The sequence below is a fragment of the Mycobacterium sp. OTB74 genome, assembly GCF_029892685.1.
GTDB lineage: Bacteria > Actinomycetota > Actinomycetes > Mycobacteriales > Mycobacteriaceae > Mycobacterium.
Map to the genome: position 1 here is coordinate 56770 of NZ_JARXVD010000009.1, position 57216 is coordinate 113985.

54 protein-coding genes and 1 pseudogene (2 of these 55 cut by a window edge) are annotated in these 57216 nt (G+C 65.2%); 32 read left to right on the top strand and 23 right to left on the bottom strand.

The features are described from left to right. Positions 1-840: pseudogene (locus M2432_RS14005) on the bottom strand (ADP-ribosylglycohydrolase family protein); its annotated part reaches 78 nt to the left of the window's first position; the annotation flags it as partial. 491 nt (positions 841-1331) lie between these two features. Here M2432_RS14005 and M2432_RS14010 point away from each other — a divergent pair. Together M2432_RS14010 and M2432_RS14015 are read left to right on the top strand one after the other, a co-directional pair. Continuing rightward, positions 1332-1952, top strand: a complete 621-nt coding sequence (locus M2432_RS14010) for a hypothetical protein (RefSeq protein ID WP_280827415.1) — start codon at positions 1332-1334, stop codon at positions 1950-1952. Then, complete coding sequence (locus M2432_RS14015) at positions 1952-5083, top strand: DUF87 domain-containing protein (RefSeq protein ID WP_280827416.1); 3132 nt, start codon at positions 1952-1954, stop codon at positions 5081-5083. The genes M2432_RS14010 and M2432_RS14015 overlap by 1 nt, the downstream gene beginning before the upstream one ends. Before the next feature lie 15 nt (positions 5084-5098). On the opposite strand, the gene M2432_RS14020 is transcribed toward M2432_RS14015, so the two are convergent. Then, positions 5099-5851: a GreA/GreB family elongation factor gene (locus M2432_RS14020; protein ID WP_280827417.1), complete on the bottom strand. Its 753-nt coding sequence runs from the start codon at positions 5849-5851 to the stop codon at positions 5099-5101. 249 nt (positions 5852-6100) lie between these two features. On the opposite strand from M2432_RS14020, the gene M2432_RS14025 reads away from it, so the two are divergent. Both M2432_RS14025 and M2432_RS14030 read left to right on the top strand, forming a co-directional pair. After that, positions 6101-6298, top strand: a complete 198-nt coding sequence (locus tag M2432_RS14025; protein ID WP_280827418.1) for an antitoxin Phd — start codon at positions 6101-6103, stop codon at positions 6296-6298. Next, complete coding sequence (locus M2432_RS14030) at positions 6295-6681, top strand: type II toxin-antitoxin system death-on-curing family toxin (protein WP_280827419.1); 387 nt, start codon at positions 6295-6297, stop codon at positions 6679-6681. Before M2432_RS14025 ends, M2432_RS14030 begins: the two co-directional genes overlap by 4 nt. Positions 6682-6929: 248 nt before the next feature. Here the strand turns inward: M2432_RS14030 and M2432_RS14035 are convergent, their stop codons facing one another. Continuing rightward, on the bottom strand, positions 6930-8549 hold the full coding sequence (locus M2432_RS14035; protein WP_280827420.1) for a peptide chain release factor 3: 1620 nt from the start codon (positions 8547-8549) through the stop codon (positions 6930-6932). A gap of 122 nt (positions 8550-8671) precedes the next feature. On the opposite strand from M2432_RS14035, the gene M2432_RS14040 reads away from it, so the two are divergent. Next, positions 8672-9637, top strand: a complete 966-nt coding sequence (locus M2432_RS14040; protein WP_280827421.1) for a mechanosensitive ion channel family protein — start codon at positions 8672-8674, stop codon at positions 9635-9637. 10 nt (positions 9638-9647) lie between these two features. Here M2432_RS14040 and M2432_RS14045 read toward each other — a convergent pair whose 3' ends face one another. Then, positions 9648-11279 (bottom strand): AMP-binding protein, encoded by a 1632-nt coding sequence (locus M2432_RS14045; protein WP_280827422.1) that lies wholly within the window; start codon positions 11277-11279, stop codon positions 9648-9650. Positions 11280-11467: 188 nt separating this feature from the next. Between M2432_RS14045 and M2432_RS14050 the strand changes: the two genes are divergently transcribed. Together M2432_RS14050 and M2432_RS14055 are read left to right on the top strand one after the other, a co-directional pair. After that, positions 11468-11863, top strand: coding sequence for a DUF6153 family protein (locus tag M2432_RS14050; RefSeq protein ID WP_280827423.1), 396 nt, complete (start codon positions 11468-11470; stop codon positions 11861-11863). 49 nt (positions 11864-11912) lie between these two features. After that, positions 11913-12533, top strand: a complete 621-nt coding sequence (locus tag M2432_RS14055) for a DUF305 domain-containing protein (protein ID WP_280827424.1) — start codon at positions 11913-11915, stop codon at positions 12531-12533. Between the two features lie 188 nt (positions 12534-12721). Here the strand turns inward: M2432_RS14055 and M2432_RS14060 are convergent, their stop codons facing one another. The 6 genes from M2432_RS14060 to M2432_RS14085 all read right to left on the bottom strand — a co-directional run bounded on the left by M2432_RS14060 (position 12722) and on the right by M2432_RS14085 (position 21168). Further along, on the bottom strand, positions 12722-15085 hold the full coding sequence (locus M2432_RS14060; protein ID WP_280827425.1) for a lysylphosphatidylglycerol synthase transmembrane domain-containing protein: 2364 nt from the start codon (positions 15083-15085) through the stop codon (positions 12722-12724). 64 nt (positions 15086-15149) lie between these two features. Then, entirely contained in the window at positions 15150-16919 is a 1770-nt protein-coding gene (locus tag M2432_RS14065; protein WP_280827426.1) for a penicillin-binding transpeptidase domain-containing protein, read from the bottom strand. Positions 16920-16987: 68 nt separating this feature from the next. Next, a complete protein-coding gene (locus tag M2432_RS14070; RefSeq protein ID WP_280827427.1) occupies positions 16988-17914 on the bottom strand; it encodes an acyl-CoA dehydrogenase family protein in 927 nt (308 codons plus the stop codon). Next, positions 17911-19071, bottom strand: a complete 1161-nt coding sequence (locus M2432_RS14075; protein WP_280827428.1) for an acyl-CoA dehydrogenase family protein — start codon at positions 19069-19071, stop codon at positions 17911-17913. Before M2432_RS14075 ends, M2432_RS14070 begins: the two co-directional genes overlap by 4 nt. Beyond that, positions 19068-19976, bottom strand: a complete 909-nt coding sequence (locus tag M2432_RS14080; RefSeq protein ID WP_280827429.1) for an acyl-CoA dehydrogenase family protein — start codon at positions 19974-19976, stop codon at positions 19068-19070. Before M2432_RS14080 ends, M2432_RS14075 begins: the two co-directional genes overlap by 4 nt. Before the next feature lie 10 nt (positions 19977-19986). Further along, positions 19987-21168 carry an acyl-CoA dehydrogenase family protein gene (locus tag M2432_RS14085; RefSeq protein ID WP_280827430.1) on the bottom strand — a complete coding sequence of 394 codons (1182 nt, stop codon included), beginning with the start codon at positions 21166-21168 and terminating at the stop codon, positions 19987-19989. A gap of 48 nt (positions 21169-21216) precedes the next feature. Here M2432_RS14085 and M2432_RS14090 point away from each other — a divergent pair, with 48 nt between their 5' ends. Beyond that, on the top strand, positions 21217-21984 hold the full coding sequence (locus M2432_RS14090) for a GntR family transcriptional regulator (RefSeq protein WP_280827431.1): 768 nt from the start codon (positions 21217-21219) through the stop codon (positions 21982-21984). 93 nt (positions 21985-22077) lie between these two features. Next, on the top strand, positions 22078-22815 hold the full coding sequence (locus M2432_RS14095) for an SDR family NAD(P)-dependent oxidoreductase (protein ID WP_280827432.1): 738 nt from the start codon (positions 22078-22080) through the stop codon (positions 22813-22815). Here M2432_RS14095 and M2432_RS14100 read toward each other — a convergent pair. The 4 genes from M2432_RS14100 to M2432_RS14115 all read right to left on the bottom strand — a co-directional run bounded on the left by M2432_RS14100 (position 22812) and on the right by M2432_RS14115 (position 26025). Further along, positions 22812-23126: a hypothetical protein gene (locus tag M2432_RS14100; RefSeq protein ID WP_280827433.1), complete on the bottom strand. Its 315-nt coding sequence runs from the start codon at positions 23124-23126 to the stop codon at positions 22812-22814. The genes M2432_RS14095 and M2432_RS14100 overlap by 4 nt on opposite strands. Before the next feature lie 267 nt (positions 23127-23393). Continuing rightward, the gene (locus M2432_RS14105; protein ID WP_280827434.1) at positions 23394-23696 is read right to left on the bottom strand and encodes a hypothetical protein; all 303 of its coding nucleotides are present in this window, start codon (positions 23694-23696) and stop codon (positions 23394-23396) included. Continuing rightward, the gene (locus tag M2432_RS14110; RefSeq protein ID WP_280827435.1) at positions 23693-25174 is read right to left on the bottom strand and encodes a fatty acid--CoA ligase family protein; all 1482 of its coding nucleotides are present in this window, start codon (positions 25172-25174) and stop codon (positions 23693-23695) included. Before M2432_RS14110 ends, M2432_RS14105 begins: the two co-directional genes overlap by 4 nt. Before the next feature lie 8 nt (positions 25175-25182). Next, the gene (locus M2432_RS14115) at positions 25183-26025 is read right to left on the bottom strand and encodes an NAD(P)-dependent oxidoreductase (RefSeq protein WP_280827436.1); all 843 of its coding nucleotides are present in this window, start codon (positions 26023-26025) and stop codon (positions 25183-25185) included. Between the two features lie 193 nt (positions 26026-26218). Between M2432_RS14115 and M2432_RS14120 the strand changes: the two genes are divergently transcribed. The 4 genes from M2432_RS14120 (at position 26219) to M2432_RS14135 (ending at position 30290) form a co-directional block, all read left to right on the top strand. Further along, positions 26219-27796: a methylmalonyl-CoA mutase family protein gene (locus M2432_RS14120; RefSeq protein ID WP_280827437.1), complete on the top strand. Its 1578-nt coding sequence runs from the start codon at positions 26219-26221 to the stop codon at positions 27794-27796. 25 nt (positions 27797-27821) lie between these two features. Beyond that, the gene (locus M2432_RS14125) at positions 27822-28229 is read left to right on the top strand and encodes a cobalamin-dependent protein (RefSeq protein WP_280827438.1); all 408 of its coding nucleotides are present in this window, start codon (positions 27822-27824) and stop codon (positions 28227-28229) included. Next, complete coding sequence (locus tag M2432_RS14130; RefSeq protein WP_280827439.1) at positions 28226-29182, top strand: LLM class F420-dependent oxidoreductase; 957 nt, start codon at positions 28226-28228, stop codon at positions 29180-29182. The genes M2432_RS14125 and M2432_RS14130 overlap by 4 nt, the downstream gene beginning before the upstream one ends. A 76-nt stretch (positions 29183-29258) precedes the next feature. Beyond that, a complete protein-coding gene (locus M2432_RS14135) occupies positions 29259-30290 on the top strand; it encodes a CoA transferase (RefSeq protein WP_280827440.1) in 1032 nt (343 codons plus the stop codon). Between the two features lie 86 nt (positions 30291-30376). On the opposite strand, the gene epsC is transcribed toward M2432_RS14135, so the two are convergent. The 3 genes from epsC to M2432_RS14150 form a co-directional block, all read right to left on the bottom strand. Further along, entirely contained in the window at positions 30377-30961 is a 585-nt protein-coding gene (epsC, locus tag M2432_RS14140; protein WP_280827441.1) for a serine O-acetyltransferase EpsC, read from the bottom strand. A 3-nt stretch (positions 30962-30964) separates the two neighbouring features. Then, positions 30965-31900 carry a cysteine synthase A gene (gene cysK, locus M2432_RS14145; protein ID WP_280827442.1) on the bottom strand — a complete coding sequence of 312 codons (936 nt, stop codon included), beginning with the start codon at positions 31898-31900 and terminating at the stop codon, positions 30965-30967. A 123-nt stretch (positions 31901-32023) separates the two neighbouring features. Then, positions 32024-32320 carry a 2Fe-2S iron-sulfur cluster-binding protein gene (locus tag M2432_RS14150; protein WP_280827443.1) on the bottom strand — a complete coding sequence of 99 codons (297 nt, stop codon included), beginning with the start codon at positions 32318-32320 and terminating at the stop codon, positions 32024-32026. Between the two features lie 92 nt (positions 32321-32412). Between M2432_RS14150 and M2432_RS14155 the strand changes: the two genes are divergently transcribed. The 4 genes from M2432_RS14155 to M2432_RS14170 all read left to right on the top strand — a co-directional run bounded on the left by M2432_RS14155 (position 32413) and on the right by M2432_RS14170 (position 36631). Then, positions 32413-33819 carry an AMP-binding protein gene (locus M2432_RS14155; protein WP_280827444.1) on the top strand — a complete coding sequence of 469 codons (1407 nt, stop codon included), beginning with the start codon at positions 32413-32415 and terminating at the stop codon, positions 33817-33819. Between the two features lie 66 nt (positions 33820-33885). Then, positions 33886-34722: an acyl-CoA dehydrogenase family protein gene (locus M2432_RS14160; protein WP_280827445.1), complete on the top strand. Its 837-nt coding sequence runs from the start codon at positions 33886-33888 to the stop codon at positions 34720-34722. Then, the gene (locus M2432_RS14165; protein WP_280827446.1) at positions 34709-35791 is read left to right on the top strand and encodes an acyl-CoA dehydrogenase family protein; all 1083 of its coding nucleotides are present in this window, start codon (positions 34709-34711) and stop codon (positions 35789-35791) included. Before M2432_RS14160 ends, M2432_RS14165 begins: the two co-directional genes overlap by 14 nt. Before the next feature lie 75 nt (positions 35792-35866). Continuing rightward, positions 35867-36631 carry an enoyl-CoA hydratase/isomerase family protein gene (locus M2432_RS14170; protein ID WP_280827447.1) on the top strand — a complete coding sequence of 255 codons (765 nt, stop codon included), beginning with the start codon at positions 35867-35869 and terminating at the stop codon, positions 36629-36631. A gap of 15 nt (positions 36632-36646) precedes the next feature. On the opposite strand, the gene M2432_RS14175 is transcribed toward M2432_RS14170, so the two are convergent. Both M2432_RS14175 and M2432_RS14180 read right to left on the bottom strand, forming a co-directional pair. After that, positions 36647-37765: an ATP-binding protein gene (locus M2432_RS14175; protein WP_280827448.1), complete on the bottom strand. Its 1119-nt coding sequence runs from the start codon at positions 37763-37765 to the stop codon at positions 36647-36649. Beyond that, positions 37765-38502 (bottom strand): response regulator transcription factor, encoded by a 738-nt coding sequence (locus M2432_RS14180; protein ID WP_280827449.1) that lies wholly within the window; start codon positions 38500-38502, stop codon positions 37765-37767. Before M2432_RS14180 ends, M2432_RS14175 begins: the two co-directional genes overlap by 1 nt. Positions 38503-38643: 141 nt before the next feature. On the opposite strand from M2432_RS14180, the gene M2432_RS14185 reads away from it, so the two are divergent. Then, positions 38644-38946, top strand: a complete 303-nt coding sequence (locus tag M2432_RS14185; RefSeq protein ID WP_280827450.1) for a hypothetical protein — start codon at positions 38644-38646, stop codon at positions 38944-38946. A 10-nt stretch (positions 38947-38956) separates the two neighbouring features. On the opposite strand, the gene M2432_RS14190 is transcribed toward M2432_RS14185, so the two are convergent. Continuing rightward, the gene (locus tag M2432_RS14190) at positions 38957-39691 is read right to left on the bottom strand and encodes an SDR family NAD(P)-dependent oxidoreductase (protein WP_280827451.1); all 735 of its coding nucleotides are present in this window, start codon (positions 39689-39691) and stop codon (positions 38957-38959) included. Next, positions 39691-40455, bottom strand: a complete 765-nt coding sequence (locus tag M2432_RS14195; protein ID WP_280827452.1) for an SDR family NAD(P)-dependent oxidoreductase — start codon at positions 40453-40455, stop codon at positions 39691-39693. The genes M2432_RS14190 and M2432_RS14195 overlap by 1 nt, the downstream gene beginning before the upstream one ends. Positions 40456-40584: 129 nt before the next feature. On the opposite strand from M2432_RS14195, the gene meaB reads away from it, so the two are divergent. The 4 genes from meaB to M2432_RS14215 all read left to right on the top strand — a co-directional run bounded on the left by meaB (position 40585) and on the right by M2432_RS14215 (position 44130). Further along, a complete protein-coding gene (meaB, locus tag M2432_RS14200; protein WP_280827453.1) occupies positions 40585-41496 on the top strand; it encodes a methylmalonyl Co-A mutase-associated GTPase MeaB in 912 nt (303 codons plus the stop codon). A gap of 52 nt (positions 41497-41548) precedes the next feature. Next, a complete protein-coding gene (locus tag M2432_RS14205) occupies positions 41549-41962 on the top strand; it encodes an OB-fold domain-containing protein (RefSeq protein WP_280827454.1) in 414 nt (137 codons plus the stop codon). 25 nt (positions 41963-41987) lie between these two features. After that, a complete protein-coding gene (locus tag M2432_RS14210) occupies positions 41988-43133 on the top strand; it encodes a thiolase family protein (RefSeq protein ID WP_280827455.1) in 1146 nt (381 codons plus the stop codon). A gap of 88 nt (positions 43134-43221) precedes the next feature. Continuing rightward, entirely contained in the window at positions 43222-44130 is a 909-nt protein-coding gene (locus M2432_RS14215; RefSeq protein ID WP_280827456.1) for an enoyl-CoA hydratase, read from the top strand. Positions 44131-44334: 204 nt separating this feature from the next. On the opposite strand, the gene M2432_RS14220 is transcribed toward M2432_RS14215, so the two are convergent. Beyond that, a complete protein-coding gene (locus M2432_RS14220; RefSeq protein WP_280827457.1) occupies positions 44335-45972 on the bottom strand; it encodes an FAD-dependent oxidoreductase in 1638 nt (545 codons plus the stop codon). Between the two features lie 42 nt (positions 45973-46014). Next, entirely contained in the window at positions 46015-46725 is a 711-nt protein-coding gene (locus tag M2432_RS14225) for a helix-turn-helix domain-containing protein (RefSeq protein ID WP_280827458.1), read from the bottom strand. A gap of 122 nt (positions 46726-46847) precedes the next feature. Here M2432_RS14225 and M2432_RS14230 point away from each other — a divergent pair, with 122 nt between their 5' ends. The 10 genes in view from M2432_RS14230 to M2432_RS14275 are tightly spaced (at most 10 nt apart) and all read left to right on the top strand, a layout consistent with a single transcriptional unit that may run on beyond the window. Next, positions 46848-47729, top strand: coding sequence for an alpha/beta hydrolase (locus M2432_RS14230; protein ID WP_280827459.1), 882 nt, complete (start codon positions 46848-46850; stop codon positions 47727-47729). Next, positions 47726-49405 carry a bifunctional 3-(3-hydroxy-phenyl)propionate/3-hydroxycinnamic acid hydroxylase gene (locus M2432_RS14235; RefSeq protein WP_280827460.1) on the top strand — a complete coding sequence of 560 codons (1680 nt, stop codon included), beginning with the start codon at positions 47726-47728 and terminating at the stop codon, positions 49403-49405. The genes M2432_RS14230 and M2432_RS14235 overlap by 4 nt, the downstream gene beginning before the upstream one ends. Continuing rightward, positions 49350-50267: a 3-carboxyethylcatechol 2,3-dioxygenase gene (locus M2432_RS14240; RefSeq protein ID WP_280827461.1), complete on the top strand. Its 918-nt coding sequence runs from the start codon at positions 49350-49352 to the stop codon at positions 50265-50267. Before M2432_RS14235 ends, M2432_RS14240 begins: the two co-directional genes overlap by 56 nt. Next, positions 50264-52045, top strand: coding sequence for an FAD-binding protein (locus tag M2432_RS14245; protein ID WP_280827462.1), 1782 nt, complete (start codon positions 50264-50266; stop codon positions 52043-52045). The genes M2432_RS14240 and M2432_RS14245 overlap by 4 nt, the downstream gene beginning before the upstream one ends. Beyond that, positions 52042-53352, top strand: coding sequence for an LLM class flavin-dependent oxidoreductase (locus M2432_RS14250; RefSeq protein ID WP_280827463.1), 1311 nt, complete (start codon positions 52042-52044; stop codon positions 53350-53352). The genes M2432_RS14245 and M2432_RS14250 overlap by 4 nt, the downstream gene beginning before the upstream one ends. A gap of 5 nt (positions 53353-53357) precedes the next feature. Continuing rightward, positions 53358-54203 (top strand): coniferyl-alcohol dehydrogenase, encoded by an 846-nt coding sequence (locus M2432_RS14255; RefSeq protein ID WP_280827464.1) that lies wholly within the window; start codon positions 53358-53360, stop codon positions 54201-54203. After that, a complete protein-coding gene (locus M2432_RS14260) occupies positions 54196-55191 on the top strand; it encodes a cyclase family protein (protein WP_280827465.1) in 996 nt (331 codons plus the stop codon). Before M2432_RS14255 ends, M2432_RS14260 begins: the two co-directional genes overlap by 8 nt. 10 nt (positions 55192-55201) lie before the next feature. After that, positions 55202-55753, top strand: a complete 552-nt coding sequence (locus tag M2432_RS14265) for an NAD(P)H-dependent oxidoreductase (RefSeq protein WP_280827466.1) — start codon at positions 55202-55204, stop codon at positions 55751-55753. After that, positions 55753-56577: an alpha/beta hydrolase gene (locus M2432_RS14270; RefSeq protein WP_280827467.1), complete on the top strand. Its 825-nt coding sequence runs from the start codon at positions 55753-55755 to the stop codon at positions 56575-56577. The genes M2432_RS14265 and M2432_RS14270 overlap by 1 nt, the downstream gene beginning before the upstream one ends. 1 nt (position 56578) lies before the next feature. After that, positions 56579-57216: the 5' portion of an SDR family oxidoreductase gene (locus M2432_RS14275; protein ID WP_280827468.1), read on the top strand. 178 nt of this gene lie beyond the right edge of the window; 638 of the gene's 816 nt are visible here — the first part of the coding sequence; it begins with the start codon at positions 56579-56581; the stop codon falls past the right edge of the window.

The following is a 57216-nucleotide window of genomic DNA, read 5'->3' on the forward strand; positions in this document are numbered from 1 at the left end:
ACCGGCGATGGCGGCCACGGTGTCGGTGTCGAATCCGGCCCGCACAGCGGTGTCCAGAGCAAGCCGGAGGTGATCCGCCCGGAATGTCCCGGTAATCGGATCATCCTGGGGGACAGGTGTTGTCGCGATCGCGGACCACGCTGCCTGCAACGCCGAGACCACCCAGCCGTTGTTCGGGAAGTCGGCCGGGCGGCCGGCTTCGGCGGCGTCCAGGCGCTCCTGCCAGAGTCCACGACGTTCAGCGGGGATGTGCCGCAACCCGATCCGGACATCGAGCTGCGCGGTCAGGACCGCGTGCCGAATGGCGCTGCACCACAACACCACCGCGTCGCCGGCGTCGGGATCGAAGTGGGTCAGCTGGCTGATCGCGCGGGCCGCCTCGACCATGACATCCTCGTCATTGAGATACGCTAGAGCCACCGGAGCGGTACGCATCAACGACCCGTTTCCGGCAGTCCGGCCGGTCTGCTCGTGCAGTGCACGGGATTCGACCAAGCATCGTTCAGCGGTGATCCCACCACTACGATTGGCGGCCGACAACACTGAACTGGTCTGAATCCCAACGTCTTTAGATGTGCGTGACCACCCATACCACCGCCTGACCAGAGTGTCCTGTGCTTGTGCATCACGCAGATCGGCTCCGCTCGCGGCGACCTCGGCGATCGCGATCGCCATGGCGGTGTCATCGGTCCACTCGCCGGGCTCCCACGGACCGCCGCCACACATCTCGACGGGAAGCTCGGGTCCTCGCGGCGGCTGGAATTCGTAGGGCGCACCCAGAGCGTCGCCGGCCGCGGTGCCCAGCAGTACTCCTTCGATGCGGTCGTTCAGTGAAGTCACGGGCGTCCTCCTCGGGTTGATGGAGCTATGGAACTACTTTAACGTGAATATGCGCTTATTGATTCCGACGGTACAGGGCAGCACCGACACAAGCTGGCGGGAGCGCGTCAACGCAGGTCGGCAGCCTGCGGTTGGTCGGCTAACGGGCTCTCGGCGTGAGCGGCGTCGTTTGGGGTCGTATTCTGGCCAGACGCGCTCTCGTGGGCTCTTCCGTCCCGCGCCGTCAACCAACGTTGACGATGTCAACCAAAGTTGACGGGTCCAAATCGCAAGTGTGCCAACAAAGCCGACACGCCGAACCCACCAACCGCATACGACACGCCGTAAACAAACAGGTCTCCACCTCGTCGTGCAGCAAAGAAACGGGCGGGTTTCGCGGCCGACGCTTTGACGGCAAACCCGACCAGGTGAGACGACCGCCCCGCACGCCCCGACCGGTTCATCGGCGACTTACCCCGCCTCGTGTCGGGGCTTGCGGCTACGTTATAAGCGTGAGCGTCAAACCAGTGGAACTAACCGGAACAGAACGGGCCGTCCTCCTGGTCCTGATGGCGGAATCGCGCCCGGTGCCCAACCCTGAGCTGGCTGTCCTTGGCCCCAAGCTGGAAAAACCCGGCCGCGACAAGCTCAACCAACTCGGCCTCATGGACTCGCAGCGCATCGGTGGCCGGTTCGTGCATGAACTCACCGACCGCGGCTGGCGGGTATGTCGCGACATCCTGCGCGACGGTCCACCACCGCGCTCCACCGGCGCGGTCAAGGCGCACTACACCTTCTTGGCCGCGTTCGACCGCTACCTCACCAGGGCAGACCTCAGTCTCGCCGAGGTTTTCTGGTCACCCGAAGCAGAGCCCAACATCGAGGGCCGCATCCGCAAGGGCTACGCCGCCCTGGCCACCCGGCCCGGCGCCTGGCTCGGACTGGCCACGCTCCGCGACGAGCTCACCGACATGTCAACCGCTGACCTCGACACCGCGCTGCGTGAGCTGTACCAGAGCGGCGCTATCAGCCTCATACCCGAGGAAAACCAGAAAGTCCTCACGCCTGTGGACCGGGCCGCCGCCATCGAGATCGGTGGCCAGGCCAAACATCTGATAGCGATCGATGCCTGATGCAGGACACACAACGGGAAGCGCTGGCCGCGCTTCGACTCACCTGGGCCCCGACCAGCGACGATCTGTGGCGGCCGCAGGCCGCCACCCACGTAACCGGTCTCAATGAACGAGCCGCCGACGATGTCATGGAAGCCTTCGGCGACGCGCTGCGCGACCCTGACACCGCTCCGCTCGGCGTAGCCATCCGCGGTCAGGCGGGTTCCGGCAAGACCCATCTGCTGGGCCAGATCCGCGAACGTGTTCAGGCCGAAGGCGGGTTCTTCTTCGTCGTCGAACTGCTGGACGCCGCCAGCTTCTGGGAATCGGTGCGCAGCGGCGTCCTGGAAAGCCTTGGTCGCCCTGGTGCGCAACGCGAAACCCAACTCAAAGACCTGTTGTGGGAGCTGTCTTCCATCGCCCACGTGTCGCGTGCCGAGCGCCGCGCAGTCATCGGCGACGACGACCTGGACCCAGCCATCCTCGACCAGTTCGTCAACACACTCGCCAAGTCCCGCCGCGACGTGCGCGACTGTCACCAGACCCTGCGCGCTCTAGTGTTGCTGGCCGCCAACGACCTTGTCGCCCGCGATATCGGTGACGCCTACCTGCAGGCCAGTGAAGACGACGGCTCTGAAGACCGTCAGCGATGGCGCCTGCGCGGGACGAGTCCTTCAGCGCAGCAATGCGTGCGCGACATCGCCCGCCTGGCCGCGTTGGCGGGGCCGAGCGTGCTTGCGCTGGATCAGATCGACACGTTGCTTGCCCAATCTTCGGCCCGTACCGATGATGCCTCCTACGACGCCGGGGACGGGGCGCTCGAACAGGTTGCGCACGGTTTGATGGCCGTGCGTCAGACCATGCGCCGCACGGTGGCTGTGGTCGCCTGTCTGCCGTCGGCGTGGGAGAGCATCCGTGACCGCGCCACCGCCAGCGTGCACGACCGGTTCCGCATCACCGCGCCGCTGGCACCGCTGCCGACGCCCGAGATCGGCCGCGCGATTCTGGAACGCCGGTTCGCGGCCAGCTACGCCTCGGTGGGATTCAGCCCGCCGTACCCGAGCTGGCCGATTCTGCCCTCAGCGTTCGAGGATGCTGCCGGCTACACCCCGCGCCAACTGCTGATCCGCGCCGACGCCCACGTGCGAGATCGCTTACGCCGCGGCGAGGTGACCGAACTTGCTCGTCTTACTGATGACGCGGCGTCAGAACCGGTGCCGGACATCAATATTCAGGATGCATCCGAAGCTACTTCGATAGACCGGAAATTCGCCGAATACCGCGCTCGAGCTGTTCCCGCGGCCGCGCTTGACTCCGACGGCGAGGACACCGCAGTGCCCGCACTGCTCGGTGCCGCCCTCACTGCGTGGATTGCCGAGAACGGGGACGACCCGTCCTACATCTGCGATCCGCCGCCCGGCTCCCACGTCGTACTGCACGCCCGGCTGCGCCAGACCCTGGACTCGGCCCACGACGACGAGCGGCACTGGGCATTCCGGGCGATTGGCTCAACCAATGCCACCGCGGCCCAGAACCGTATCAAAAAGTCCATCAGTGCAACAGGTTTGGGCGCCGGCGGGGACCGGCGCAACCTGTTCCTGCTACGCAACAGCGCTTGGCCAAGCGGGCCCAAAACCGCCGCGCTGGTCCAGGAATTCGAACGTGCCGGCGGTCGCACGCTGCCCATGTCCGATACCGACATCCGCACCATGACTGCGCTGCGGGACCTGATCAACGAGGACGCCGCCGGCTTGGCAGCGTGGTTACGGGCCCGGCGCCCAGCGCACAGTTTGACGCTGTTGCAGCAGGCTCTCGGCTTCGACGGTGAAGCGCATACTTCGATACCGGAGCCGGAGCCGGAGTTGGAGCCGTTGCCGGACGACGACGTTGACACGGGCGAGATTGAAATCGACGTCCCGGAGACGCAGATCCCACTGGGCATGGACGTCCGCTCGGAGGAGACGGTGGCAATCGATCTGGCCGCGCTGCGCAAGCACGTTGCGATCTTCGCCGGCTCCGGGTCGGGCAAGACGGTACTGATCCGCCGCCTGGTCGAGGAATGCGCTCTTCGCGGCGTGTCCTCAATCGTGTTGGACCCCAACAACGATCTGTCCCGCCTGGGTACCGAGTGGCCTGAACGGCCATCGGGGTGGCACCGCACCGACGACCGGCGCGCCCACGACTATCTCACCAACACCGAGGTGGTCGTCTGGACTCCGCGACGCTCGTCGGGCCGGCCGGTGGCGTTTCAGCCGCTGCCGGATTTCCCGAGCGTGGTCGACGATCACGACGAGTACAACGACGCGGTCGAGTCCGCGTGCGCCGCGTTAGAGCCCCGGGCACTGATCGCCGGGCAGTCCGCCAAAGCCACCCGATCTCGAGCCGTGCTACGAGAAGCGTTGCAGCAGTATGGGCGTCGACCCGCGCCGACGCTGAGCGGATTTCTCGACATGCTCGCAGACCTGCCCGACGGTGTCAGCAAGCTGGCCGATGCACGCAAGTTCGCCGCCAACATGGCACAGGATCTGCGGGCGGCCATGGTCAACGACCCGTTGTTCGGTGGCGCTGGTGCTTCGCTTGACCCAGGTGAATTACTCAGGCCGGCAGAGGGTTTCCGGGCTCGCGTATCGGTGATCAGCATGATCGGGCTGGGGTCGGACGAACAACGTCAGAGCTTCGTCAACCAACTGCAGATGGCGCTGTTCGCATGGATCAAACGCAACCCGGCTGGCGATCGACCGCTGGGCGGGCTGCTGGTGATGGACGAGGCCCAGACCCTGGCGCCGGCCCGCGGTGTCACAGCCAGCACCCGCAGCACTCTGGCGTTGGCATCGCAGGCCCGCAAGTACGGGCTCGGCCTGATCTTCGCCACCCAGGCACCCAAAGGACTGCACAACCAGATCCCGGGCAACGCCGCGACCCAGTTCTACGGTCTGCTGAACTCTCCGGTGCAGATCGAGTCCGCCACCGAAATGGCCCGCGCCAAGGGCGGATTGGTTCCTGATATCAGCCGGCTGCGGGCGGGCAACTTCTATGTGGCGACCGAAGGGGAGGCCTTCCACCGCGTCATGGCGCCATGGTGCCTGTCGTATCACCCGGCGAGTCCACCGTCGGCAGAAGAAGTGTTGGCATTGGCGCAGCAGCGATCCTGATCGCCGACAGCTCCGTCAGACTGCGCGCGTCGGGTCCACGCTATCCACCGCCAATATGGTCACGGACAGATTGTGCCCGGATTCCGTTTCATACCAACGTGTCTCGCCGACGTGTGCACCGAGAAGCGCTTTGCCGAGCGGGCGGTCGACCGAGCAGGTATTGCCGAGCGCCTTGGCATCGGCCGGTAGCACGAGCTCGAAAACATCAGTGTCGTCGGGATCACCGTTGAAGGAAACGGTCACCCACGCACCGGGTTCGGCCTGGCCGCCGACAATCAGTCGATGCCGAGCATCGAGCTCGGCCTGCCGCTGCTTCAACGCGTTTTGGTGGCGCCGTTCGTCCGCTCCGATACCGGCCTGCGCGCACAGTCGGCCACCGATGTCGACCACAGCGGGGTTTGCGGTCGGAGCGCCGGCCCCGAAGTGCGCGTAGCACCGTTGGCGTTCGCGGGCCGCGTGCGCTTCACTCTCATCCGAGGAGATGCCCAGGGTGGTGTGTACCCAAGCGGTGTATCCACCGTGGACGCCACCACCGGGTAGCGCGCAAAGCGCCGGCAGGATCGGCTCGTCCAATGAGAGGCAGTGGTCGGCGACCGCGCCGACGAGCGCCGTGGTGGGAGGCATTCCCGGGGTCCCGGCCGCGTGCTCGACGAGATCGCGAAGGTAGCGGTTACCGATGACTGCGCCGTACTCTTCGGCCGCTTTCAGTAACACCGTGCGTGTAGGCGGAACCCATGGGGCGATGTCCAGACGAACGTCGGCGCACACGTGGTTAGTATGCGTCGGGTCGTCCGCAGACTGACCCGTCGGCGCGGCTTTGTTCGCCGTGATGTCATGCGATGTACGTCTGTGTGTAGTCGCCGCCCTTGGCGGAGCGACGACCGCGGCGTTCGTGTCGTCCGATCTCCCCACAGCTCAACTTGGTTGGGAATTACTGCCGCAGCGCAGTGGCTGCAATCTCGGCGGCGTGCGCCAAATTGGTACCTGATTTGGTACCAAAGAGGGTATCGTCGGGTTATGCCTTCTCTGAACGTCGATTTCGATGACGCGGAAATGGAGCAGATTCGGGCAGCCGCTAAAGCTGACGAGCTGTCGCTGAAGAAGTTCGCGCACGCAGCCATCATGGAGCGCGCCAGCATGCACAAGCGCCGGGTTGCCGAGGCGGCGCGCGTAGTGGCTGAGCGCTCGGCCGAACTCAACCGGCGTCTGGCGTGATCGAATACCTCGACCGCGAGGATGTCCTGACCGCAGGGTCCATCGCTTTCGGCGGGGAGCTGAAAGTCCGTGACTATGGCCTCCTCGACGCCGCCGTTGCCCGGCCCCAGGCGACGGTCTTTGGAGTCGACGCGTACCCGGAAGTCTGGGACAAGGCTGCCGCGCTGTTGCAGTCGCTCGCGCGCAATCACGCCCTTGTCGACGGGAACAAGCGCACGGCCTGGGCCGCGGCGTGGACCTTCCTGCACATCAACAGCTTTGAGCTCGCGCCCGACTTCGATGTCGATCGAGCCGAGGACCTTATGAACAATGTCGCGACGCAAGACCTTGATTTGAGCGAAATTGCCACCGCACTAAGAGGTTTCGCTACCTCGGGGCGCTAGGTGCATCCACCGACCGCGTCGTCCCGTGTCGGGCCTGTGAGTCACAGTGGCCACAGTAGTTGCCGGCGCGAGTGATGGCCGATGTGCCCGCGTCTGTGCGACAAAAGGTGGATATGCGCGTAATGCGAAGGCGCAAGCACGATTTGTCGCACAGACGCGGGCAGAACGGTGTCATCCCGGGCCGGAAACGCAAGTGGCTGGTGTGACTGCGCCCGCAACTCGCACATGGCTAGGAACCCCGCCTTGGACTACCCCTCAGCCGCCACCAATGACCGAAGCTTGACGTCCGGGTTGTCCCGCTGGAAGCCCTCAAGTCGCCAGGGTGTCGAGAACAGCACCAGCATGACGCCGTCGGTGCGGGTCAGCACCTCGCAGGACACTTGCTTGCTCATGAACTCGGCGTCTTCGGGTTCGACGATCCGCGCCACCTGATACGGCAACGACTCCAGCATGATGGCCGCCCCGATCTCGGTCTCCATCCGGTGCGAGGCCACTTCGAACTGCATAGGCCCGACGGCAGCGAACACCGGCGCCTGCTCACCGCGCTTGTCCGAGCGCAGCACCTGCACGACGCCCTCTTGGTCGAGCTGCTCGATGCCCTTGCGGAACTGCTTGTGCTTGCTCGGATCCTTGCCGCGGACCACTGAGAAGTACTCGGGGGAGAAGCTCGGGATCGGCGGAAACTCCACGGGCACATCGCGATACAGCGTGTCGCCGGGGCGCAGCGCGGCCGCGTTGGCCAGGCCGATCACGTCACCGGGCCACGCATCGTCCAGCGTCGAGCGCTGCTGCCCGAACACCGACTGCGCGTACTTGGTCACGAACGGCTTGCCGGTCCCAGCGTGGGTCAGCACATCACCGCGTTCGAACGTTCCCGAGCACACCCGCGCGTACGCGATGCGGTCGCGGTGCGAGGTGTCCATCCCGGCCTGCACCTTGAACACGAACGCGCTGAACGGCGAATCCACCGGACGCGGCTCACGGGCGACGTCGACGATCGCGCCGGGCGAGGGTGCCAGGTCGACCAGCACGTCGAGCAGCTGGTTCACGCCGAAGTTCAGCGCCGCCGAGGTGAACAGCACCGGCGAGGACTCGCCGGACAGGAAGGTGTCGCGGTCGTAGTCCGATCCGTCCATCGACAGGAGATCGGATTCCTCGACCGCGGTGTCCCAGTCGGTGCCTGCTGCATCGTGAGCATCTTCAGCAAGAATGTGTTCTTCGGGCGCCGCAGTGGCGCCGCCGGCGGTGCGGGTGAACCGGATGTAGTGGCCCTTGCGGCGGTCCATCACGCCCTTGAAGTCACCGGCGATGCCGACCGGCCACGTTAATGGTGTGGGCCGCAGGCCGATTCGGGTCTGGATCTCGTCCATCAACTCCAGGGCATGACGACCCGGCCGGTCCCACTTGTTGATCACCGTGATGATCGGGATGCCGCGGTGCTTACACACCTGGAACAGCTTCAGCGTCTGCGGCTCAAGGCCTTTCGCAGCATCGATCAGCATCACCGCGGCATCGACGGCGGTCAACACCCGATAGGTGTCTTCGGAGAAGTCGGCGTGGCCGGGCGTATCCAGCAGATTGATGACGCAGTCGCGGTAGGGGAACTGCAGCGCGGTCGAGGTGATCGAGATGCCGCGGGCCTTCTCCATCTCCATCCAGTCCGACACCGTCGAACGCCGGCCCGCCTTGCCGTGGATGGCGCCGGCCTCGGTGATCACCCGGGCGTGCAGCGCCAGCGCCTCGGTCAGCGTGGATTTACCGGCGTCAGGGTGGCTGATGACGGCAAAGGTGCGGCGGCGGGCAGCTTCGGTGGCGATCCGGCCAGGTGGGCCGGTACGCGAGGCGGATTCAGTGGCAGTCTCGGTCATGTCTCTAGGCATGGTATTGGGCCGACGAGGCAAAACCGTAATCGCCGGTGCTGGCGTTTGCCCTAGCCGCAGCCCGTTCGCGCGATCCACATCACAATTTACGTACCCGTAGGGTCATACCCATGGATGCGTACCACTTGGCTTTCGAATGGACGGATACCAATCGGCACTGGCTTATCGAGGTCCCAGCCCGGATCGTCGGGTACGTCGCCGTCGCGCTAATCGCACGATTTTTGCTGCACCGCGCACTTGATCGGGCCACCACAGGGAAGACACGCAAGGCCGGTAGCGGGGACGGCCAGGCACAAACCAAGAAGCCGCCTGTGTTGCGCTACCTGCGGGAGCGTGCGCCGTCGTCAGCGAATGGCAGGAAGGCCGCCGAGCGACGCCAGCAGCGCGCCCAGACCATCGGATCGGTCCTCAAATCAACGGTGTCGATCGCGCTGTTGGTCTGGGTGGTGCTCGCCATTCTGAGTGTGCTGGGAGTCAACATCGCGCCGTTCATCGCGTCGGCCGGTGTGGTGGGTCTGGCGATCGGTTTCGGCGCACAGAATCTGGTGCGCGATTTCGTCAGCGGCATATTCATGCTCCTGGAGGACCAGTACGGCGTCGGCGACAACGTCGACCTCGGCGACGTGTCCGGCGAAGTGCAGGGCGTCGGCCTGCGGATCACCACGGTCCGCGACATCGACGGGACTCTGTGGTACGTCCGCAACGGTGAGATCAAGCGCGTCGGGAGCATGAGCCAGGACTACGCCGTTGCGCGCGTTGAGGTTCCGGTTGCATTGACCGCTGACATTGATCGTGCTGAGAAGGTGGCGATCCAGGCCGCTCAGGCCGTCATTGCCGATCCGGCGGTCGGCCCCAAGGTGCTGGGTGAGCCGGAAATGCTTGGTGTGCAGGAGTTGTCGGCTGATCTGCTGAAACTGCGGATCACCTTGAAGACGCGGCCGAACGCACAGTGGGCGGTGCAGCGCAGGCTTCGGCGCGAGATTCTGCTGGCCTACGACGAGCACGGTATTGATCTGCCGTACCCGCAGGGTCGGATCCACGCTGTTGTGGGCGGTCGGATAACCGAGTCCGAGTAACGGGCAGCCGCTAGTCGAACTGCCCGGCCAGGTACTCGGACCGGGCCGCACTGCGGGCCAGCTTGCCCGACGTCGTCCGGGGGATGCGGCCGGCCGCCACCAGTCGAACGTCGGCCACGCGGACCTGGTGGTAACGCGACACCGCGGCGCGGATGGCCTCGGCGATCGGCTCCGGCTCGGCGCGACCCGAACCGGCAGCGCGCTCGGCCACCACAACCAATTGCTCGCCCGACGAGCCGGGCACCGCGAACGCCGTCACATAACCCGACCGCACCGCCGGCGACGCAAGACTCACCGTTGCTTCGACGTCCTGCGGGTAGTGATTACGCCCGTCGACGATGACCATGTCTTTGATTCGGCCCGTCACGAACAACTCACCGTTGACGTACACCCCGAGATCGCCGGTGGCCAGCCACAATCCGTTGTCCTCGACGCCCTCGGCATGGCTTCGCATGTCCAGACGAGTCTGCAACTTGTTGCCGAACACTCGCTCCGATTCTTCTGGCCGACCGAAGTACCCGCGTCCAATGTTGTTGCCGTGCAACCAGATTTCACCGACCGTGCCGTCGGCGGCCTCATCGCCATCAGGTGTGGCGATGACGACCCACTGATCCGGAATCGCCCGACCACACGACACATGTGCGACCGCGCCTTCGGCAGAAGCATCCACGACGACCGCATGGCCCGCCGCCAACTGCTCGCGGTCCAGGTATGTGGCGCAAGGCTTCTCGTTGGGACCGATGCTGGCCACTGACAGCGTCGCCTCGGCCATTCCATATGACGGCTTCACCACCGTTTCCGGCAGACCGTAGGGCGTGAACGCCGCCATGAACTTCGCGATGGACGGCAGCGTCACCGGCTCAGAGCCGTTGAGCAGCGTCACCACATTGCTCAGATCGATGGTCTCGCCTTGCGGCGGAAGTCCACGCTGCGCACACAGTTCGAATGCGAAGTTCGGCGCGGCAGCCATGGTGGGACCGGTCGCAGACTCCTCGGCCAAGTTCTTTATCCAGCGGTACGGCCGGCGAACAAACGAACCGGATGTGTATTGCAGGTAGGCGATGTCGTCGGTGCCGATCGCGGGGCTCACATACATCTGTGCCAGGGTGTCCGGAACAGCGTCGACGGCGATCACTCGGGGGCGCTCGGCCGCCGGCAGCGTCTTGGTGAAGTTGCGCACCGACTCGGCAGCGGCAGTGGTGGTCAGCACCACCGTCGGCTTGGCGTCGGAGAGCACCGCGGCCAAACGTTCAGAGTGGCCGGCCAGCGCCGGTGCGAACAGCGGCACCGCGATATTTCCGGCATGTACTGCGGCGAAGAACGCGGCGACATAGTCGACTCCCTGCGGGGCGAGAATAGCCACCCGGTCGCGGGGCGCGGTGACCTGCTGCAGACGAGCGGCAACGGCGTTGACCTGAGCCCACAGCCCGTTCCAGCTGAGTTCGATGACCTCGCCGTCGGAGTTGTGCGAGTAATCGATGAATCTGTACGACGGCTTGTCGCCCATCGCCGCGCGGTTGCGCTCGAGGAATGACGTCAAGGTGATGCCGTCTGGGATGACGATCGTGCCGTCCGGCCGGACGTAGTTTTCGATCGATTCCGCCGAACCTACGGCACCGCTTTTGAAGGTTTCCCGACCCATGCGAAAACAATAGTAGTAGTGCTAAGTACAACCCGCATCCAGCTAATATGACAGTGGCCACTGTTCCCTGGGTGGTGTGATACAGGTCTCCGGGCGGACTATTTTGCGGTGCACCGCAGCCAACCTGGGCCCTATACCCCCTCGGGGTACTATGGGTGCACCGCGACCGCAAACCGAACGGGAGATCCATGGCCACCCACCGCACCCGCCTGGGTTTCGTGGGCATGCTCGTTTTGATCGCGGGCATCATCGGGATGCACGCGCTGATCGTCGCGCCCGCTCATTCGATGGCGCACGCAGCGCCGGTCACGCACTATTCGGCCGCGATGGAGCCGGCGCACGCCGGCTTACCCGTCGCGAACTCTGCCGATGCCTGCGATTGCAACGGCCACAATGGTTTTCACGCCTGCGTCTTCATCATGACGGCACTGCTGACCATTGCCGGGCTGGCGCTGCTGTACTGGGTTGGTGTCAGTGTGGACGCGCGGGTACTGACCCGCATCCGACAATCGTTGCGCCGCAGGCAAAGAGCGCCGCCTTGGACGGTGTTGACGCTGGCTGAACTGGCTCTACTGCGAATCTGATGGGCCGCGCCCGCGTCATCCACCCATCCAATTAGCTAGGAGTTCAACCATGTTCAAGACCGCTTCCATCGCCCTTGCTGCCACTGCCGCCGTTGGATTGGCCGCGTGTAGCCCGCCGAACCAGCAGGACTCGACGATGCCCGCCACCTCGTCCCCGTCTGCCATGCCGGGTATGTCGGATCACAACATGCCCGGCACCAGCATCGCGCCGGCCGCCAACTTCAACGATGCCGACGTGATGTTCCTGCAGATGATGTATCCGCATCACGCCCAGGCCGTCGACATGGCCAAGCTGGTCCCGACCCGTTCGCAGAATCAGCAGGTCAAGGACCTGGCCAGCGCTATCGAGGGCGCGCAGGCTCCCGAGATGCAGCAGATGACGGTGTTGCTGGCCAGCTTCGGCAAGCCTGCGCCGTCGGCCACCATGGACCACTCGATGTCCGGCATGATGACGCCGCAGCAGATGACCGACCTGCAAGGGCTTTCCGGTCCGGCATTCGACAAGATGTGGCTGCAGATGATGATCGACCACCATCAGGGCGCGATCACCATGTCCGATGACGAGCTGAAGAACGGCACCAACCCGGACGTCAAGAAGATGGCGCAGGCGATCGTCACGGCCCAGCAGGGTGAGATCGACAAGATGAAGGGCATGCTCGCCGGGATGTAGGCGCGGCCCACGTTGCGGGGCGCGCAGTTGTAGCGGCGTCCCGCAGCTCGGCTACACATCGTTCTGCCCGGCTCTCTGCGACAACGAGGATATTCGTTGTATGCCAACGGTTTTGTCGCACAGAGCCGGGCAGTTTCATTTGCGTCCGGTCCGCCGGTGCGGGAGTGGCCAGTGTGGTCTGTAAAGCGCTAGATCATGTCCTTGCTGGTCAGCCAACGCATCACCGGCCAGCCGATGAACACCGGCAGCCAGCATGTCAGCACGCGATACAGCAGCACCGACGGCACCGCGATGGCCGCAGGCAAGCCGAATGCGGCCAGACCACCGATCAGCGCCGCTTCAACCGCGCCGACACCGCCGGGCGTCGGCGCCGCTGACGCCAGCGTGCCACCGATCATCGTCACCACACAGACGGTGACAAACGATGTCGACCCACCGAATGCCTCGATACTCGCCCACAATGCCAGCGCCGCGCCGAGAGTGGTTGCGCCACAGCCCAACACGATCAGGGCAAGCCGCTGGGGTTCGCGGGCCAGTTCGATAAGGTCGGCCCAGACCTCGGTGAGTCGTGGCCGCACCGCGGTACCCAGCCAATGCCGGGCCCGGGGCACCAGCATGACTGTGCCGATCACGCCCAGGGCCGCGCCCGCGATTAGATACAGCGTCGTGGATGACGGCACGAAATGCGACAGGTTGGTCGACGCTCCGGCCGCCGCGCTGAAGAAGATCAACAACGCCACGTGGGTGAGCACCTGGACGGTCTGCTGCAGCGCCACCGCGGCGGTGGCGCGCAACGCGCCCAACCCGGCCTTCTGCAGGAACCGGGTGCTCAATGCCAGGCCGCCGACGCCGGCCGGGGTAGTAGTCGCCGCAAATGTGTTGGCCACCTGCATGATGGTCAAGTTCCTGAAGTTCACCGACTCGGACGCGCTGGCCCAAAGCGCCGCGGCTGCACCGACATACGTCAGCGCCGACACCGTCAGCCCTAGCAACGCCCACCACCAGTTGGCGGTCCGCAGTTCGGAGAAGAAGGTCGGCACCGTGCTGATGAACGGGTACGCCACGTAGACCAGGGCCACCAGCAACACCAGCTGGATCACCTGGTTGCGGGTGAACCGGGTGATGGTCTCGGTCTGGATGCGGTCGGCGCCGGTCTGATGCTTGACCTCATCGCGGGCCGCCGAGATCACCGATCCAGAATCGGGAATCGACTCGCGCAGCCGTTGCGGCATGGCGCCTTTGGTCAATCGCCGCGACGCCGTCAGCACGGTGTCCTGATCGAACTGCGCGATGGCGGACGTCACTGCCGGCTCGGCGCCGTACAACGCCGTCGTCGTCACCAACAACTGCGCTACGTCGGATTGCAGCTGGACGTCCGAGGCGCCGTACTCGGCACTACCCATCCCGCCGAACTTCACCACTGAGTCGTCCACGGTGATCTGCGACGCCCGCAAATCACCATGCGAAACCTGATGTTCGTGCAGGACCCCGAGCGCGCGCCACACAGCTTCGACCGGTGTTTCATTGGTCAAAGGGATCCCGCGCGCAGGGGTGTGGGCGTACAGGGTCCAGCCACGATCCAGTGCCGACAACGCGACCGTGCGCGTGTTCGCCAGGTCCAGATCACCGACCGCGATCGCCATCAGAGCCCGGTGCTCGACGGCTCGGCGCATCGAGGTCTGCAGGGGAGCTGTCTCGTCATTGCGCAGGGTGAGCTTGCGCCACAACTGGCTGACCGCGCCGCCCATCCGCTGGTTGGGCCCGTACAGCTCGACGACCGTGCGAGTGCCATCCGCAGAATCGGCGCTGAGTACCAGCGGCCCGGCACCAGCAGGACTGACCACCGTCAGCGCCGACACCACGAAATTGCGGCGCTGCAGTGCCTGCACCGCACCGGGCAGCGGCACTTCCAGCGCGGGGCTGCCACTGACCAGCACCACCAGCGCGCCGACGAACCAGCCGACGCCCAACCCCAGCAGTGTTCGGGCCGGCACGATGGCGCTGACCACCAGGTGGATCGGCACGAATGCCAGCAGCAGCGTCCACCACCAGCGCCGTAGCCGGGCCGGCTGCCAGGGCCCGGACACCGTGAGCACCGCCGCCAGGAACGCGATCCAGCGCGGGTCGTCCAGCAGCTGGGAGAACACGGTGTTGAGCCGGTCGGACAGGTCGAAATGCCAACGTGGTGCGGCTAGCCCGTTGGCCGTGATGGACAGGGCCAGCACCGCGATCAGGCCCGCGGCCGCGTAGGGCCCCAGCAGTTTCCATTGCCGCGACACCAGCAGGCTCAACAGGATGACGAACGGCAACGCCAGGATGGCCACTGCATAGGCGAGGTAGACCAGGTTCGACGTGGTCGGTGACAGCACGCCGACCACGCGCGAGATCGACATCTCCAGCGCGATCCAGTCATTACGGGTGATCAGCGAACTGGCGACGACGATGACCAGGAACGCTGCGGCGGCCACCAACCGCAGGATGTCGTTGGTGCGTCGAGTGATCGGTTGCAGCAGGCTGCCTGAGACCGCGATCTCGCGTCCGTCAACCCGCATCGGTCCAGAATCCCAAGTACCTCGCCAGTTGGCGAAATTGGCACGCCGCGTCGCGACCATCGCGTCAGGCGGAGGCATGCAGGAAACTCCCGGTCACAGCCAGCGCCGGCGCCGATGTATCACCACCGACGACCAGCGTGGCGAACGCGATGTCGCCGAGGATCCCGGCAAACCAACCGTGCGCATGGGTGTTGTCGCCGAACTCGGCCGTCCCGGTCTTGCCGCCCAATCCGTCGATGTCCTTGAGCGCCGCCGCGGTGCCGTCGGTGACGGTCGCGCGCATCATTCCCCGCAACGCGTCGGCAACCGGTCCGGGGATGGGGGCGGCAGGCGCGCTGGCAATGCTCTTCTGATCGGGCAGCAGGGTCGGCGTGACGGTGGAGCCGTGCGCCAGGCTGGCCTCGGCCACCGCCAGACCGAACGGGCTGACCGTGACCGTGCCCTGCCCGATGCCGTTCTCGACGCGCTGCGCTGGGGTATCGGCGTTGGGTACTTTCCCTGTCACCGTGGTGATGCCGGGGACGACGTAGTCGACGCCAATTCCGAAGGTGCGAGCCATGTTCGGCAACGCGTCGGCCGGCAGCTGATCGGCAAGCGTCGCCATAGTGGTGTTGCAGGAATGCGAAAACGCTTGTGCCAGTGGCACAGTGCCCAGATCGAACTGATCCTCGTTCGGGATGGTCCGGTCTTCGATGGTCACGGTGCCCGGGCATGGTTCGGGGGTGTCGGGCGTCGCGAGCCCGGCTTGCAGTGCTGCGGCGGTGGTGATGGTCTTGAACGTCGACCCCGGTGGGTACAGGCCGGTGAACGAGACGGGTCCCTGTGCATTGGCCGCGTCGTTCTGGGCTGCAGCCAGAATGGCTCCGGTGCTGGGCGCGATGGCCACCAAAACCGTCGGGCGGGGATCGGTCGAAACGGCTTGCTGGGCCGCCAGTTGCAGCTTGGGGTCGAGCGTGGTCCGGATCGGCGTGGTTTCGCCAGCACGGGTCGAGGTCAGTTCGTCGGTGGGCCGGCCCCGATCGTCGACCAGATCAACCGACCAGCCCGCGGTGGTATCGATAGCCTTCTGCCAGATATCCGGCAGTCCGGAGATGGCGGGCGAGTGCAGATTCGGGTCGGCGGTCAGCAATGCGCCCTCTTTGGTGACGGTGACGCCGGCGATCTGGTTCAGCTGGTCGGACACCTGGGCCAGGTCGGGTTCGCGCAGCTTGACGACGGTCTCGCGGTCGTCCTGATTGCCGTTGAACTGGTTGCTGATCGAGTCGGGTGTGATGCTGGCGTCGAACCGCTGCAACACCGGCGCAAGCGCGCCGGCCGAATCGAGGTGGTCTCGGCTCAGCGTGACGACGCCGACGGTCTGCCAGTCCAGCAGAGGCTGGCCGTTGCGGTCGACAACCGGCGTCAAAAGCGCCTTGTTCAGGCTGAATTCGAAGGTGACGCCAGGACGCAGCTTGGGATGCAACACCGCCGGGGCCCAGCGGACCTTCCAGTCCTCGCCGACCTTGGTGGCGAGTGCCGTGGTGTCGTAACTGAATTGGCGACCCGGGCCGAACGTCCAGGTGTAGGACAGCTTGGCAGTCGAGGAGTTGTCACCGGTGGAGGGGGCCGCCTTGACGTCGAGAGTGGTGTCCTTGCCCATCCCGTCGAACATCGCCGAGAGCGCTGGGCCGGCCGCGGCGGCGTCGGTGGTGTGCGCCGCCGCAGCAGCGGCATCTTTTCGGTGCAGCGCATCGGCGAACGCGCTGAAGGCGTCCTGTGGCTTGGGGCTGCTCAGCAGCGAACAGCCGCTGACCAGCAGTGCGAACGTCAGCAGCAGGGCAATTCGTTTCGTCATGACCTTCTGAGCCAACCATGTCCCACTGGGAGTGCGTGGGATTGCCCTGGTTGGCCGAGTCGGCGGCACTACCCGAAGCGCTGCGCCAACTGCTGTCGGTGGGCGGCAGGGGAGCCGTACAGCGAGCGGTTCAGCGCCGCCCGTTTGAGGTAGCGGTGCACGTCGCTTTCCCAGGTGTAGCCGATTCCTCCGTGCAGCTGCATAGCCTTGCCGACTACCTCGACAGCCATCTCGGTGGCGTACGACTTGGCCATGTGTGCAGGCGCTTCGGCATCCCGGCCGGCGGCGATGGCATCCACAGCTGCCGAAACCAACTGCCGAGCAACCGAAATCTTGACCTGCATGTCGGCGCACGCATGCTTGACCGCCTGGAACGAGCCGATGGCCCGGCCGAACTGGTTGCGGATTTTCGCATAGTCCACGGTCTTGGCGAGCATGGCCTCGGCGATGCCCAGGCTGTCGCACGCGATGGCGACTTCGGCCCGCTGTTGGAGGGACCCAGCAAGTGGCCAGGATTGCGTGATGGTCGCATCGTCGGCCTCGACGACGCCCAGCGATCGCGACTCATCCAGCACCGGCTGCTGAGTCACGGTCACCTGCGCGGTGACCACTGCATCGTCGGTGGCCAGTAGCAGAATCTCGGCCGCGGCATCAGGGACGAATTCGGCGCGTCCCGAGACCTTTCCGTCTGCTGCGGTGAACCCGGTGGCCACTGCGGCCGTCGCACCCTGGGCGATTCGCTGCAGCACAACGGGATCGGTCACAGCCCCGACAGCCAGGACGGTACCGAGGAACGGCTGGTGTGCCGCAGCCCGGCCCATCTCTTCGAGCAGGATCGCGGTCTCGGCGAATGACGCCCCAGCACCGCCCTGGTCCTCGGGGACCTCCAGTCCGGTCCAGCCGGCGTCGACGATCTGCTGCCAATCGGGTTGGGTGGCAAGCAGTTCGCGAGCGACCGTGCGGAGTTCGTCGTGGAATTCCTGCAGTTCGGTCACGCTGGCTCCCTGGGCAGTCCGAGGCCGCGCTCGGCGATGATGGTCCGCTGAATCTCGCTGGCACCGCCCGGAATGGTCCACTCCCAGGATCCGATGAAATCCAACATCCACGCGCCGGATTCCCAGCCGCTGGACATCGGCTTGGCCAGCACGGTGTGTGCGTCCAGGCCGGCGATCTCGGCGCCGAAGTCGGTCATCCGTTGCAGCAGTTCGCTGTAGAACAACTTGATGATCGAGGCGTCGACAGGGCTGTGCGTCGTGCCGGAGACCATGTCGCGGCACAGCCCGCGCAGCCCGGTGATCTCGATCTCGAACTGCGCCAAGCGGTCCCGGACCCTGCTGTCCATGGCATCGGTGCGGCGGCATTCTTCGACCAGCCACCGGAACCCCGCGTTGCCCAGCCGCTCGGACAGTTCCAGCATGGTCATGCCCCGTTCGGTGCCCAGCGTCTCCTGCGCCACCTGCCAACCGGCGTTCTCCGGGCCGACCAGATTGGCTTCGGGTATCACGACGTCGTTCAAGAAGATTTCGCAGAAGTGCGAGTCGCCGACGGCGTTGCGGATCGGCCGGACATCGACACCCGGCGAGCGCATATCCATCAGAAAGTAGGAGATACCTTTGCGCTTCGGCGCATCCGGGTCGGTGCGCGCCAGCAGCAGGCACCAGTCGGCGTGCAATCCGCCACTGGCCCACAGCTTTTGGCCGTTGACCACGAAGTGGTCGCCGTCTCGGCGAGCAGTGGTACGCAGCGATGCCAGATCCGACCCGGCTTCCGGCTCGGAAAAACCCTGCACCCAGATCTCGCCGTCGAGAATCGCCGGCAGGTGCCGTTGACGCTGTTCCTCGGTGCCCGCGGCGAGCAGAGTTGCCGCGGCATGGTGAATCGAGACGAACTGCAACACAAGTCGTGGCGCGTCATGGGCGGCCAACTCCTGGTACAGCACCACCTGCTGATCCACCGACATGCCGCCGCCCCATTCGGCAGGCCAGTGCGGAACGGCGAAACCGGCCGCGTGCAGCTGCTGGAACCAATCCTTCTGGAACTTCGCGAATTCGGCTTCGCTGACGCCGGTTTGCTCCCGTCGCCAGTTCGCCGGAATATTCTGCTGACACCACTGGCGGACGTGGTGGCGGAAGTCCTCGATCGGCTGGGTCACGACAGCGCGGCCAGTCCGGTGCTGCCGATCCGGCGGGTCAACACATCGCGGGTCGCCGACAGTCCCAGTGGCAGTCGGCGTAGCGGCTGGCTGTACCGGGACAGCCACGACAAGGTGGTCTCGTCGCAGAAGCCGGACGCGCCATGCAGTTGGTGGGTCACCCGGAACACCACTTCGGCGGCTTCCAGGGCGGCCATCCGCAATGCCAGGGCGTCATCCAGGGCGTCGGCCCGATCCACGCCGATGCTCCAGAGGGTATGGCGGGCAAGCATTTCCAGGCCGCTGCGTTCGACCTCGCCGTCAGTCAGCTGGAACTGAACGCTCTGGAAGCCCGACAGGGTCTGCCCGAACTGCTTGCGGATGCTCACGTGTGCGATGGCCAGATCCAGCGCCCGGTCGAGCATGCCCAGCAGCGTCCACACCGGCAGAGCCAGGGCCAGCGGCAAGTCTTTGGTGCCGTTCTGATCGACCGATTCCAGATCGAGGTCGGCAACAAACGCGGCCCCGGCGGGGCCGGCAGTTGCGATGCTGCGCTGACCATCCAGATCGACTGCCGCCCAATGCTCTTTCAGTCCACCGATGGCGGCCTGTGGGCGCTGCGCGATGACGACCAGACCGTCAGCATCCAGATCGGTTGGCCGGGAAAGGCGTTCGGCAACGGGGTAGGGAAGTGCCCAGTAGCCGGCGCTGCGGCACAGGGCGGCCGCTGCCTCGAGTTGATCGGTGTCGGCACGGGGTTCTAGGTCCATGGCGCCGAGTTCATCGAGGATCGGGGTGATCAGTGCGGCCCGGGTGTCCGGAGCGACCTGTGCTTTGTGGACCAGCTCATCGCCGCCCGCGGCTTCGAAAGCCCGCGAGGCCTGGTGGCCGTACTCGACGGCTTCTTCGCTCAGTTCGATGTTCATTTCAGGCCGTTCATTTCGCTGCCAACATGGTGCGGGACAACAGAATCCGCTGCATCTCGATGCTTCCCGACGACACCGTGGACGCCTGCGAGTAACGCCAGTGGTCCTCGACCTCGGCGCGGAACAGTTCGGCCTCTTCGGAAGTGTCCAGGTATGCCGCGATCTCCATCAACACCTCGGCACTGTCCTGGTCCAGCTTGGTCACCGCGATCCGATAGCCGGCGGAGTCCTTCGGTGACACGGTGCCCGAACTCTGCAGCGCCACAATGCGATATGCCATTAACTGCGCGCGGCGACAATGGGTGAGCATCCGCGTCCAGCGGCCCTTCAGCTCATCGGGCACCTCAGCCCACCGGTCGCCTAAAACAGTTGGTGCTAGACGCAGCAGCCGGTCGCAGCGTGCATACCGGGCGATGCCGACCCGCTCGAATGACAGCACGTCACCAACGATGGACCAGCCGTCGTCGACGGTGCCCAGCACATCAGCCTCGGTGACCCGCAAGTCATCAAAGAACACTTCGTTCAGGTGGTGCGGGCCCATCATGCAGCGGATGGGCCGTACCGTGATCGCCGGATCGGACATGGGCACCAAGAAGATGGTCAGCCCCTGCTGCTTCTTGGTCGCGGTCTTGTCCGGGTTGGCATACAGCGGCTCACCGGTTTTGGTGGTGCGAGCAAGCAAGAAGATCCATTGCGCCATGGTGGCGTACGACGTCCAGATCTTCTGACCGTTGATCCGCCAGCCCTCACCGTCGCGAGTTGCGGTGGTGCGCAGCGACGCCAGGTCCGAGCCGGCCTCGGGCTCACTGAAACCCTGGCACCAGATCACCTCGCCCCGGGCGATCGGCGGCAGATGCTTGGCCTGCTGTTCCGGCGTGCCATGGCGCATCAGCGTCGGCCCGACCCAGTTGACACCCATGTACTGCGCGCCACGTGGCTCGTGGTGGGCCCACATCTCCTCGCGCACCACCGTCTGCTCCCACGGCGATGAGCCGCGGCCGCCGTACTCTTCCGGCCACGACATGCAGAGCAGGCCCTGTTCGGCAAGCAGTCGGCAGAATCCTTGTGCTGTTTCCAAGTCATTCGGGTCATCGGTGAATGCGCCCAGAAAGTCCTTTGGCACATGCTGTTTCACCAGACCGCGCAGTTCCGCGCGCAGGGCGGTGGCCTGGGGGCCCATCTCGAAGTCCACGCTCGGATCGTATGTCAATCCTTATAAGGATTGCTAGTATTGATTTTCATGGCGCGAGGACGCACACCGCAGCAGCGCATCGCCGAAACCATCGCCGCTGACCTGCGTGAGCGCATACTCGCCGGCCGGGCGCATGACCATCTGCCCACCCAGGACCAGCTGGTCACCGAGTTCGGGGTGAGCTTTCCGTCCGTCCGCGAAGCGTTGCGCATCCTGGAGACGGAAGGGCTGATCACTGTCCGGCGTGGCAGTGTCGGTGGAGCCGAAGTCCACCGCCCGGACGGCGCTTCGGCGGCCTACCACCTGGGCCTGGTGCTGCAGGGTGAGGGCGTGACGCTGGGCGATCTGGCGTCGGCGCTGCAGCGCTTGGAGCCGTTGTGCGTGGGCGAGGTGGCGCGTCGCGCTGACCGGTTGACCGCGGTGGTGCCTGCGTTGACCGCCAATGTCGACGCCAGTGCGCTCGCCGTCAATGACGGGGTCGAATTCACCCGGATATCCCGCGAATTCCATGATCTGGTGGTCGCTTTCACACCCAACGAGACCATCCGGCACGTGGTGCGCTCGCTGGTAGCGCTCTGGTCGGCGCAGGAACAGCAGTGGGCCGCGGCGTTGACCAAGCGAGGGGAGTACCCGTCGACCACCGAGGCCCGCGGCGCGGTGCGGACCCATCGGAGATTGGTCGCGGACATCGAGGCGGGGCGGGCCGATGATGCCGAGCGCATCGCCCGTCGGCACCTGGCCGCTACCCAATCTTTGTTGCTCGAGCGGTTCACCGACGACGTGGTGAGTGCGGCGCCGGCCCGGCGGGCAAGGTAGCGACAAACCATCCCTGTTAGTGGGATATTCGCTATCGCGCGCGCCGATACCACGGTTCAATGCGCGCACGTTCCCAACGACCGGAGGTCTTTCGTGAGTGGTGTGGTGGTTACCGGTGGCGCGTCGGGCATCGGTCTTGCGTCAGCCAAGGCGCTGATCGAGGACGGCCGTCGCGTCTCGTTGTTCGACATCTCGCCGCAGGTCGTGTCCGTGGCCGAATCGATCGGCGCGCACGGCGTGGTGGTCGATTGCAGCGACACCGACTCCATGGCCGCCGGTGTCGCAGCGGCCGCGAGCGCTCTGGATGGAATTGATGGCTTGGTGCACGCCGCAGGGCGCGTCGCCACAGAGCCAGTCGGCGCTTTCACCGCGGAGTCGTGGGATGCCGTCGTCGACGTCAACCTGCGCGCGCAGGCGCTGCTGTCCCAAATGCTGCTGCCCCACTTCGAGAAGGCGTTGGCCGGCGGTGCCGCCCCGTCGATCGTCGGCATTTCGAGCATCGAGGGTTTGGTCGGCAACCCGTTCATCCCGGCGTACTGCGCGTCCAAGGCCGGTCTGCTGGGCCTGACCCGATCGATGGCAGGTCAGTTGGGGCCCATGGGAATTCGGGTCAACGCGGTGTGCCCGGGTTTCATCGAGACGCCGATGCTGGCCGAGGCGTTGTCAGTCGAAGAGGTCAAGACGGCCTTCGTCTCGGCCGCACCCCTGGGCCGACTGGGCCAGCCCGACGAGATCGGTGCGACTGTGGCCTTCCTGATGTCACCGAAGGCGTCGTTCATCACCGGCACCCAGATCGTCGTCGATGGCGGGGTGACCTCGCGGCACGCCTAAGCCGCTGAGGACTGACGCTCGCGGGCGCTGGCTCGCAGTTCGATCCAGCGTTTGTGGATACGGTATTCGGTACTGCGCGGCATTCTGCCGGGGCCGTATTGGCCGCGGCCCCGGCGCCAAACCCGGCCCATCTTGCGTTCGGTACGCAGCGCGTCTGAGATGCATTTCGACGGCCGGCCCGCGGTGGTGAAGCCTTGTTCCATGAGCACGGCGGCCATTTCTTTGACGGTCATCGTACCGTGGACGGACAGCGTCATCGTCAGGACGTAGCGCAGGTTCGTTCGCTCGAGAAGCAGTGGTTCGCTTGGCATGCGACCAACGATTGCACTGGGGTCCGACGTTTTCGGGCAGCCTCGGCTCTTCAGTCACACTGGCCACATGCGTTCCTGTTTCGCACCATGCGCCGAATTGCCCGCCTCTATGCGACAAACGGCGGGTGTGCATGTAATGCGAAGGCGCAAACCGGATTTGTCGCACAGAGGCGGGCAGAACGAACTGTTGTCGTGCGCAGGTACGGGTGTGACTGCAGTGGCGCGGGGAGGCAGGTAGTGGCGGTCCAGGCTGGACCGCCTGCGAAACTAGTCGCTGGCAGGCAGCGGCTTGGCTTCCTTGATCGCCAGCGGGGTTGACCCGACCGACAGCGTTCCAGCGCCGGCCTTGGTCACCAGTACCTCGGCGCCGGCGTCGTCGACGTAGCGCTTGCCCATCAGGTTGCCGTCGGACAGTGCTGCGTCCAGGGACAACGAGCTGTCGACATCAGACCCCACGGCGACCATGGGAGCGCCGCCGGCGCACAGATCGTCGAGGCTGTCGGCGCTGCGCACCACGATCACCTGGGTGTCACAGACCTGGCTCTGCAGGCGGGTGCCGTTCTTGATCATGCGGGCTCCTTGGAAGGGGTGAGGTCGCGAACGAGGTCGCGGCGCAGGACTTTACCGGTGGCATTGGTGGGCAACTCACCGCGGAACACAACCCGGTCCGGGGTGCGTGATCCACGTAGCTGGCCGCGGACGAACTCGCGGAGCTCTTCAGGCGAAGGCTCGGTACCCGAGGGCACCACGACCGCGACGATGATCTGGCCCCACTCGGCATCCTCGACACCGACCACTGCGCAGTCCCGTACCGACGGATGCTCGACCAGCACGTCCTCGATCTCGGCGGGCGCGATGTTCTCGCCGCCGCGGATGATGGTGTCGTCCGAGCGGCCACCGATGAACAGGTAGCCCTCGTCGTCGAGCATCGCGACATCCTTGGTCGGGAACCAGCCCTCGGCGTCGAGCACCGAGCCGATGCCGGTGTAACGACCCGAAACCTGTTCTCCGCGAACGAACAACTCGCCGGTCTCGCCGGCGCCGAGTACCGTGCCGTCGTCGCCGCGGATCTGTACCTCGACGCCCGGCACCGGCTGACCCACTGAGCTGAGGCGGCGGGCCACGGCGTCGTCGGATGAGGCCAAGGCCGCGCGGTGATCGTCCGGGGTCAGCACGGCGATGGTGGAGCTGGTCTCGGTCAGCCCGTATGCGTTGACGAAGCCGACGTCAGGCAGCAGGCCAAGGGCCTTGCGTACCAACGGCAGGGCGACCTTCGAGCCGCCGTAGGCCAGGGTGCGCAGCCGACCGAGGTCGGTGGGCTCGGACTCAATAACGGTGATGATGCGGTCCAGCATGGTCGGTACCACGGTCGCCGAGCTGACGCCCTCGTCGCGCACCAGTCGGACCCATTCGCGCGCATCGAACTGCGGCAGGTAGACCATCTTTCGGCCCGCGTACAGGTTCGACAACGCGGCACTGACGCCGGCGATGTGATACGGCGGCACGCAGATCAGCGCGGCGTCACCAGGCTCGGCCGAGTCGAACTCGACACTGCCGGTGATGTAGCTGGTCAGGTTGTTGTGCGTCAGCTCAACGGCTTTGGGCTTGGACGTGGTGCCCGAGGTGAACAACACCACCGCCACCGAGTCCGGGTCGGCGAATTCGACGGTCGGCTCGGCAGCGCGGGCTGCGGCGACAAAGTCGGCAGACGACATCCCGGAAACCACGTCGGCGTACTCGGGGTCGACGATCACCAGCGGCTCGGGAAGCCGCTCGATCAATTCAGCCAGACCGGCCGCAGACAACCGATAGTTCAACGGTGTCACCGGAACTCCGGCTCGCGCCGACGCGAAAAGCAGCAGTGGCAGCATGGATGCACCGGCGCCGACATAGGCGACGTGCTGAGCACCCGATGCGGCGATGACGCCCGCCCCGCCGTCGGCGAGCGCGCTGAGTTCCTCAGTGGTCAAGCGGGTTTCACCGGCCACCACGGCAGTGCGGTCCGGATTGGCCGACGAGGCCATTTCCAACAAGAGTGAGATGCTCATGAGGCGGCTTACTTGTCTACGAAGATATCGATGATCGGGTTGTTACCTCCACCGTAACGCGACAGGTCGGAGTGCCCGGCGGACTTCAGGACGTCCGAGTCGATGAACGTCTGCGCGTTCACCTTGGCGGCCGCCTGGGTGAAGATGGCCACCGCGGCGTCAGCCATGATCTCCGGGCTCCGCGAGGACTCCAGCTGCTCTTTGCCGTCGGGGGAGTTCGCCACCGCCGAGGTGGCGATGTAGGTCTCGGGCCACAGGCAGCTGAACCCTATGTTGGTGCCGTCGATCTGGCGGTACTCCTCGGCCCAGCCCAGGGACAGCAGCGTCATGCCGTACTTGGACAGCGTGTAGGTCGGGTGTGCGCCGAGCCAGTACGGGTTCATGTTCATCGGCGGCGAGATGGTCAGCACGTGCGCGTTGTCCGACTTGCGCAGGTGCGGCAGGCACGCCTTGGTCAGCAGGAAGGTGCCGCGGACGTTGATGTCCATCATCAGGTCGTACTTCTTGGCAGCCAGCGCCTCGGTGGGCTCGGTGGCGATGGCGCTGGCGTTGTTGACGCAGATGTCGATGCCGCCGAAGTGCTCGACCGCGGTGTCGACGGCACGCGCGACATCTTCTTCCTTGCGCACGTCCCCCACCACAGCGACGCCCTTGCCGCCGGCCGCCTCGATCTCGGCGACCGCGGTGTGCACAGTGCCGGGCAGCTTGGGGTGGGGCTCAGCCGTCTTGGCCAGCAGCACGATGTTGGCGCCGTGACGGGCTGCGCCGAGCGCAATGGCCAGGCCGATGCCCCGGCTGGCACCGGAAACGACCAGGGTGCGGCCGGCAAGAGTGTGCTTGTCGCTGGACATGAGCCTCCTCGATGATCCCTCTGATGGTATTGCCATTCTCATTTTCTGCAAATGGCATATTCGCAGATCGACGGCGACGGGCGCGCACGGCCTGGTTGTCGGCCGTGCTGAACGCCGAGAAACAGCGTGCTGCGTGCACATTTCCCGGCACCGGTATTGGCATTCTCATTTTTGGCAAGTACGTTATCCAGTGATGAGCGAGATAGTGCAGACCCCGTCGGGTATCCCGCTGGAACCCGTATACGGCCCGAGTGACCGGGCCACCGAGCCGCCGGCGCCCGGCGAATACCCGTTCACTCGCGGTAACTTCGCTTCCGGCTATCGCGGCAAGACCTGGACCTTCCGGCAGTATTCCGGTTTCGGTACCGCAGAGGAGTCCAATCAGCGGTATCGCTACCTGCTGGGCCAGGGTGGCACGGGTCTGTCGGTCGCACTGGACCTGCCCACCCAGTGCGGCTACGACTCCGACGATCCGGAGTACGGCGAAGAAGTGGGTCGCGTGGGTGTTGCGGTGGACACGCTGGCCGACGCGGAGATCTTGTTCGACGGCATCCCACTGGACAAGATCAGCACCAGCTTCACCATCAACGGCACCGCGGCCATCCTGCTCGCCTTCTACGTCGCAGCCGCCGAGAAGAAGGGCGTACCGCGCGAGAAGCTCACCGGCACCATCCAGAACGACATCCTCAAGGAGTACGCCTCCCGAGGCACCTGGATCTGGCCTCCCGAGCCGTCGCTGCGACTGATCGCTGACACCATCGAGTTCTGTGCCGCCGAGGTGCCGCGGTTCAACGCCATTTCGGTTGCCGGAGCGCACTTCCGGGACGCCGGTGCCAATGCGGTGCAGGAGATGGCCTTCACTCTGGCCGACGGCGTCACCTACTGCGACACCGTCGTCGAGCGCGGTCGGATGACCATCGACAAGTTCGCCCCCCAGATCTCGTTCTTCTTCTACACGCACGGCGACTTCTTCGAGGAGATCGCCAAATACCGTGCTGGACGGCGTCGTTGGGCCACCATCGTGCGCGAGCGCTACGGCGCCACCACTGACAAGGCGTCGATGTTCCGGTTCGGCTGCGTGTCCGGCGGGGCGTCGCTCTATGCACCGCAGGCGCAGAACAATCTGGTGCGCGTGGCCTACGAGGCAATGGCTTCCGTGCTCGGCGGTGTGCAGTCGATGTTCACCGCGGCCTGGGACGAGCCGTTCGCGCTGCCCAGCGAGGAATCTGCGACGCTGGCGCTGCGCACCCAGCAGATCCTGGCTTACGAGACCGGCGTGACCAAAGTCGCTGACCCGCTGGGTGGTTCGTACTTCGTCGAGGCGCTGACCGATGCCACAGAAGAGCGCATCAAAGAGATCATGGCGGACCTCGACGCACACGGCGGCATGGTGCGCTGCATCGAAGATGGCTACCTGCAAGGGCTCATCGCCGACGAGGCGTTCAAGATTCACCACGAGACCGAATCCGGCGAGCGCCCGGTGGTCGGCGTCAACAAGTTCGTGGTCGAGGAGCCGGCACCGGACCTCGCCACGTACGAACTCGACGCCGAAGGGCGCGACAAGCAGCTCAAACGGCTGGCCAAGGTGAAGGCCGAGCGCGACGACGTCGCAGTGAAAGAGGCTTTGGCGGCACTGGCCCGGGGTGCGGAAGGTGATGACAACCTGATGCACCGGCTGATCGACTGCGCCAATGCGTATTGCACAGTGGGAGAGATGGTGTCGACGCTGAAGTCCGTGTGGGGCGAGTTCCAGCAGCCGGTGGTGTTCTGATGGTGCGCACGCGAGGAGCGATTCGATGAGCGACAGCCCTGTTCGCGTTCTGGTGGCCAAGCCTGGATTGGACGGCCACGACCGCGGTGCGAAGATCGTCGCCCGCACGTTGCGCGACGCCGGCTTTGAAGTGATATACACCGGCATCCGCCAGCGCATCGAGGACATCGTGTCGGTTGCACTGCAGGAAGATGTTGCGCTGGTGGGTCTTTCGATCCTGTCCGGCGCGCACGTGGCCCTGACCACTCGCACGGTGGATGCGCTGCGGGCGGCCGACGCCGGCGACATTGCGGTAGTGGTCGGCGGGACCATCCCGCAAGGCGACGTGCAGAAACTCCTGGATGCGGGTGCGGCAGCGGTCTTTCCGACCGGAACCGCCCTGGACACGCTGGTGACCGAGGTTCGGGCTCTGACAGAGAAGGCACAGGCATGAGACTTGGTGTGATGATCGGGGCCGAGCGCGGCGACATGGCGCGCAAGGTGTCCAAGCTGGTATCCGACATCCAATGGGCCGAATCGGCCGGGATGGATACCGCGTGGATGCCGCAGGTGCCCAACGACTTCGACTGCCTGACCATGGTGGCGCTGATGGCGGCGCACACGTCGCGCATCGAGTTGGGGACGGCAGTGGTGCCCCTGCAGGCGCAGCACCCGATCGCTCTTGCCCGCCAAGCACTTTCGACCCATGCCGTGGCCGAAGGTCGACTGGCGCTGGGCGTCGGGCCGTCGCACCACTGGATCATCCGCGACATGTTGGGCCTGCCCTACGACAAGCCCGCTGCCTACACACGCGACTACCTGCAGGTGCTGAACGCGGCGATCGCCGGAACCGGTAATGTCGACGTGGAGAACGATACGTTCACCGTGCACAACCCGACGGTGCTCGGCGCCGACACCCCGATGCCGGTGTTGGTCGCCGCGCTGGGCCCGGTCATGCTGCAGCTCGCCGGCGAGTTGGCTGACGGCACCGTGCTGTGGATGGCTGATGAGCGGGCGATCGGTGACCACATTGCTCCGAAGATCAATAGGGCGGCTGAAGGTGCTGGGCGTCCCGCGCCACGGATCGTCGCCGGTATCCCGGTCTGTCTTTGTGCTCCTTCGCAAGTCGATGAGGCCAAAGAGCGGGCCAACCGAATCCTGGGTGAGGCCGAGGTGTCGCCTAACTACCAACGGTTGCTGGAGCGTGGCGATGCGCGTGACGTTGGCGATCTGTGCGCAGCCGGTGATGAAGATGCAATCTTGCGGCGGTTCAAGCAGTTCGCCGATGCCGGCGTGACGGATCTGTCGGTGCGGTTGCTGCCGATCGGTGACAACCGCGACGAGCTGATTGCGTCGAAGTACCGCACCCGCGAGGTGATTGCGGAGCTCGCCAAGCAGGTCCGATGACGGATACCTCGCGCCGAAACTACGGTTCCTGTGGGGTTTCCGGCCGGATCCCGGCACAAACCGTAGTCTCGGCGCAATGACAGGACCGCTCGCCGGCATCAAGATTCTCGAGGTCGGCACCATGCTGGCCGGCCCATACGCCACCTTGATGCTGGCCGACCTGGGCGCTGAGGTGACCAAGCTCGAACCGCCTACCGGGGATATCTCCCGGCAGGTCAGCGACGACTATTTCGCCAGTCTCAACCGGGGCAAGCGCAGCGTCGTACTGGAGCTGGCGACCGATGAGGGCCAACGGCGGCTGGGCGAACTGGTGGCTGAATCCCATGCGCTGCTGGTGAATTTGAAGCCGTCGGCGATCCACAAACTGGGGCTGACCTACGACGCGCTGCGCAAGCACAACGAGAAGATCGTCTGCGTGGCGATCACGGGCTTCGGGTTGTACGACGGTGACGACCCGGCATTCGACTACATCGTGCAGGCGGCGACCGGCACTGCCGCGCTGACCGGGAGCCCGTCCGACCCACCCACGTTGCCGGGGTATTCCTCGGCGGACAACTCCACCGGATTGACTGCGGCCCTTGGGCTGTTGGCGCAGATCGTGTCCGGGCGCGGCGGCCAGATCGATGTCAATCTGCGCGATGTCATGCTGTCGCAGCTGAATTACCACGCGTCGGCGTATCTGAACAGTGGTGTGCAACCGCAGCGCCGGCCATTCGGCGCGCACTCGTTTTACGTTCCGGCACAACTGTTTCCAACTGCTTCCGGCTACCTGGCGCTGTTCATCACCCACGACGGTTTCTGGCGGTCGTTCGCCGGCGAGGCCGGCATTTCGGGCTTCGACACAATGGCCGAGCGGGCTGCCAACCGCGACGAGGTACTAGCCGTGGTCTCGGCAGCGCTGGCCACCGACACCGCGCTGAACTGGGAGGCGCGGCTCAAGCCGTTGGGCATCCCGGCCGCGGCGGTACGTACCTTGCCGGAAGCTCTGGAGGCACTGCCTGAAATCGTCGTGCAGGCCGGGCCATACCGATTGGTGGGCAGTTCCATCCGCGTCGACAGCTACACCCCGGACTACCGTCCGCCACCGGTCCTCGGCGCCGACACCTGACCCCACCTTTGCGCCCAAACGGACAAACGGGCCGCAAAGTGCGAGTAGAGCCGGCCAAAACGTCGATCTCGGCGCGTGGATGGGTACTAGATGAACATCGCCGGGTCGACGTAACTGGTCGGATCGACGCACTGTTCACGCTGGCGTTCGGTGCGGTGACGCACCACCGCCGGTATGCCCGTGGCGATGGATTCCGGCGGAACATCCCGTGTCACAACAGCATTGGCGCCGATCGCGGAATCGGCACCAATGCTCACCGGCCCCAGGATTTTGGCACCCGCACCGACGGTGACCCGGTCACCGATGGTGGGGTGGCGCTTGCCGTGCTGGAGGCTACGGCCGCCGAGCGTCACACCGTGATAGAGCATCACGTCATCACCGATCTCGGCCGTCTCACCGATCACCACACCCATGCCGTGGTCGATGAAGAACCGACGACCGATGGTCGCTCCGGGGTGTATCTCGATGCCGGTCAGGAAGCGGGTCAGTTGCGCCAGGATGCGCGCCGGTCCACGCAGTATCGGTTGTGCCCACATGCGATGCGCGATCCGGTGCGACCAGATCGCGTGCAGACCTGAGTACACCAGTGCGTTCTCGACATCACCGCGAGCGGCGGGGTCGTGACTGCGGGCATTGGCGAGGTCTTCGCGGACGGAGGACCACAAAGACATTGATCAGTCCCTGATGTGCTCGTACAGGGCAGTGGAGACGTACCGTTCTCCAAAGTCGGGCACGATCACCACGATCAGTTTGCCGGCGTTCTCGGGACGCTTGGCAAGTTCCAGCGCAGCCCACACGTTCGCCCCGGCCGAAATGCCGCCGAGGATGCCCTCGTCGGTACCCAGCGCGCGGGCTGTGATGATGGCGTCGTCGAATGCGACGTCGATGATCTCGTCGTATACGTGGCGGTCAAGAATCTCGGGGATGAAGTTGGCGCCCAGGCCTTGAATCTTGTGAGGCCCGGCATCGCCGCCGGTGAGAATCGGGGAATCCAGCGGCTCCACGCCCACGATCTGGACCCCGGGCTTGCGTGCCTTGAGGACGTGTCCGACACCCGTGAGGGTGCCACCGGTGCCGATACCGGCAACGAAGATATCCACTGCGCCATCAGTGTCGGCCCAGATCTCTTCGGCGGTGGTGGTTTCGTGGATCGCCGGGTTCGCAGGGTTGGCGAATTGGTCGGCAGCCACCGAGTTCGGCGTCTCGGCGAGAATCTGCTTGGCCCTGGCCACCGCGCCGGCCATTCCCTCCGATCCCGGCGTCAACACGATTTCGGCACCAAAGGCCCGCAGCATTACCCGCCGTTCCGTTGACATCGTCTCGGGCATGGTCAGGATGACCTTGTAACCACGGGCGGCGCCCACCAGCGCCAGCGCAATACCGGTGTTACCGCTGGTGGCCTCCACGATGGTGCCGCCTGGCTTGAGAGCTCCGGAGCGCTCGGCCGCGTCGACAATCGACACCCCGATCCGGTCCTTGACGCTGTTGGCCGGGTTGTAGAACTCCAGCTTGGCCACCACCTGCGCATCAAGCCCTGCGGTCAGGCGGTTGAGCCGAACCAGCGGCGTGCGCCCGACCAACTCCGTGACATCGCTATAAATGGTGCCCATCGCTGCCTTCCTGCCATCGCCGACCAGTCCGCGGCCTACCTACATCAAACCGTATTCGGTCCGACATGGGCGGATATGGATCGGGGTGAGGCAAAACGCGGGTCGTTGACGGGGGAGCGGCGCCTAGTCCTCGTAGTCGCAGACCACTGTCGGAGTAGTGGGAACGGCCTGGCAGGTCAGCACGTAGCCGTCTTCGACCTCGTCCTCGGTGAGGGCGTCGTTCACGCGCATGCTCGCGGCGCCCTCGGTCAGCTTGGCCATGCAGGTGCCGCAGTTGCCTGCCTCGCAGGAAAACGGCGGGGTCAGCCCGGCTCGGCGCGCCGTCTCCAGGATGGTCTCACCGGGAACCTGGCTGACCGAGGTGGTCTTGCGATCGAAGACGATGGTGACTTCGCCCGCTACCAGCGAATCTGCGGTCATTGACCCTCCTGACATTGGCATTCTGATATTGCGAGAATACTATTCTCCGATAATGATAGTATCTTCTCAACCGGAGTCGCCGAGGAGGATGCGTGGCTGATCGGGTCGTGCTCGTGTGCGGCGACCGGCAGTACAGCCGCGCCGATCTCGACGCGCTCGTCGACACTATGGCTGCCGAGTTGAGCCGCCGCGGCGTGGTGGCCGGCAACCGGGTGGCCTTGATGTCCTCCAATCGCCCAGAGTTCGTGGTCGCAGTGCTGGCTGTCTGGCGGCTGGGCGCTTCGGTCGTCCTGCTCAGCCCGGCATGGAAGCAAGCCGAGGTGCGGCACGCGCTGGCCCTGACCAGTCCGGTGGCGGCCGTCGGTGACCACGAGGTGCTGGCCGCGCTGATGCCGATGCTTCACCTTGATGAGCAGCTGTCGGAAGGCCACGTCGATCCGGCGCCGTCCGATGGTGAAGCAGTGCTGGTGTTCAGCTCCGGCACCACCGGCATGCCCAAGGCCGTTCGGCATACCCATCGGGGACTGGCCGCTGCCATCGCGCAATGGCGCACTGTGCTCGGGCTCAGCGACTCGGACCGCATGCAGATCATGACTCCGCCGTCGCACATTCTGGGTCTACTGAACATCCTCACAGCCCTGGACGCCGGTGTCTGGCTGCGGCTGCACTCGCGTTTCAACATCGACGCCATGCTGCGGCACATTCAGGATGACCGCATCACCGTCGAGATGGCTGTCGCGCCAATCGCTTTGGCGCTTGCCGCCCACCCGGACCTCGAGTCCTACGACCTGTCCTCACTGCGCTACATCATGTGGTGTGCGACGCCGGTGACGCCGAGCGTCGCCGAGGAGGTGACCCGCCGCACCGGGGTGCAGTGGTTGACCGCGAGTGGCTCGACTGAAGTGGTGTTGTTCTCCTGCAACGAAATAGGCGGAACCCTCGACACTGTCGGCAAGGCAGTGCCGGGTGTACAGATTCGCATCAGGGCGCTGGATTCGGACGACGTGCTCGGTCCGGACGGTGTCGGCGAAATCCAGGTGCGCTCGGAAGCCGTGATGTCCGGCTATCTGCCTGACGCCGATACCGAATCGGTCTTCGAGGACAGCTGGTACCGCACCGGCGACATCGGCTACCTGGACGCCGACGGCTGGCTCCGCATCACTGACCGTTCCAAGGAAATGATCAAGGTCCGCGGATTCCAAGTTGCCCCAGCCGAAATCGAAGGCGTCCTGCTCGGACATCCGGCGGTCGCCGACTGTGCGGTGTTCGGGGTACCAGACGAAGTCAACGGTGAGGCCGTGATCGCTGCGGTCGCCTGCTCAGGCCAGGTCGATGCGGGCGAACTGACCGCGCTGGTCGCCGACCGCCTGGCCCCCTACAAACGACTGTCGAATGTGGTTTTCGTCCCGGAGATTCCACGTCTCCCATCCGGAAAGGTGTTACGCCGAGTGTTAAGGGAGCAAGTGATGAGCGCTTGCGCGAAGAACAGAGGGCTCTGAGCATGAGCACTTATGCGAAGAACAGAGGCTCAGTATGAGCGCCTGCGCGAAGAACAGAGGGCTCTAGTGGACGTCCGTCTGACGGCCGAACAACAACAATTGCGGGAGGCCGCGGCCAGTCTGGCCGGCGAGCTCGGTCCCGGCTCGGTCGCCGAGCTGGACGATGAGGCCCGTCGAGCCCGCCTCGAAAAAGCTGTCGATGCAACAGGTTTCCGTACCTTGCGCACCGATGGCGCCTCCGGTGTGGAGGTGGCCATCGTCGCGGAGGAATTCGCCCGGGGTCTGGTGGACGTCCCGTTCGTCGGACCGATCCTGGCCGATGACCTGGCGCAGCGGACCGGTACCGCACCGGCGACCGTCGCCGGGGAGCCCGACAGTGTCGGCGCCGGGGTCGACCTGACCGCCGGCTTCCGTGGTGTTGTCGAATCGCCCGCCGAACTGGCCTCGCTGTCTGCTGAGGACGCATTGCGTTGGCAGGCCTTGGCTTTGACCGTGACCGCGGCCGACCTTGTCGGTGCGTCTCGTGGTGCACTTGCGTTGGCATCCGAGTACGCCAAGGTGCGCGAGCAGTACGGCGCCGCGATCGGCTCCTACCAGGCGATCGGTCATCTGCTGGCCGAAAGTCTGGCGTTGATCGAGGGCTCGATCAGCGTCCTGCGCCATGCCGCTTGGGCTGTCGACGAACTGCCCGGAGAAGAAGCTGTCCGGGCCGCAAAGATCGCCAAGATCTACTGCGCGCGGGCCGCTCGAACCGTGTGCGAGACCGCCATTCAGGTACACGGCGGCATAGGAAACACCTGGGAATGCCTGGCGCACGTGTACCTGCGCCGGGTGTTGGTGGCCACCGACACGTGGCCCGTCAAGCTTGAGGACTTGGAGGTCAGCGACCTTGGACTTTCGTGATTCGCCGGAGGAAGCCGCATTCCGGGAACGGTTGCGCGGCTGGCTGACCGATAACGCCAAGACCTACAAGGCTTCTGGCGACGACTACTGGTCCCGGATGGGTGAGTGGCACCAAGCGCTCTACGCCGCAGGATTTTTCGGGACCTCATGGCCCAAGGAGTTCGGCGGCCAGGACCTGGCTCCGGTGTACGACGTCATCGTCGACGAGGAGATCGCCCGGGCCGGCGCGCCGCCGCGTCCTTCCCTGGGCTACCTGGTGGTCGGCCTGGGCCACCACGGCAGCAAGGAACTGCAGCAGAGGTTCCTGCCGGGGATGATCAACGGCACCGAGCGTTGGTGCCAAGGGTTTTCCGAGCCGGGTGCCGGTTCTGACCTGGCGTCGCTGACCACCACGGCGGTGCGCGACGGTGACGATTACGTCATCAATGGGCACAAGATCTGGACCAGCTACTCCGATGTCGCCGACTGGTGCCTGGTGCTGGCCCGCACCGACAAGGACGTGCCGCGCCACAAGGGCATCTCGGCGTTCATCGTCTCGATGCACCAGGACGGCATCGAGCAGCGGCCGCTGCAGATGATCAACGGTGTGACAACCGAATTCGGCCAGGTGGCCTTTGATGGCGCCCGGGTGCCTGCGGCCAACATGGTCGGTGCACCGGGTGACGGCTGGAAGCTCGCGATGACCGTAGTCAGCCACGAGCGCGAGCCTTCGACGCTGGGTTACTCGGCGCGGTACGGAAAACTGGTGCGGCAGATGGCTTCCGGTTACGAGGGTCGACTGCCCGAGGACCTGGCCTGGGCCGGCGTGCAGGCCGAGATGCTGCGTCTGCACGTGCGTCGTCGGCTTTCCGAGCAGCTCGACGGAATCACTCACGGCCCCAACGGGTCTCTGGACAAGCTGCTGATGACCTGGGTGGAGCAGTCTGTCGGTCATGCCGCGTTGGCAGTCACCGGAACCAGAGATCCCGAATTGCTGAGTGCCTACCTGTACAGCCGCGCCCAGAGCGTCATGGGTGGCACGTCACAGATTCAGAAGAACATTATCGCGCAGCGCATCCTCGGTTTGTGATGAGCGCTTGCGCGAAGAACATTCGGACTAGATGAGCGCTTGCGCGAAGAACGATTTGGACCAGTAGGAGACTGAATGTACGGAATGCCAGATGAAATCGATGTCAAGGCCGACGGCGACCTGCGCATCATCACCCTCAACAGGCCCGATGCGCTCAACGCCGTCAATGACAATCTGCACGTGGGCCTGGCGAGGATCTGGGAAGAACTCAACGAGGATGCCTCGGCACGTGCGGCCGTGATCACCGGTGCGGGACGGGCCTTTTCGGCCGGCGGCGACTTCAACTACCTCGACGAACTGCGTCGCGACGAGGCGTTGCGGCAGAAGACCATCAAGCACGGTCGGGACCTGGTCATCGGCATGGTGCGCTGCCGGATTCCGGTGGTCGCCGCGGTGAACGGTCCGGCTGTGGGCCTGGGTTGTAGCCTGGCCGCGCTGTCGGACATCGTCTACATGGCGCCGGGCGCGCACTTCGCCGATCCGCATGTGCAGATCGGTCTGGTCGCTGCTGATGGTGGCCCGCTGGTCTGGGGTTCGCAGATTTCTCTGTTGCAGGCCAAGGAGTTCGCGCTGACCGCCACTCGGATCAAGGCTGAGCGCGCACTCGAACTCGGACTGTGCAACCACGTCGTCGAGGATCCGCTGGCTGAGGCAATCGCGTGCGCGCGCAAGCTCGTGGAGCTGCCCAAGCAGGCCGTCGAGGCGACCAAGCGGCTGATGAACATCCAGCTCGAGCAGAAGGTGATGGCGTCGCTGGATTACGCCAACTTGGCCGAGTACGTGTCGTTCGGAACCGCCGACTTCAACCGGATCGTGGACGGGCTGATAGCGAAGAACTAGCGCGGTTCCCACGCATCAGCCGCGGGGTAACTCGACGGTGAAGGTGGCGCCACTGCCGACGCCGCCACTTGCCGCTGTGATGTGGCCATGGTGGGCTTCGACAAGGGCTTTGGCGATCGACAACCCGATGCCTGAGCCGCCGTGGGCCCGGTCGCGGGCGGAATCGGCGCGGTAGAACCGTTCGAACAGACGGGGCAGATGCTCGGCGGCGATGCCGTCGCCGTCATCTGCGACCCGGATGCGTACTACGCCGTCGGTTGAGCTCGCCGTCACCCGGACCGTTCCGCCTTCAGCGGTGTGCCGCAGCGCATTGGTCAGCAGGTTCGCCAGCACCTGATCGAGCCGCTGCGGATCGGCCCACAGCTCGGGCAAGTGCGGGTCGCTATGCGACGTCAGCAGAACGCCTTTGGTGCGGTACGGTGCTGCAAAAGCATCCACCGCAGTGGTGATCAGCGCAGCGGGGGAGACGTGCTGCGCATCGAGTTGCGCGGCGTCGCGTTCGGCTTCGGTCAGCGCTCGCACATCGGAGCTGAGTCGGGCCAACCGTCGGGTCTGGTCTCGTAAGACGGCGATCGTGGTTTGGTCGAGGGGATGGATACCGTCCTCGACTGATTCAAGGTACGCGTCGATCACCGACACCGGGGTACGGAGTTCGTGGGCCAGATCGGCCAGCAGCTGACGCCGGGTCGTCTCCACCGCACCGAGCTGTTCGGCCATCGTGTTGAAGGCATCCGCGATGGCGTCGAACTCCGTGCCCAAGTGTGGTGGTGAGACGCGAATGTCGTAGTCGCCGTTGGCGACTGCGGTAGCGGCAGCTGCGAGTTCAGTGGTCGAGCGGTGCATTCGGCGGCTGAGGTACCAGCTCAGCGCCAACGCCGTGGTGGCCGCGACGGCCAGTGAAATGCCCACTGCCACCGCGGTTGCCTGCCGGAAGGTGTGCTCGTAGGGGTGGGGACCGGTGCGTCCGGGGATCAGCACGTCCCGCATCACACGTCGGAACATGGGCGGGCCGATCAATATTGCGACGGTGCTCGTGGTGGCTATCGCCGCGATGACCACCACTGCGTTGGTGATCAGCAGCCGCGTCTGAATTCCGCGCCGGCTGCGTGGATGTTTCGGGTCCGGAACGGCCATCAGCCTTCTCCCATCCGGTAGCCGACGCCGCGCACCGTGGTGACATAGCGTGGCTCGGCGGAGTTGTCACCGAGTTTGCGTCGCAGATGGCCGACATGAACGTCGACGACGTTGTCGTTGCCGAACCACGATTCACCCCACACGGCCTCCAGCAGTTGGCGCCGGGTCCACACCTGTCGGGGCCGCGACGACAGCGTAACCAGCACGTCGAATTCCGTGCGGGTCAGCATGATCGGTGATCCGCCCAGGTGCGTCTGCCGACTCTCCAGGTCGATGTGGAGATCGCCGAACACCCGCGGCGGTGTCCCGGTCGCATCGACTGCAGGTTCGGCTTCTCGACGCGGCCGGCGCAACATCGCGCGGATGCGGGCCACCAACTCGCGCGGGCTGAACGGCTTGGTCACGTAGTCGTCGGCGCCCACCGACAATCCCACGATGGTGTCGATTTCGGTGTCCCGGGCGGTCAGCATGACGACATAGGCATCGGAGAAGACACGCAGTTGACGGCACACCTCGATGCCGTCGAGGCCCGGCAGACCGATGTCGAGGATGACGACGTCGGGGTCGGTTTCCCGCGCCGCAGTCACCGCCGACAGTCCATCGGCCGCCACCGTGACGTCGAACTGCTCGCGGCGCAGATAGCTGGCGACTACGTCGGCGAGCGCCGCCTCATCGTCAACGACCAGTGCGCGCAGACCCTGCGTGACTTCGGTGGCGTTCACCTGCTCATAGTGCACCCGCGCTCGGGCCTGGTCGATCTAAAGACGTGGTCGGAGGTGGCTTCTTTAACGAATCTTCATCGTTTCATCGCGGAACCCTTGTCGGCCGATTCGACGCTTGGAGTCGTCAATGAGCACCACCCACGAAGGGAAACCACCATGTTCAGCAAGATTGTTTTGGTCTCCACCGCTGCCGCTGCTCTGACGACGGCAGCACTCACTGGCGCAGGTCTGGCGCAGGCCGCGAGCGCGTCGGGTAACAATGCTTCGGACGTCATCGGCACGCTGCGTAGCGAGGGCTACAACGTTCAGGTCGACGGCACCCCGAGCGGGCCGTTGTCAGGATGTACGGTGACCGACGTCCACGGCCTGCCCGACGCGGCCGATGCCCTGACGCAGCGCGCCGATTCGCGGGTGATCACCAACGTTTACGTCGACGTCGACTGCGCGTCGGACTCCTGAGCGGCAGGCGCTACAACGACATCTCTTCGGAACGCTGCACCGTCCCGGTGATGCCCGTTCCATCCTGAGCTGCCAAAAGCACTGCGGCACGGCCCATCGCCTCGGGCGGTTCCACGTACTCCGGCGGCACCTCGATGCCGCCACCGCCGGCCTGCCAGCCTTCGGTGAGGACGACCCGCGACGGGCTCAGACAGTTCACCGCGATGTTGTCGTCTTTGAGGTCGGCGGCCAACCCGAGATACAACCGCTCGGCCGCGGCCTTGGACACCCAGTAGGCGTTGGCGCCGGGCATCCCGACTCCGGTGGTGGTGATGGCCATCAATGAACCACCACCGCGCGCTCGTACGTGTGGGATTACCGCCTTGGTCACCAGGAAGACACCGGTCAGATTGACATCCAGGCACCGCTGCCAGCGCTTGAGCGGCGTGGACTCGATGGGTCCCAGCCACAGCACACCGGCGTTGGCCACCAGGATGTCGATGCCACCGAACTCCGAAACTGTCGCTGCGACAGCCGCTTCCACCGATTCTTCGCTGGTGACATCGCACGGCACCGGCAGCGCGCGGCCGCCCGCTTCGGCAATGCCGGCGGCCACCGACCCGATGGTGCCGGGCAAACGACCCTGCTCCTCGGATCGGGCGGCCACCGCTACCGCGGCTCCTTCGGCGGCCAGCGCTGCGGCAATGGTCGCCCCGATGCCGCGGCTGGCGCCGGCGACGAACGCGACCTTCCCGTCGAGCGTCATTACCGCGGGGGGAACCGCAGTGCGCCGTCGAGGCGGATGATCTCGCCGTTGAGGTAATCGTTCTCGGCGATGCTCTGCGCCAGCTGGGCGTACTCGGTGGAACGGCCCATGCGCTTCGGGAAAGGCACCTGCGGACCCCAGTACTGCTCAAGCTGGTCAGCGGCCTTGCCGTAGGCCGGGGTGTTGATGGTGCCTGGCGCAATGGTGACGACGCGAATCCCCAAGGGGGACAGGTCACGAGCGGCAACCAGGGTCATGCCCAGCACACCGCCCTTGGCTGCCGCGTACGGTAGCTGGCCAATCTGACCTTCGTATCCGGCGATCGAGGCCGTGTTGATGATGACGCCGCGGGCGCCCTCCTCGAGCGGCTCGGTCTGCGCGATGGCCGCGGCCGACAGGCGCAGCACGTTGAACACCGCCGTCAGATAGAACTTGATGGTCTTCTCGAAGCCCTCGAGGTCCAGCGGCGAGCCGTCTTTGCCGATCAACCGACCGCCCGCTGCTGGGCCACCGTGGGTATCGACCGAAATACGCAGCGGTGCAAGTGCTTGCGCCTCCGCGATTGCGGCGTTGACCGATTCTTCGGAGGTGGCATCGGTGCGCACATACTTCACGCCGAGCTCGGCTTCGAGCTCCTTGCCCTTCTCGTCGGCAAGGTCGGCGATGACGACCTTGGAGCCCGCCGCGTGCAGCCTGCGTACGGTGGCTTCACCGAGTCCGCCGGCTCCGCCGACGACGATCGCGGAAGTACCTGCGATTTCCATGCCATTTCCCTTCTTGCAACTCAGACTCTCAGCTTGAGAGAATAGCATTCTCATGCTAGATCGGGAGGAATAAGCTCAGTGCTGAAAGCCGTGAACGCGGTCGGACCCTGCGGCATAGGCTCGCGGTAGATGGCCGAACAAAAGTCAGTCTCCGACCTCATTGCCGCGGCACGTGGTGGATCGGTGCGTGCCGCCGGCCGGCTGCTCAGTCTGGTTGAAAGTGATCGGCGTGCAGAGGTTCTCGAGGCTATCGAGCCCGCGCCGGTGCGTGTCATCGGCATCACCGGACCGCCGGGAGCGGGCAAGTCGACGACCATCGCGGTGCTGGTGGCGGCCTACCGGGCGCGCGGGCGACGGGTTGCCGTCCTGGCCGTCGATCCGTCGTCGCCGTACAGCGGGGGAGCGCTGCTCGGTGACCGGATCCGGATGGCCCAGCACATCAATGACTCCGATGTGCTGATTCGATCGGTTGCTGCCCGGGGTCACCTGGGTGGACTGGCAGCGGCAGTGCCGGCGGCGATCGGATTGCTCGGCGCGCTGGCCTACGACGTCATTCTCATCGAGACGGTAGGCGTCGGGCAGTCCGAGATCGAGATCGCGGCGGTTGCCGAGCCGGCGGTGGTGATCCTCAACCCTGGCGCGGGTGACGCGATCCAGGCCGCCAAGGCCGGACTGCTCGAGGTCGCCGACATCGTCGCGGTCAACAAGGCCGACCGCGAGGGGGCCGATCAAACGGTGCGCGACCTGCATGCAGAAACCGATGCCCCCATCCTGAAAATCGTTGCGGCCCAAAACCAGGGCATCGACGAGTTGGTCGAGGCCATCGACGACCATCACCGCGCCGACACCCCTGAGCGGCGGGCGGCCCGAGCCCGCGCCCAACTGCTGTCGTTGGCGCAGAGCGCGCTGCGTAATCACACCCAACTCGACGTGCTCTCGGCGGGGATCGCCACAGGTGAGATCGATGTGTATACGGCGACCGCGCGGCTGCTCAACCTCAATCACCACACTGATGAGAATGGGGTTACCGGTTTCCAGTAATGGTGTTGTACGATTTCGCCAACGTATTCTTCCGGCGTATTTGAGGAACCTCATGCAGAAGCCACTTGCCCCCGAGATTTCCACCTGGCCCGACGAAAACCCGCAGCTCATCGGCAGTCAGTGCGGTGCCTGCGCGGCGACGGTCTTCCCCAAGCAGCAGTACTGCCCCAAGTGCAGCAAGGCCGAGATGGCCGATCTGCTGCTGCCGCGCCGCGGCAAGGTGATCGCCTGGACCACGCAGGGCTTCCCGCCGGGAGCGCCGTATGCCGGCCCGACCGGCAAGGACTTCGTCCCGTTCGGCGTCGGTCTGGTTCAACTCGGCGACGTGGTCCGCGTCGAGGGCCGCTTGACCGAAAACGACCCGGCCAAGCTGGAATTCGGCATGGAGGTCGAGCTGACCATGGCTCCCTTCGCCACCGATGACGAGGGCAATGAGCTGGTGACCTTCTGGTTCCAGCCGGTTTAATCGAGACGTTCCGAGAGGTTTCACAGTGTCTAGCGATGTAGCGATCATCGGTGTCGGAATCCATCCGTTCGGCCGGTTCGAGAAGACCGCGATGGAGATGGGCGCCGAGGCCATCCAGGCTGCGTTGGCCGACGCCAAGTTGGAGTGGAAGGACATCCAGTTCGGTTTCGGTGGCAGCTATGAGGTGTCGAACCCGGACGCGGTGACCCGCCTGGTCGGTCTGACCGGCATCACGTTCACCAACGTGTTCAACGCGTGTGCGACGGCGGCCAGTGCCATCCAGCAGACTGCCGACACCATTCGTCTGGGCAAGTACGACATCGGCATTGCGATCGGTATGGACAAGCACCCGCGCGGTGCTTTCACCGACGACCCGGCCAAGCTTGCGCTGCCGCAGTGGTACGCCAACAACGGTCAGTTCGTCACCACCAAGTTCTTCGGGATGAAGGCCAACCACTACATCCACAAGCACAACATCTCCGAGGAGACGTTGGCACGAGTGGCCAACAAGAATTTCCGTAACGGTGTGCTGAACCCGAATGCGTTCCGGCGCAAGGAGATCTCGGTCGAGGAGATCATGGCCTCGCCGGTGCTGAACTACCCGCTGCGGCAGTACATGTTCTGTGCGCCTGACGAGGGCGCCGCGGCAATCATCATGTGCCGCGCTGACATCGCGCACAAGTACACCGACAAGCCGATCTACGTGCGGGCCAGCGAGATTCGCACTCGGACCGCCGGCGCGTACGAGGTGCACGCAACGTCGGCTCTGCTGGACGAGGACGTCGCGCCCACCGTCTACGCCGCGCGTGCGGCTTACGAGGCAGCCGGCATCGGCCCCGAGGACGTCGACATCGCACAGCTGCAGGACACCGACGCCGGTGCCGAGGTCATCCACATGGCCGAGACCGGACTGTGCGCCGACGGCGAGCAGGAGAAGCTGTTGGCCGACGGCGCCACCGAGATCGGCGGCTCGCTGCCGATCAACACCGACGGCGGGCTGATCGCCAACGGCGAGCCGATCGGTGCCTCAGGCCTGCGGCAGATGCACGAGTTGGTGCGTCAGCTGCGTGGCGAGGCCGGCGACCGTCAGGTACCTGGTAACCCGCGGGTCGGCCTGGCCCAGGTCTACGGCGCGCCGGGCACCGCATCGGCGACCATCCTGTCGCTGTAGTTTTCTCGCGAGCAGACTCAAATGTCCCGAAACACAGCGTGTTGCGGGACATTTGCGTCTTCCCATGGACTTAAGGAAAGGTGCCCTCATGGCTGCAGAAAACGTTGAGTACAAGTACGTCACGTACGAAACCCTGGACGAGGGCACCATCGCCCGGATCATGCTGAACCGGCCGCAGGCGCGCAACGCGCAGAACCGCGGTCTACTGGTGGATCTGCATGACGCGTTCCTGCGCGCCGAAGAAGACGACACCGTCCGCGTGGTGATCCTGGGCGGCAACGGTCCGATGTTCTCCTCCGGCCATGACCTGGGGTCGGCCGAGCAGCGCAGCGAATACATGCCGGGCCCGGATCAGCACCCCAGCTTCCGGGGTAACGGCGCCACCCGTCAGGGCGCCGAGAGCCTGATGATTCAGGAATGGCACTACTTCTTCGAGAACACCCTCCGCTGGCGGAATCTGCGCAAGATCACCGTCGCCTCGGTACACGGTGACGTGTACGCCGCGGCGTTGATGCTGATGTGGTCGTGTGACCTGATCGTGGCCGCCGACAACACCCGCTTCGCCGACGTGGTGGGCACCCGGCTGGGCATGTGCGGTGTCGAATACTTCGCGCACCCTTGGGAATTCGGGCCCCGTAAGACCAAGGAACTGATGCTCACCGGCGATACCCTGTCGGTGGAAGAGGCGCACGCCCTGGGCATGGTGTCCAAGGTCTTCCCGGCCGAGGAATTGGCCGACAAGACCCTGGAATTCGCCCGCCGGATCGCCAAGGTGCCGACCATGGCCGCGCTGCTGATCAAGGAATCGGTGAACCAGACGCAGGACAACCAGGGTTTCTACAACTCGCTGCACGCCTGCTTCACCATGCACCAGCTGAATCACAGCCACTGGGCGCAGGTGCACGAGAACAGTTTCCCGGTCGGATTGGCCGAGGACGGTCTGGAGGACTGGAAGACCGCCGGCCCGCCGAAGGCTGCGGTCAAAGACCAGCCGTAGGTTCTTTGGCTGCGGTCGCAAACCACACGGGCCACATCAGTCCCGTCGTTACGCGAGGTCAGTTATGCCCGCCTCTGTGCGACAACCGTTGTGCTGCAACGAAGTTGTCGCACCGAGGCGGGCAAATCTACCTGGTTCTCCAGTAGGGACCCATGAGGCAGATGTGACCAGAGGCGGCCGCACCGGCGGAGCGCACAGAATCCGCTAGGACGCTGACTCGCCGGTCGCGGCGGCGTATCCGCTGCGGTAACCGAAAACCATTGCCGGACCGAGGGTTCCGCCGGCGCCGCCGTAGGCCTTGCCGGTGACTCCGGCCATTGCATTGCCCGCCGCATACAGCCCCGGGATCACCGATCCGTTTACGTGGCGTACGGCGCCATCGCGGTCGGTGCGTGGCCCACCCTTGGTGCCCATCGCACCGACGGTCACGGGCACGGCGAAGTACGGGGCGGTGTCGATGGGACCGAGGGTCTTCAGCGCCGGGGTTGCTCCGGCGGCGTCGCCCCAGTACCCGTCGTATGCGCTGGAGCCGCGGCCAAAGTCAGGGTCAACCTCGTTGGCCACGTTGGCATTCCACGCCGCGAGGGTGGCGGCCAGACCCGCCGCCGAGATACCGGTCTTGGCCTCCAGCTCTTCGAGGGTGGCCGACTGGCAGAACCAGTCCGGCACTTCGTCGCTCCCCGTCGCTCCGCTCGCCCCGGCCCCTTCGGGATCGACGCCGAGAAATCCGTACTTCTTCAGGTGCAGTGAGTCGAAAACGATCCAGGCCGGGTCGTTCAGGTAGCCGAACCGCGGATCGAGGTGATGGAACGGCCCGGCCATCGAGTTGTATTCGCCGGCTTCGTTCAGGAAACGTCGCCCGGCCCGGTTGACGATGATGCTGCGCGGACGAGTGCGCTCCAGGCGTACGCTGCGGCTGCGTGGCTTGCCCTCGAAGGTGTCACCAGGGATCTGCACGATGGGCACCCACCAGGCCTCGCCCATGTTGGCCAGATCGGCACCCTGCGCCATGGCCATCCGCAGGCCGTCGCCGGTGTTGTTGGGCGGGGACACCGGTCCATGCATGGGGCCCCGAAGATAGGCGTCGACCAGCTCGTCATCCCACTCGAACCCGCCGGTGGCCAGCACCACGCCGCGGCGAGCACCGACGCGGATCTCCATGCCGCCCACGTTGATCCGCACGCCGGTGATCCGGCCGTCGGCGGCATACAACTCGAGCGCGCGGGCCTCGGTCACCGGCACGATGCCGCGGTCCAGCAGCCCTTTGAGCAGCCCGGCGATCAGCGCGGTGCCGGCCACGCATACGTCGGCGTCATCGACGACGGCGTGGATGCGAGCGCGGGTTTCGGCGTCGATACCGACATTGCTGAAGTCGGCCGGAAATGAGGTGATGCGGTCGCGCCAGTCGCCGACTTCGGCCAGATTGAACGGCTTGGCATTCAGGGAGCGACCACCGCCGGGTTGTCCACCGGGCAGTTCGGGCTTGTAGTCGGGGAAGCCCTCGGCCACCTCGAACTTCAGATCGCTGTGTGCCTCGATGAAGTCCAACATCTGAGGCCCGGTGCGGACGAAGGTCTCGACCAGTGCCGTGTCCATGGCGCCGAGCGACTGGGCTTCCAGATACTTGAGGGCATCCTCGACGGTCAGCTCACCACCGGCGGCCCGGTTGTGCGCCGGAATCCAGGCGATACCACCGGACACCGCCGTCGTGCCACCGATCGTTGCGGCCTTTTCGTACACCGCCACCTCGGCGCCGTTGACCGCCGCCGTCAGCGCCGCGGTCAAGCCGGCCCCGCCGGTGCCGAGTACGACGACGTCGACCTCACGATCCCAATTGCTCACGGGCCCAAATCCTTTCGGTCGGCTGAATGATCAGCAGACGAATCAGCTCAGTATGTCCGTCAACCGCTGCGCGGCCGCGATAACGGTGTCTCTGCCCTTCAACAGAACGTCCTCGCGGTGCGATATGACGTTGATGCAGGTCGGAGGTGACGGAGGACGCCGGCGGACCGGAACGGCCAATCCGAAGGTATCTGGTTCGATCTCGCCGTGGGTGATAACCCAGCCTTGTTCGCGGGTCTGCGGAACCAACTCACGTTCGTCCGGGCGTGGCGCCATGCTGGACAGTAGCGCAACGCCGGCGGCGCCCCGATCCAGGGGTTCACGGCTGCCTTCGTGAAATGTCAGTTGGTAGAAGACCAGTGTCGGCACGATGACGGCGATGGCTACCTGCTGGTCGCCTTCGGCCACCAGCAGCGAGACTGTTGCGCCGAGGTCATCGGCCAGCGTGCGCAGGGTCGGGACGCACAACTGGCGCAGGTTGTTGTCAAAGGACGCACCGAGCGCAGCCAGTGCCGCGGCGGGCCGGTAGCGCCCGTCTTCGCCCTTGGTGATGTAGCGGTGCTGTACCAGCGTGGACAGCAGTCGGTAGGCGATGGTCCGGTGCACGCCGACGTGATCGGCAACCTGTTGTGCGGTCACTCCGGCGGGGGACGTGGACACGGCCTGGAGTGCACTGAGTCCCCGGCTCAGGGTCTGTGACCCGACCGCCGCTTTGTCTACGGCGTTTCCGTCCACGGCCTTGACAGCGGCCATCAGGAGAGTGATGCTCTATACATAGTGCACATGATAGTGCGATATTAGCACATATCGATTGCAGAACAAGAGAATGTCATTTCCGCTATAGATAGCGGGTAACTATAAGGAGGCGGGGCCGCATGGAGGTGTCCGAGCGCAAGTTCGAGAGCATCTGGAGTGATCTCCAGGGCGTCGCGTTCTCGCAGGGCTACCTCGATGTCGCGGGGGTGCGTACCCGCTACCTGCACGCCGGTGGCAAGAGCAAGCCAACCCTGGTGCTGCTGCACGGATCCGGCGGCCACGCCGAGGCCTACGTGCGCAATCTCGAGGCCCACGCCGAGCACTTCTCGACCTGGTCCATCGACATGCTGGGCCACGGTTACACCGACAAGCCCGGCCATCTGCTTGAGGTCTCGCACTACGTCGATCACCTGATCGCGTTCTTCGACACCATCGGTGCCGACAAGGTGTACCTGTCCGGTGAATCGCTTGGTGGCTGGGTGGCGGCCCGAGCCGCCTCCGACCATCCCCACCGCATCGAGCGCCTGGTGCTGAACACCGCCGGCGGATCGCAGGCCGACCCCGAGGTTATGAAGCGGATCATCACGCTGTCCATGGCGGCTGCGGAGAACCCGTCATGGGAAACCGTGCAGGCCCGGATCAAGTGGCTGATGGCCGACAAGTCCAAGGACTATGACGACATCGTCGCCAGCCGGCAGCATATCTATCAACTGCCGGGCTTCGTGGCCGCGATGAGCGACATCATGGCTCTGCAGGACCCGGTCATCCGGCAGCGGAACCTGCTGGGCCCCAACGAATACGGTGCCATCAAGGCCCCGACCCTGGTGCTGTGGACCAGCGACGACCCGACTGCAGACGTCAGTGAAGGCCGACGCATCTCCGAGATGATCCCGGGCGCCCGGTTCATCGTGATGCCCGACTGTGGTCACTGGCCGCAGTACGAAGATCCGACCGAGTTCAACAAGATCCATATCGACTTCCTGCTGGGGCGCGACGCGTGACCGATTCCGTGGATGTCGTGATCGTCGGCGCCGGCCCGGTGGGGCTGACACTGGCGAACATCCTGGGCCTGCAGGGCATTCGGACGCTCCTCATCGAGGAGCGCGACTGCCTGATCGACTACCCTCGCGGCGTCGGGCTGGACGACGAGTCGCTGCGGGCATTCCAGTCGATCGGCGTGGTGGACAACGTGTTGCCGCACACCGTGCCCAACCAGATCCTGCGGTTCTACGACGGCAAGCGCCGACTACTGGCCGAAATGGCTCCGGCCAACCCGCTTTACGGCTGGCCCCGGCGTAACGGCTTCGTGCAGCCGATGGTCGACGCCGAGTTACTGCGCGGCCTGGAACGCTTCGAACACGTGAATGTGCGCTGGGGCACCCAAATGTCGACCTGCACTCAGGACGCCGACGGGGTCACCGTTGAGATCGACGGTGCTGAGCCGGTGCGCGCCAAATATGTGGTCGGATGCGATGGTGGGCGCAGCGCCACCCGGCACATCATGGGTGTGAGCTTCGAGGGAACGACGTCCGAAACCCGTTGGCTGGTCATCGATGTCGCCACCGATCCACTGGGGCATCCCAACAGTGAGGTCGGTGCCGATCCCTCCCGCCCGTATGCCTGCATTTCCATTGCGCACGGTATCCGCCGGTTCGAGTTCATGATCCATGCCGACGAATCCGACGAACAGGTCGAACAGCCCGAGTTCATCGCCCGGATGCTCAAGCCGTTCGTGCCGTACCCCGAACGCGTCGAGGTGATCCGGCACCGCGTCTACACCCACCACTCGAGGATCGCCGGAACGTTCCGCAAGGACCGGATGCTGCTGGCCGGTGATGCGGCCCATCTGATGCCGGTATGGCAGGGCCAGGGCTACAACAGCGGCATCCGCGATGCCTTCAACTTGGGCTGGAAGCTGTCCGCAGTTGTCAACGGGCAAGCCGGTGACGCACTGTTGGACACCTACGACATCGAACGGCGCAAGCACGCCCGCGCCATGATCGACCTTTCCACCCTGGTTGGTCGTGTCATCTCACCGACGGGTCGTCGTGTTGCGGCATTGCGGGACGCGGTGATTCGTGCCGCTGCAGTGGTTCCCACCCTCAAGCGTTACATCCTGGAGATGCGGTTCAAGCCGATGCCGCGCTACGAGCAGGGCGCGGTGGTGCACCTCACGAAACCGACCGACACCGCACCGGCCGGCACCTTGTTCATCCAGCCCCGGGTGGACACCCGCGATAAGCAGAACGTCTTGCTCGACGACGTACTCGGTACGGGTTTCGCTATCCTCAGCTGGAACAACAACCCGCGAAAACTGCTGGGCGAAGAAGCCTTCGCATTGTGGCGCAGCTTCGGTGCGACGTTCGTCGCGGTCCGCCCGAGCACCCAGCTGAACTGGACCGGCCACGACGACCCCGAGGTCGTCATCGTCGGCGATCGCACCGGTGCGCTCAAAACATGGTTTGACGGCCATGCCGAATCGGTGCTGTTCCTTCGGCCGGACCGATGCATCGCCGCGGCCGGAATTGCCCAATTGGCACCCGAACTCAGCGACAAGCTGGCCAAGGTCCTGCATCTCACGCCGGGAGGCTCTCATGGAAACGCAACTGGCTCTGTGCTGCATGTCGCACAGCCCGCTGCTGAATCTGCCGGGACCATCACCGGAGCTGCTGGATGACATCTACGGAGCCATTGCGCAGGCCCGCGACGCCGTACGGGCCTTCGACCCCGAGCTGGTCGTCATCTTCTCGCCGGACCACTACAACGGGTTCTTCTACCGCACCATGCCGCCGTTCGCGATCGGGATCGCAGCGTCCGGAGTCGGCGATTACGGCACCCAGAGCGGACCGCTGAACGTGCCCAGTGAGCTTGCCACCCAATGTGTTTCGTCCGTCATGGAGGCAGGGGTCGATGTCGCGCTGTCCGCGGCGATGGACGTCGACCACGGCACCGTGCAGCCCCTGCAGGGACTGTTCGGTGACGCCACCGCCAAGCCGGTGATCCCGATCTTCATCAACTCGGTGGCCACGCCCTTAGGGCCGATTCGTCGGGTACGGGCGCTCGGCGCCGCGGTCGGGGAGTTCCTCTCCGGATTGGGCAAGCGCGTGCTGATCGTGGGCTCCGGTGGGCTGTCGCATGATCCGCCGGTGCCGACACTGGCCACCGCGCCGCCCGCCGCGCACGGTCGAATCGTGCACGGCGAACCGATGAGTGCCGAGGGCCGCATGGCCCGCCAGCAGACCGTGATGACGGCCGCACATGAATTCGCCCATGGCGACAGCCAATTGCACCCGCTGAACCCGGAATGGGACCGGGCACTGCTGGACCTGCTGGACTCCGGCCGGATCGACGAGGTCGACGGCTGGACCAACGAATGGATCGCTGAAACCGCGGGCAACTCGGCGCATGAGGTGCGTACGTGGGTTGCGGCCTATTCAGCCCTGGCGACAGCGGGTGGCTATCGGAGCACATTCGGCTATTACCGGGAGGCGGAGGAACTGTTGGCGGGGTTTGCGATTCGGGTGGCGGTGCCGGCGTGAGTAGCGAAGCGGATCGCGCAATTCAAGCCAACTTGAGTAGCGAAGCGTACGACCACGAGGTCGATGTACTGGTAGTCGGTTCCGGTGGCGGCGGCATGACCGCAGCGCTGGCAGCCAAGGGCAGCGGACTGGACGCACTGATCGTCGAGAAGTCGGCGAAGTTCGGTGGCTCGACTGCGCTCTCCGGCGGCGGCGTCTGGATCCCCGGGGCACCGTCCCAGGTCCGCGCCGGCTATCACATCGATCTGAACGGGGTTTTCGAATACCTCAAGCAGATCACCGGCGGGCTGGTCAGTGACGCACGGCTGCACGCCTACGTCGACGAAGCGCCGAAGATGATGGACTTCCTCGAGCGTTCCAGCAAGTGGATGCAATTCGTCTGGAAGCCGGGCTATGCCGACTACTACCCGGAACTGCCGGGTGGCTCCGAACGGGGCAGCACCATCAACGTGCCCGAGATCGACTTGCGGGTGCTCGGCCCCGAGGAACAGAACCTGTTGGCTCCGCTTGCCTTGGCGCCGCGCGGAATTTGGTTTGCGCCCAAGGATCTTCGGCTGTTCTACCAGGTTCGGCAGAACTGGCGGGGCAAGGCCGTGCTGCTCAAGCTGATCTGGCGGATGGTGCGGGCGCACGTTTTCGGCGACCGGATGGCCGCGATCGGCCAGTCGCTGATGGCCCGGATGCGGTTGGCGTTGGGCGAGCACAACGTTCCGATGTGGCTCAGCGCCCCGATGACCGAACTCATCACCGACCTCGACGGCCGGGTGGTCGGCGCGGTGGTAGAGCGCGACGGCAAGCCGATACGGATCCGCGCCCGCGGCGGAGTGGTCATCGCCAGTGGCGGTTTCGATCACGACATGACCTGGCGGCTGGAGCATCTGCCCGAACTCAACCGGGTGCAGGAGATCGCCGGCTCCGGTAAGGACTGGAGCTTCGGCAACCCGGCCTCGATGGGTGACGGCATCCGGGCCGGCGAGAAGGTCGGCGCTGCAGTCGATCTGCTCGACGAAGCCTGGTGGTTCCCGGCAATGTGCTGGCCGGACGGCCGGCTCCAGTTCATGCTCAACGAGCGCATGATGCCCGCTCAATTCGTGGTCAACGGCGAGGGCAAGCGGTTCATCAACGAAGCCGCGCCGTACATGGATTTCGCGCACGCCATGATCGAGGGCCAGCGCGCCGGTGTCGAGACCATCCCATGCTGGTTGATCACCGATATCCGGTCGTTCCACAAGTATGTGGTGGGCGGGCACCTGCCGATCCCGAAAGTCCCGTTCGCGCCGGTACCGACCGGACGCAAGGTGCCGAAGGCCTGGCTTGACTCCGGAATTGTCAAGGAAGCCAACAGCTTCGAGGAACTCGCGACGAAGATCGGGGTGCCACCGGCACAATTGCGGGCAACCGCCGACCGGTTCAACAAGTTGGCCGCAGGCGGACACGACGACGATTTCAATCGGGGTGACAGCGCATACGACAACTATTACGGGGACCCGACCCTGCCCAATCCCAACCTGCTGCCGCTGGGGAAGGGTCCGTACTACGCGTTCCAGATCATCCTTGGTGACCTGGGCACATCCGGTGGCCTGCGGACCGACGAGCACGCCCGGGTGCTCCGCGAGGACGACACGGTGATCGACGGCCTGTATGCCACCGGTAACGCCACCGCTGCCGTGATGGGCCGCAGCTATGCCGGGGCCGGCGCAACCATCGGCCCGGCAATGACTTTCGGCTACGTGGCAGCCAAACACATCGCACACCAATCTCAGGAGGTAACCAAGTGAAAATTTCCCTGTTCTACGAATTCCCGCTACCGCGGCCGTGGTCCGAAGACGACGAGCACCAGCTGTTCCAGCACGGCCTCACCGAGGTCGAGGCCGCGGACAAGGCCGGCTTCTCCACCGTCTGGCTCACCGAGCACCACTTCCTGGAGGAGTACTGCCACTCCACCGCGCCGGAGATGTTCCTGGCCGCGGCCAGCCAGCGCACCAAGGACATTCGCCTGGGCTTCGGCGTGATGCACCTGCCGCCACCCATCAACCACCCGGCACGTATCGCCGAGCGCATCGCCACCCTGGACCACCTGTCCAACGGCCGCGTCGAATTCGGTACCGGTGAAGGTTCGTCCGTCGCCGAGCTGGGCGGGTTCAACATCGATCCGGCTGACAAGCGTGCGCAATGGGAAGAGGCCCTTGAGGTTTCGATCCGCTGCATGGTCGAGGAACCGTTCACCGGCTTCAAGGGTGAGCACGTCGATATGCCCGCCCGCAACGTGATCCCCAAGCCCCTGCAGAAGCCGCACCCTCCGGTCTGGGTCGCCTGCACCCGCCCGGCGTCGGTTCAGATGGCAGCTCAAAAGGCCATCGGTGCACTGAGTTTCGCCTACACCGGCCCCGAAGCGCTCAAGGACCGGGTCGACGGCTACTACAAGGAGTTCGAGGAGGCCGGCGCGCCGGTCACCCCGATGATCAACCCGAACATCCTCGCCATCGGCGGCGACCTGTCGATGATGGTGGCGCGCACCGATGAAGAGGCCCTCAAGCGCCTGGGCACCGGCGGCGGCTTCTTCTCGTTCGGCATCATGCACTACTACCTGACCGGCATGCACACCCCCGGCCGTACCAAGGTCTGGGAGCGCTACCAGGAAGCCGTCAAGGAAGATCCGACCCTGGCTTACGGCCCCGGCCGCGGCGCCATCGGCTCGCCCGAGACCGTACGCGAGTTCCTGCGCAGCTACGAGGCCAGCGGCGTCGACGAGATCATCCTGCTGCTCAACCCGCGCAGCCACGAAGGCACCATGGAGTCCATCGAGATCATGGGCAAGGAAATCCTGCCCGAGTTCATCGAGCGCGACGAGAAGGCCGTGGACGCCAAGGCGCGGCGTCTGGAGCCGGTGATCGAGAAGGTCGAGGCCCGTCGTCAGGCTTGGCACGCACCAGCTTTCGACGAGAACTATTCGTTCGGTGGCCTGCCCACCGGCCGGGGCGGAAAGTTCACTGCCGGTGAGATCCCTGAGGCCATGGCCGAGATCAACGAGGGTCGCGTCAAGGCCGCCCAGGCTGAGAAGGCGGCACGCGAGGCCGCCAGCTGAACCCGATGCGCGCCTTCGCGGAGATGCTGAGTTACCGCGGCCGTCGGGTCGCGGTAACTGGCGTCGCCTCCGGTATCGGCGCCGCGCTCGTCGCCCAGCTCAGCGAGCTCGGTGCCGACGTGGTTGGCCTGGATACCCGGGAACCGGCCGTGCCGATCAACGCTTTTCATCGCGTCGACCTGTCTGATCCGGGGTCTATCGACGCTGCAGTCGCAGCCGTCGGACAGGTTGATGGACTGTTCAACGTGGCCGGGGTGTCGTCGGGAATCGGCGACCCGCTACTGGTTGTGCAGATCAATTTCCTCGGTATGCGCCAGCTCACCGAGGCACTGACTGCCGCTATGCCGACCGGTTCGTCGATCGTCAACGTGGCATCCCTGGCCGCATCGGAGTACGTATCCAATGCGCCCGTGGTTGCCGGGTTGTTGGGCACCAAGGACTTTGCCGACGGGGTCGCCTGGTGCCAGGCTCATCCTGAAGCGTTGGCCGACGGTGGCTACCGGCTATCCAAGCAGGCTGTCATCCTGTACGGCATGGAGGCAGCCGTGCGACTCGGGCCGCGCGGAATCCGGATCAATTGCACCGCACCGGGCGTCACCGAAACCCCGATCCTGGACCAGCTGCGGTCTGCCTACGGGCAGGGCTACCTGGATTCATTCGAGGCGCCGCTGGGCCGGGTGTCTACTCCCGACGAGCAGGCCGCGGTACTGGCCTTCCTGGGCAGCCCGGCTGCCGGGTACATCACCGGACAGGTGATCTGGGCCGACGGCGGGATTCTCGCTCAGCGTGGAGTCGGTGAGTTGTCCGGGGCGAGCGAAGCGACGGGGAATGTGGCGGAGGATCATGGCTAACCTGAACGACTTTCGGCGCGTGGCAGCCGACGTCAGTAACTGGGGCCGCTGGGGTAACGACGATGAACTCGGCACCCTCAACCTGATCACCGCCGACAAGGTCGCGCAGGCCGCGGCTACCGTCCGGCACGGCAAGGTGTTCGCGCTTGGTGCCGACTTCGGTTCGTCCGGCCCTCAGGGCGCCTTCCAGTTCCGGCAGAATCCCACCCACGTGATGACCGTCGATGGTGGTGATGCCGAGACTCTGGCCCGGTACGGACCGCCGTGGCTGCGCAACCCGGTGGCCCGGGAACTCAGTTCGTTCTTCGTGGACAATCCTTTTCGCTTCAACGACGACATGATCGTCATGCACCTGCAGGCCGCGACCCAGTGGGACGCGCTATCGCACGTGTATTACGACGACAAGCTGTACAACGGTTTTCCGGCCGACTCGGTGACCAGCTTCGGAGCGTTCCATTGCGGAATCGACAAGGTCGACACCAAGGGCATCACCTCCCGCGGAGTGCTGCTCGATGTGGTTCGCCACCGCGGCGCCGAGACGTTCTGTGAGCCCGGAAACCCCATCACCCCAGCCGAACTCGACGACATTGTCGCGGCCCAAGGCGTGACCATCACACCCGGCGACATCGTCGTGGTCCACACCGGGTGGTGGACCCGCTTCCAGTCCACCGGCGACGGTACGGAACCGGGTTCGGGCCTGCATTGGACGTGCGCGTCCTGGCTGCACGACCACGATGTCGCGGCGGTGGCCGCGGACAACTTGATGGTCGAAGACCCCGATCCGGCCAATGGAGTCGAAGGCACCTTCCTGCCAATGCACATGCTGTGCTTGCGCGATATGGGCCTGATGCTCGGCGAGTATTGGGATCTGACTGCCTTGTCGGCCGACTGTGCAGCTGACCGGGTTTATGAATTCCAGCTGATCGCGCCGCCGCTTCGGGTCACCGGCGCCGTCGGTTCGCCGGTGAATCCGATTGCGATCAAATGAGAGGTTTGTTGTGAGCAAGTTTGTCGTCGCCATCGGTGGCACGTTGCGACCCAATTCATCCACCGAAAGGGCGCTGCAGCACTGTCTTTCGGCCGTTGAACGGCAGGGTGGGCGGACCCAGCTGTTCGCCGGTGCCGACATCGATCTGCCGATGTACAACCCTGACGTGGCCGAACGTTCGGAAAAAGCGCAGGCTTTGGTGGCCGCGCTGCGGGAAGCCGACGCCGTGCTGGTCGGCTCACCGGGGTACCACGGGGCGATCTCCGGTCTGGTCAAGAATGCCCTGGACTACACCGAGGACATGCGTGCCGACGAACGCGTCTACCTGGACAACACCCCCTGGGGTTGCGTCAGCTGCGCCTACGGCTGGCAGGCCGCGGTGGGCACTCTGAGCCAGCTGCGGACCATCGGGCACGCGCTGCGCGCCTGGCCGACACCGCTGGGCGTGGCGATCAACTCTGCCGACAAGATCTGGGGCGAAACAGGCGAATTGGTGGACACCAACGTCAGCGGTCAGTTGGACATGCTGGCGTCGCAGTTGTTGGCCGGGGCGTCACGGTGATGGACTTCGAACGAAAGTCCGTCCTCGTCGACGGCCTGACCACCGGCTATCTGGAGGCCGGCAGCGGTGACCCGGTGGTGCTGCTGCACGGCGGCGAGTTCGGCGCCAGCGCAGACATCGGTTGGGAGCGCAACATCGCCGCGCTGGCAACGCAGTTTCGGGTGCTGGCCCCGGACATGCTGGGCTTCGGCGAGTCCGCCAAGGTCATCGACTTCAACGACGGCCGCGGCATGCGCATCCGCCATATCGCCCACTTCTGCGATGTCATGGGCGTGACGTCCGCGCATTTCGTGGGCAACTCGATGGGCGCGATCAACCTGCTGGTCGACACCACCTCGGAGACCCCGGTGCTACCGGTGCGCTCGCTGGTGGCGATCTGTGGCGGTGGCGAGATTCAGAAGAACGAACACGTCAGCGCGCTTTACGACTACGACGCCAGCCTCGAGGCCATGCGCCGCATCGTCACTGCGCTGTTTCTTGACCCGGCCTATCCCGGTGACGCGGACTATGTGCGGCGGCGCTACGAGTCCAGTATCGCTCCGGGGGCCTGGGAGTCGTTGGCGGCGGCCAGGTTCCGTCGCCCAGGGTTGGAGGCGCCTTCCACACCGTCGGCGCAGCGGGCCTATGGCCGGATCAAGGATCCTGTGCTGATCGTCGAAGGCGGCGGCGACAAGCTGCTACCGTCTGGCTGGGCCGCCGAGATCGCTGGTCAGATCGCCGGCGCGCGGTCCGCGGTGATCGATCGTGCTGGGCACTGCCCGCAGATCGAAGCGCCCGACGCCACCAACGAACTCCTCCTCGACTTCTTGAAAGGTGTTGGCTGACATGGGAACTAACGGCGAACTTGCGGGCAAGGTCGCGGTCGTCACCGGTGGATCATCGGGTCTGGGGGAGGCCCTGGTACGTCGGTTCGCCGCTGAGGGCGCGTCCGTGGTCATCGGCGACGTCGACGTCGACGCCGGTAACGCCCTGGCCAAGGAGTTCGGTGACCGGGCGATCTTCGTGCGCACCGACGTGTCCGACATCGACCAGGTCGGCGCGCTGGTATCGACTGCGGTCGACGAGTTCGGTGGTCTGCACGTCATGGTGAACAACGCAGGCGTCTCGGGCACCATGCACCGCCGCTTCATGGACGACGACCTGGCCGACTTCCACAAAGTGATGGGCGTCAACGTGCTCGGCGTCATGGCCGGTACCCGCGACGCGGCCCGGCACATGGCCGAGCACGGGGGCGGCTCGATCCTGAACCTCACGTCCATCGGCGGTATCCAGGCCGGCGGCGGCGTGATGACCTACCGTGCGTCCAAGGCTGCGGTCATCCAGTTCACCAAATCGGCAGCGATCGAGTTGGCGCACTATGAGATTCGGGTCAATGCCATTGCGCCCGGCAACATCCGCACCGCCATCGTGCGCAAATCCGCGTCGGCCGAGGAGCTTGAGCGGCTGGAGCAGTTCGAAGAGGG

Bases quoted from the DNA above. Each gene is read 5' to 3' on its own strand.
- M2432_RS14125 (WP_280827438.1), top strand. From the start codon at position 27,822: ATGAGCGACAGCCCTGTTCGCGTTCTGGTGGCCAAGCCTGGATTGGAC.
- M2432_RS14270 (WP_280827467.1), top strand. From the start codon at position 55,753: ATGGACTTCGAACGAAAGTCCGTCCTCGTCGACGGCCTGACCACCGGC.
- M2432_RS14255 (WP_280827464.1), top strand. From the start codon at position 53,358: ATGCGCGCCTTCGCGGAGATGCTGAGTTACCGCGGCCGTCGGGTCGCG.
- M2432_RS14050 (WP_280827423.1), top strand. From the start codon at position 11,468: ATGGCCACCCACCGCACCCGCCTGGGTTTCGTGGGCATGCTCGTTTTG.
- M2432_RS14230 (WP_280827459.1), top strand. From the start codon at position 46,848: ATGGAGGTGTCCGAGCGCAAGTTCGAGAGCATCTGGAGTGATCTCCAG.
- M2432_RS14260 (WP_280827465.1), top strand. From the start codon at position 54,196: ATGGCTAACCTGAACGACTTTCGGCGCGTGGCAGCCGACGTCAGTAAC.
- M2432_RS14225 (WP_280827458.1), bottom strand. From the start codon at position 46,725: ATGGCCGCTGTCAAGGCCGTGGACGGAAACGCCGTAGACAAAGCGGCG.
- M2432_RS14105 (WP_280827434.1), bottom strand. From the start codon at position 23,696: ATGATCAAGAACGGCACCCGCCTGCAGAGCCAGGTCTGTGACACCCAG.
- M2432_RS14115 (WP_280827436.1), bottom strand. From the start codon at position 26,025: ATGTCCAGCGACAAGCACACTCTTGCCGGCCGCACCCTGGTCGTTTCC.
- M2432_RS14120 (WP_280827437.1), top strand. From the start codon at position 26,219: ATGAGCGAGATAGTGCAGACCCCGTCGGGTATCCCGCTGGAACCCGTA.
- epsC (WP_280827441.1), bottom strand. From the start codon at position 30,961: ATGTCTTTGTGGTCCTCCGTCCGCGAAGACCTCGCCAATGCCCGCAGT.
- cysK (WP_280827442.1), bottom strand. From the start codon at position 31,900: ATGGGCACCATTTATAGCGATGTCACGGAGTTGGTCGGGCGCACGCCG.
- M2432_RS14215 (WP_280827456.1), top strand. From the start codon at position 43,222: ATGGCTGCAGAAAACGTTGAGTACAAGTACGTCACGTACGAAACCCTG.
- M2432_RS14065 (WP_280827426.1), bottom strand. From the start codon at position 16,919: ATGACGAAACGAATTGCCCTGCTGCTGACGTTCGCACTGCTGGTCAGC.
- M2432_RS14135 (WP_280827440.1), top strand. From the start codon at position 29,259: ATGACAGGACCGCTCGCCGGCATCAAGATTCTCGAGGTCGGCACCATG.
- M2432_RS14130 (WP_280827439.1), top strand. From the start codon at position 28,226: ATGAGACTTGGTGTGATGATCGGGGCCGAGCGCGGCGACATGGCGCGC.
- meaB (WP_280827453.1), top strand. From the start codon at position 40,585: ATGGCCGAACAAAAGTCAGTCTCCGACCTCATTGCCGCGGCACGTGGT.
- M2432_RS14060 (WP_280827425.1), bottom strand. From the start codon at position 15,085: ATGCGGGTTGACGGACGCGAGATCGCGGTCTCAGGCAGCCTGCTGCAA.
- M2432_RS14110 (WP_280827435.1), bottom strand. From the start codon at position 25,174: ATGAGCATCTCACTCTTGTTGGAAATGGCCTCGTCGGCCAATCCGGAC.
- M2432_RS14205 (WP_280827454.1), top strand. From the start codon at position 41,549: ATGCAGAAGCCACTTGCCCCCGAGATTTCCACCTGGCCCGACGAAAAC.
- M2432_RS14080 (WP_280827429.1), bottom strand. From the start codon at position 19,976: ATGAACATCGAACTGAGCGAAGAAGCCGTCGAGTACGGCCACCAGGCC.
- M2432_RS14035 (WP_280827420.1), bottom strand. From the start codon at position 8,549: ATGACCGAGACTGCCACTGAATCCGCCTCGCGTACCGGCCCACCTGGC.
- M2432_RS14190 (WP_280827451.1), bottom strand. From the start codon at position 39,691: ATGACGCTCGACGGGAAGGTCGCGTTCGTCGCCGGCGCCAGCCGCGGC.
- M2432_RS14175 (WP_280827448.1), bottom strand. From the start codon at position 37,765: ATGGCCGTTCCGGACCCGAAACATCCACGCAGCCGGCGCGGAATTCAG.
- M2432_RS14170 (WP_280827447.1), top strand. From the start codon at position 35,867: ATGTACGGAATGCCAGATGAAATCGATGTCAAGGCCGACGGCGACCTG.
- M2432_RS14025 (WP_280827418.1), top strand. From the start codon at position 6,101: ATGCCTTCTCTGAACGTCGATTTCGATGACGCGGAAATGGAGCAGATT.
- M2432_RS14240 (WP_280827461.1), top strand. From the start codon at position 49,350: ATGTCGCACAGCCCGCTGCTGAATCTGCCGGGACCATCACCGGAGCTG.
- M2432_RS14185 (WP_280827450.1), top strand. From the start codon at position 38,644: ATGTTCAGCAAGATTGTTTTGGTCTCCACCGCTGCCGCTGCTCTGACG.
- M2432_RS14040 (WP_280827421.1), top strand. From the start codon at position 8,672: ATGGATGCGTACCACTTGGCTTTCGAATGGACGGATACCAATCGGCAC.
- M2432_RS14045 (WP_280827422.1), bottom strand. From the start codon at position 11,279: ATGGGTCGGGAAACCTTCAAAAGCGGTGCCGTAGGTTCGGCGGAATCG.
- M2432_RS14015 (WP_280827416.1), top strand. From the start codon at position 1,952: ATGCAGGACACACAACGGGAAGCGCTGGCCGCGCTTCGACTCACCTGG.
- M2432_RS14150 (WP_280827443.1), bottom strand. From the start codon at position 32,320: ATGACCGCAGATTCGCTGGTAGCGGGCGAAGTCACCATCGTCTTCGAT.
- M2432_RS14090 (WP_280827431.1), top strand. From the start codon at position 21,217: ATGGCGCGAGGACGCACACCGCAGCAGCGCATCGCCGAAACCATCGCC.
- M2432_RS14055 (WP_280827424.1), top strand. From the start codon at position 11,913: ATGTTCAAGACCGCTTCCATCGCCCTTGCTGCCACTGCCGCCGTTGGA.
- M2432_RS14100 (WP_280827433.1), bottom strand. From the start codon at position 23,126: ATGCCAAGCGAACCACTGCTTCTCGAGCGAACGAACCTGCGCTACGTC.
- M2432_RS14195 (WP_280827452.1), bottom strand. From the start codon at position 40,455: ATGGAAATCGCAGGTACTTCCGCGATCGTCGTCGGCGGAGCCGGCGGA.